Source organism: Pseudomonas sp. IT-P12 (assembly GCF_949767465.1).
Classification (GTDB): Bacteria; Pseudomonadota; Gammaproteobacteria; order Pseudomonadales; family Pseudomonadaceae; genus Aquipseudomonas.
In genome coordinates, this window is sequence record NZ_CATKPY010000028.1 from 1 (window position 1) to 57,671 (window position 57,671).

At 62.5% G+C, this 57,671-nt stretch carries 43 protein-coding genes and 2 pseudogenes (1 of these 45 running past the window's edge); 36 read left to right on the top strand and 9 right to left on the bottom strand.

Annotation, left to right across the window (positions count from 1 at the left end; all coding sequences use genetic code 11):
- The first annotated feature begins 97 nt into the window (after nucleotides 1-97).
- The 6 genes from recC (at nucleotide 98) to ACM6IM_RS28410 (ending at nucleotide 11,805) form a co-directional block, all read left to right on the top strand.
- Nucleotides 98-3,550 (top strand): exodeoxyribonuclease V subunit gamma, encoded by a 3,453-nt coding sequence (gene recC / locus ACM6IM_RS28385; protein ID WP_414866920.1) that lies wholly within the window; start codon nucleotides 98-100, stop codon nucleotides 3,548-3,550.
- Entirely contained in the window at nucleotides 3,547-7,239 is a 3,693-nt protein-coding gene (recB, locus tag ACM6IM_RS28390; RefSeq protein ID WP_414866921.1) for an exodeoxyribonuclease V subunit beta, read from the top strand. Before recC ends, recB begins: the two co-directional genes overlap by 4 nt.
- The gene (gene recD, locus ACM6IM_RS28395; protein WP_414866922.1) at nucleotides 7,236-9,344 is read left to right on the top strand and encodes an exodeoxyribonuclease V subunit alpha; all 2,109 of its coding nucleotides are present in this window, start codon (nucleotides 7,236-7,238) and stop codon (nucleotides 9,342-9,344) included. The genes recB and recD overlap by 4 nt, the downstream gene beginning before the upstream one ends.
- A 120-nt stretch (nucleotides 9,345-9,464) precedes the next feature.
- Nucleotides 9,465-10,040, top strand: coding sequence for a YfiR family protein (locus ACM6IM_RS28400; protein WP_192309393.1), 576 nt, complete (start codon nucleotides 9,465-9,467; stop codon nucleotides 10,038-10,040).
- Nucleotides 10,037-11,305 carry a diguanylate cyclase domain-containing protein gene (locus ACM6IM_RS28405; RefSeq protein ID WP_414866923.1) on the top strand — a complete coding sequence of 423 codons (1,269 nt, stop codon included), beginning with the start codon at nucleotides 10,037-10,039 and terminating at the stop codon, nucleotides 11,303-11,305. Before ACM6IM_RS28400 ends, ACM6IM_RS28405 begins: the two co-directional genes overlap by 4 nt.
- Nucleotides 11,305-11,805 (top strand): OmpA family protein, encoded by a 501-nt coding sequence (locus ACM6IM_RS28410; protein WP_414866924.1) that lies wholly within the window; start codon nucleotides 11,305-11,307, stop codon nucleotides 11,803-11,805. The genes ACM6IM_RS28405 and ACM6IM_RS28410 overlap by 1 nt, the downstream gene beginning before the upstream one ends.
- Here the strand turns inward: ACM6IM_RS28410 and ACM6IM_RS28415 are convergent.
- Nucleotides 11,802-12,749 carry a LysR family transcriptional regulator gene (locus ACM6IM_RS28415; RefSeq protein ID WP_414866925.1) on the bottom strand — a complete coding sequence of 316 codons (948 nt, stop codon included), beginning with the start codon at nucleotides 12,747-12,749 and terminating at the stop codon, nucleotides 11,802-11,804. The genes ACM6IM_RS28410 and ACM6IM_RS28415 overlap by 4 nt on opposite strands.
- A 148-nt stretch (nucleotides 12,750-12,897) precedes the next feature.
- Between ACM6IM_RS28415 and ACM6IM_RS28420 the strand changes: the two genes are divergently transcribed.
- Both ACM6IM_RS28420 and mmsB read left to right on the top strand, forming a co-directional pair.
- Nucleotides 12,898-14,424 carry a CoA-acylating methylmalonate-semialdehyde dehydrogenase gene (locus tag ACM6IM_RS28420; protein ID WP_414866926.1) on the top strand — a complete coding sequence of 509 codons (1,527 nt, stop codon included), beginning with the start codon at nucleotides 12,898-12,900 and terminating at the stop codon, nucleotides 14,422-14,424.
- Nucleotides 14,425-14,434: 10 nt separating this feature from the next.
- Nucleotides 14,435-15,322: a 3-hydroxyisobutyrate dehydrogenase gene (mmsB, locus tag ACM6IM_RS28425; RefSeq protein WP_414866927.1), complete on the top strand. Its 888-nt coding sequence runs from the start codon at nucleotides 14,435-14,437 to the stop codon at nucleotides 15,320-15,322.
- 163 nt (nucleotides 15,323-15,485) lie between these two features.
- Here mmsB and ACM6IM_RS28430 read toward each other — a convergent pair whose 3' ends face one another.
- The 3 genes from ACM6IM_RS28430 to ACM6IM_RS28440 all read right to left on the bottom strand — a co-directional run bounded on the left by ACM6IM_RS28430 (nucleotide 15,486) and on the right by ACM6IM_RS28440 (nucleotide 18,387).
- Nucleotides 15,486-15,836 carry a cupin domain-containing protein gene (locus tag ACM6IM_RS28430; RefSeq protein ID WP_192309405.1) on the bottom strand — a complete coding sequence of 117 codons (351 nt, stop codon included), beginning with the start codon at nucleotides 15,834-15,836 and terminating at the stop codon, nucleotides 15,486-15,488.
- Between the two features lie 170 nt (nucleotides 15,837-16,006).
- Nucleotides 16,007-17,410 (bottom strand): amino acid permease, encoded by a 1,404-nt coding sequence (locus ACM6IM_RS28435; RefSeq protein ID WP_201194456.1) that lies wholly within the window; start codon nucleotides 17,408-17,410, stop codon nucleotides 16,007-16,009.
- 50 nt (nucleotides 17,411-17,460) lie between these two features.
- A complete protein-coding gene (locus ACM6IM_RS28440) occupies nucleotides 17,461-18,387 on the bottom strand; it encodes a LysR substrate-binding domain-containing protein (RefSeq protein ID WP_414866928.1) in 927 nt (308 codons plus the stop codon).
- Between the two features lie 238 nt (nucleotides 18,388-18,625).
- Between ACM6IM_RS28440 and ACM6IM_RS28445 the strand changes: the two genes are divergently transcribed.
- Entirely contained in the window at nucleotides 18,626-19,390 is a 765-nt protein-coding gene (locus tag ACM6IM_RS28445) for a sulfite exporter TauE/SafE family protein (protein WP_414866929.1), read from the top strand.
- On the opposite strand, the gene ACM6IM_RS28450 is transcribed toward ACM6IM_RS28445, so the two are convergent.
- The gene (locus ACM6IM_RS28450; protein WP_192309413.1) at nucleotides 19,380-19,694 is read right to left on the bottom strand and encodes a putative quinol monooxygenase; all 315 of its coding nucleotides are present in this window, start codon (nucleotides 19,692-19,694) and stop codon (nucleotides 19,380-19,382) included. The two genes, ACM6IM_RS28445 and ACM6IM_RS28450, sit on opposite strands and share 11 nt — an antisense overlap.
- A 163-nt stretch (nucleotides 19,695-19,857) precedes the next feature.
- On the opposite strand from ACM6IM_RS28450, the gene ACM6IM_RS28455 reads away from it, so the two are divergent.
- The 8 genes from ACM6IM_RS28455 to ACM6IM_RS28490 all read left to right on the top strand — a co-directional run bounded on the left by ACM6IM_RS28455 (nucleotide 19,858) and on the right by ACM6IM_RS28490 (nucleotide 28,525).
- The gene (locus tag ACM6IM_RS28455; RefSeq protein ID WP_414866930.1) at nucleotides 19,858-20,448 is read left to right on the top strand and encodes an NAD(P)H-dependent oxidoreductase; all 591 of its coding nucleotides are present in this window, start codon (nucleotides 19,858-19,860) and stop codon (nucleotides 20,446-20,448) included.
- A gap of 57 nt (nucleotides 20,449-20,505) precedes the next feature.
- On the top strand, nucleotides 20,506-21,417 hold the full coding sequence (locus ACM6IM_RS28460) for a LysR family transcriptional regulator (RefSeq protein ID WP_414866931.1): 912 nt from the start codon (nucleotides 20,506-20,508) through the stop codon (nucleotides 21,415-21,417).
- 103 nt (nucleotides 21,418-21,520) lie between these two features.
- Nucleotides 21,521-22,414 (top strand): NAD-dependent epimerase/dehydratase family protein, encoded by an 894-nt coding sequence (locus ACM6IM_RS28465; protein WP_414866932.1) that lies wholly within the window; start codon nucleotides 21,521-21,523, stop codon nucleotides 22,412-22,414.
- Between the two features lie 195 nt (nucleotides 22,415-22,609).
- On the top strand, nucleotides 22,610-24,055 hold the full coding sequence (locus tag ACM6IM_RS28470; protein WP_192309421.1) for a SulP family inorganic anion transporter: 1,446 nt from the start codon (nucleotides 22,610-22,612) through the stop codon (nucleotides 24,053-24,055).
- 297 nt (nucleotides 24,056-24,352) lie between these two features.
- Nucleotides 24,353-25,702 (top strand): gluconate:H+ symporter, encoded by a 1,350-nt coding sequence (locus ACM6IM_RS28475; RefSeq protein ID WP_414866933.1) that lies wholly within the window; start codon nucleotides 24,353-24,355, stop codon nucleotides 25,700-25,702.
- 15 nt (nucleotides 25,703-25,717) lie between these two features.
- Complete coding sequence (locus tag ACM6IM_RS28480) at nucleotides 25,718-26,578, top strand: MurR/RpiR family transcriptional regulator (RefSeq protein WP_414866934.1); 861 nt, start codon at nucleotides 25,718-25,720, stop codon at nucleotides 26,576-26,578.
- Nucleotide 26,579: 1 nt separating this feature from the next.
- Nucleotides 26,580-28,037 (top strand): N-acyl-D-amino-acid deacylase family protein, encoded by a 1,458-nt coding sequence (locus tag ACM6IM_RS28485; protein ID WP_414866935.1) that lies wholly within the window; start codon nucleotides 26,580-26,582, stop codon nucleotides 28,035-28,037.
- A gap of 119 nt (nucleotides 28,038-28,156) precedes the next feature.
- The gene (locus ACM6IM_RS28490; RefSeq protein WP_414866936.1) at nucleotides 28,157-28,525 is read left to right on the top strand and encodes a glyoxalase superfamily protein; all 369 of its coding nucleotides are present in this window, start codon (nucleotides 28,157-28,159) and stop codon (nucleotides 28,523-28,525) included.
- A 116-nt stretch (nucleotides 28,526-28,641) separates the two neighbouring features.
- Here ACM6IM_RS28490 and ACM6IM_RS28495 read toward each other — a convergent pair whose 3' ends face one another.
- Both ACM6IM_RS28495 and ACM6IM_RS28500 read right to left on the bottom strand, forming a co-directional pair.
- Nucleotides 28,642-29,505 (bottom strand): methyl-accepting chemotaxis protein, encoded by an 864-nt coding sequence (locus tag ACM6IM_RS28495; protein ID WP_412548030.1) that lies wholly within the window; start codon nucleotides 29,503-29,505, stop codon nucleotides 28,642-28,644.
- Nucleotides 29,500-30,561, bottom strand: a pseudogene (locus tag ACM6IM_RS28500) (methyl-accepting chemotaxis protein); the annotation flags it as partial. The pseudogene ACM6IM_RS28500 and the gene ACM6IM_RS28495, both read right to left, overlap by 6 nt.
- A gap of 266 nt (nucleotides 30,562-30,827) precedes the next feature.
- Between ACM6IM_RS28500 and ACM6IM_RS28505 the strand changes: the two are divergent.
- The 12 genes and pseudogenes from ACM6IM_RS28505 to ACM6IM_RS28560 all read left to right on the top strand — a co-directional run.
- Nucleotides 30,828-31,145: pseudogene (locus ACM6IM_RS28505) on the top strand (PAP2 family protein); the annotation flags it as partial.
- 123 nt (nucleotides 31,146-31,268) lie between these two features.
- Nucleotides 31,269-31,706 (top strand): FitA-like ribbon-helix-helix domain-containing protein, encoded by a 438-nt coding sequence (locus tag ACM6IM_RS28510; RefSeq protein ID WP_414866937.1) that lies wholly within the window; start codon nucleotides 31,269-31,271, stop codon nucleotides 31,704-31,706.
- A 313-nt stretch (nucleotides 31,707-32,019) separates the two neighbouring features.
- Nucleotides 32,020-32,952: an NAD-dependent epimerase/dehydratase family protein gene (locus ACM6IM_RS28515; RefSeq protein ID WP_414866938.1), complete on the top strand. Its 933-nt coding sequence runs from the start codon at nucleotides 32,020-32,022 to the stop codon at nucleotides 32,950-32,952.
- Nucleotides 32,953-33,014: 62 nt separating this feature from the next.
- The gene (locus ACM6IM_RS28520; protein WP_414866939.1) at nucleotides 33,015-35,828 is read left to right on the top strand and encodes a bifunctional glycoside hydrolase 114/ polysaccharide deacetylase family protein; all 2,814 of its coding nucleotides are present in this window, start codon (nucleotides 33,015-33,017) and stop codon (nucleotides 35,826-35,828) included.
- A complete protein-coding gene (locus ACM6IM_RS28525) occupies nucleotides 35,806-39,408 on the top strand; it encodes a tetratricopeptide repeat protein (protein ID WP_414866940.1) in 3,603 nt (1,200 codons plus the stop codon). The genes ACM6IM_RS28520 and ACM6IM_RS28525 overlap by 23 nt, the downstream gene beginning before the upstream one ends.
- A gap of 26 nt (nucleotides 39,409-39,434) precedes the next feature.
- Nucleotides 39,435-39,953, top strand: a complete 519-nt coding sequence (locus ACM6IM_RS28530; RefSeq protein ID WP_414866941.1) for a penicillin-binding protein activator LpoB — start codon at nucleotides 39,435-39,437, stop codon at nucleotides 39,951-39,953.
- 5 nt (nucleotides 39,954-39,958) lie between these two features.
- Nucleotides 39,959-41,326, top strand: a complete 1,368-nt coding sequence (locus ACM6IM_RS28535; protein ID WP_414866942.1) for a PelD GGDEF domain-containing protein — start codon at nucleotides 39,959-39,961, stop codon at nucleotides 41,324-41,326.
- Nucleotides 41,304-42,293, top strand: a complete 990-nt coding sequence (locus ACM6IM_RS28540; RefSeq protein WP_201194487.1) for a HEAT repeat domain-containing protein — start codon at nucleotides 41,304-41,306, stop codon at nucleotides 42,291-42,293. Before ACM6IM_RS28535 ends, ACM6IM_RS28540 begins: the two co-directional genes overlap by 23 nt.
- Nucleotides 42,290-43,804 carry a GT4 family glycosyltransferase PelF gene (gene pelF, locus ACM6IM_RS28545; protein ID WP_414866943.1) on the top strand — a complete coding sequence of 505 codons (1,515 nt, stop codon included), beginning with the start codon at nucleotides 42,290-42,292 and terminating at the stop codon, nucleotides 43,802-43,804. Before ACM6IM_RS28540 ends, pelF begins: the two co-directional genes overlap by 4 nt.
- A complete protein-coding gene (pelG, locus tag ACM6IM_RS28550; protein ID WP_414866944.1) occupies nucleotides 43,805-45,178 on the top strand; it encodes an exopolysaccharide Pel transporter PelG in 1,374 nt (457 codons plus the stop codon).
- A gap of 258 nt (nucleotides 45,179-45,436) precedes the next feature.
- On the top strand, nucleotides 45,437-46,264 hold the full coding sequence (locus tag ACM6IM_RS28555) for an enoyl-CoA hydratase/isomerase family protein (RefSeq protein ID WP_414866945.1): 828 nt from the start codon (nucleotides 45,437-45,439) through the stop codon (nucleotides 46,262-46,264).
- Nucleotides 46,265-46,296: 32 nt separating this feature from the next.
- A complete protein-coding gene (locus tag ACM6IM_RS28560) occupies nucleotides 46,297-46,719 on the top strand; it encodes an organic hydroperoxide resistance protein (protein ID WP_414866946.1) in 423 nt (140 codons plus the stop codon).
- Between the two features lie 221 nt (nucleotides 46,720-46,940).
- Here ACM6IM_RS28560 and ACM6IM_RS28565 read toward each other — a convergent pair whose 3' ends face one another.
- Nucleotides 46,941-47,594, bottom strand: coding sequence for a HEPN domain-containing protein (locus tag ACM6IM_RS28565; protein ID WP_201194496.1), 654 nt, complete (start codon nucleotides 47,592-47,594; stop codon nucleotides 46,941-46,943).
- A 216-nt stretch (nucleotides 47,595-47,810) separates the two neighbouring features.
- On the opposite strand from ACM6IM_RS28565, the gene ACM6IM_RS28570 reads away from it, so the two are divergent.
- From ACM6IM_RS28570 to ACM6IM_RS28580, 3 genes are all read left to right on the top strand, one after another.
- Nucleotides 47,811-49,298, top strand: a complete 1,488-nt coding sequence (locus ACM6IM_RS28570) for a hypothetical protein (RefSeq protein ID WP_414866947.1) — start codon at nucleotides 47,811-47,813, stop codon at nucleotides 49,296-49,298.
- A 64-nt stretch (nucleotides 49,299-49,362) separates the two neighbouring features.
- On the top strand, nucleotides 49,363-52,728 hold the full coding sequence (locus ACM6IM_RS28575; protein ID WP_414866948.1) for a TM0106 family RecB-like putative nuclease: 3,366 nt from the start codon (nucleotides 49,363-49,365) through the stop codon (nucleotides 52,726-52,728).
- Nucleotides 52,718-53,311: an ankyrin repeat domain-containing protein gene (locus ACM6IM_RS28580; RefSeq protein WP_414866949.1), complete on the top strand. Its 594-nt coding sequence runs from the start codon at nucleotides 52,718-52,720 to the stop codon at nucleotides 53,309-53,311. Before ACM6IM_RS28575 ends, ACM6IM_RS28580 begins: the two co-directional genes overlap by 11 nt.
- Here ACM6IM_RS28580 and ACM6IM_RS28585 read toward each other — a convergent pair.
- Nucleotides 53,298-54,173, bottom strand: coding sequence for a WYL domain-containing protein (locus ACM6IM_RS28585; protein WP_192309453.1), 876 nt, complete (start codon nucleotides 54,171-54,173; stop codon nucleotides 53,298-53,300). The genes ACM6IM_RS28580 and ACM6IM_RS28585 overlap by 14 nt on opposite strands.
- A gap of 119 nt (nucleotides 54,174-54,292) precedes the next feature.
- On the opposite strand from ACM6IM_RS28585, the gene ACM6IM_RS28590 reads away from it, so the two are divergent.
- From ACM6IM_RS28590 to ACM6IM_RS28605, 4 genes are all read left to right on the top strand, one after another.
- Nucleotides 54,293-54,550 carry a hypothetical protein gene (locus ACM6IM_RS28590; protein ID WP_192309454.1) on the top strand — a complete coding sequence of 86 codons (258 nt, stop codon included), beginning with the start codon at nucleotides 54,293-54,295 and terminating at the stop codon, nucleotides 54,548-54,550.
- Between the two features lie 361 nt (nucleotides 54,551-54,911).
- Nucleotides 54,912-55,781: a GTPase gene (locus tag ACM6IM_RS28595; RefSeq protein WP_414866950.1), complete on the top strand. Its 870-nt coding sequence runs from the start codon at nucleotides 54,912-54,914 to the stop codon at nucleotides 55,779-55,781.
- Between the two features lie 16 nt (nucleotides 55,782-55,797).
- Nucleotides 55,798-56,352 carry a hypothetical protein gene (locus ACM6IM_RS28600; protein WP_414866951.1) on the top strand — a complete coding sequence of 185 codons (555 nt, stop codon included), beginning with the start codon at nucleotides 55,798-55,800 and terminating at the stop codon, nucleotides 56,350-56,352.
- Nucleotides 56,349-57,671, top strand: the 5' portion of a protein-coding gene (locus ACM6IM_RS28605; RefSeq protein WP_414866952.1) for a dynamin family protein. The gene runs 441 nt beyond the window's last position; the window shows 1,323 of its 1,764 coding nt (coding positions 1-1,323); the start codon lies at nucleotides 56,349-56,351; its stop codon lies off the right edge, out of view. Before ACM6IM_RS28600 ends, ACM6IM_RS28605 begins: the two co-directional genes overlap by 4 nt.

Consider the following 57,671-nt stretch of genomic DNA (forward strand, 5'->3'; position numbering starts at 1 on the left):
GTTCGGCCCTCCACAAACCAGGCGGCTTGCGGCTGTCACGGTCTGCCGACAATGCTAAGGTTCGCCCCTAGCTTTTGTATTTTCCAAGGAAGCCTTTATGCCGGACGCAACGTCCCTCAGTGCTGGTTTTATGGTGGTTCACGGCAACCGCCTGGACGAGTTGCGCAGCCTGGTGGTCAGCTGGATGCGGCGCTATCCATTGGCTCCCTTGGAAAACGAAATCGCCCTGGTGCAGAGCAACGGTATCGCCCAGTGGCTTAAGCTGGCATTGGCTGAAGATCCGGAAGAGGACGATATGGGCGGCTGCGGTATCGCCGCAGCGATCGACGTGCAGTTGCCGGGCAGCTTCATGTGGCAGCTCTATCGCATGGTCCTCGGCCGCGATGAAATTCCCGTCAAATCCTTGCTCGATAAAGCGCCCCTGACCTGGCGCCTGATGCGACTGCTTCCGCAGTTGATCGACCAGGCGCATTTCGAGCCACTGCAACGCTTCCTGACCGATGACGGTGATCTGCGCAAACGCTACCAACTGGCCGAGCGACTGGCTGACCTGTTCGACCAGTATCAGGTCTACCGCGCCGACTGGCTCGAGGACTGGGCAGAAGGTCGTCATCAATTGCGCAACGTTCGAGGTGAACCCAAGCCGTTGACGGCGGCCAACTGCTGGCAAGCCGAGTTGTGGCGGGCATTGCTGCTGGATGTGGGGGAGCAGGGCATGGCGCAAAGCCGGGCCGGTGTTCATCAACGCTTCATCGAGCGCATCAACAGCCTGGACACTGCGCCTGCCGGACTGCCTTCGCGAGTGATCGTCTTCGGGATTTCCTCGCTACCCGCTCAGGCGCTGGAGGCCCTCGCCGGCCTGGCTCGATTCAGCCAGGTGTTGCTGTGTGTCCATAACCCGTGCCGCCACCATTGGGCGGATATCGTTGCCGACAAGGACCTGTTGCGCCACCAATACAAGCGTCAGGCTCGCAAGAGCGGCATGCCGGTGGTGCTCGATTCGCAGACCCTGCATCAGCATGCTCATCCACTATTGGCCGCCTGGGGCAAGCAGGGGCGGGACTACATCAATCTGCTCGACAGCTACGACGACCCCAACAGTTATCGCTCGGCGTTTCGCGATGGGCGCATCGATCTGTTCAGTGACAGCCTGCCCTTGAACATGCTCAATCAACTGCAGGACGACATCCTCGAATTGCGTCCCCTCAATGAAACGCGTGAACGCTGGCCAGCGGTCGATCTGAAGCAGGATCAGTCGATCCGTTTTCACATCGCCCACAGCGCCCAGCGTGAAGTGGAAATCCTCCACGATCAGTTGCTCGCGCGCTTCAGTGCCGACCCTGACCTGAAACCTCGCGACATCATCGTGATGGTCCCTGACATCGACAGCTACGCACCGCATATCCGTGCCGTCTTTGGTCAGCTCGAGCGCAATGAAACGCGCTTCATCCCCTTCACCCTCGCCGACCAGGGCCAGCGCGGTCGCGACCCGTTGCTGATCGCGGTCGAACACCTGCTCAAGCTGCCCGACAGTCGATTCCCTGTCAGTGAAATTCTCGACCTGCTGGATGTTCCGGCGCTGCGTGCCCGCTTCGGTGTCGAGGAGCGTGACCTGCCGACCCTGCACCGCTGGATCGAAGGGGCGGGTATCCGCTGGGGCATGAATGCCGGGCAACGTGCTGGCCTGGGTTTGCCGCAGGCGCTGGAGCAAAACAGTTGGCGCTTCGGCCTGCGACGGATGCTGCTCGGCTATGCCGTGGGCAGCGGCGATGCTTGCGAAGGTATCGAGCCGTATGACGAAATCGGCGGGCTGGATGCCGCGCTGATTGGCCCGCTGGTGGCATTGCTCGATGCGCTGGAGATTGCGCACCGCGAACTCTCTGAACCGGCACCCCCCCAGCAATGGGGCCAGCGCCTGCAAGCGCTGGTGCAATTGTTTTTCCAGGCCAGCAATGAACATGACGACTACCTGCTGGCCCAGCTCGAAGAGCTGCGCGAAACCTGGCTGGAGACCTGCGAATCGGTCGGCCTGCATGATGATCTGCCGTTGACCGTTGTCCGTGAAGCCTGGCTCGCCGGCCTCGATCAGGGGCGTTTGTCCCAGCGCTTTCTCGCCGGTGCGGTGAACTTCTGCACCTTGATGCCGATGCGGGCGATCCCCTTCAAACTGGTGTGTCTGCTGGGCATGAACGATGGCGATTATCCGCGTGCGCAACCGCCGCTGGACTTCGACCTGATGGGCAGTGACTACCGTCCCGGCGACCGCTCGCGTCGCGAAGACGACCGCTACCTGCTGCTCGAAGCCTTGCTGTCGGCACGTGATCAACTCTATGTCAGCTGGGTCGGGCGCAGTATTCGCGACAACAGCGAGCGCCCCGCATCGGTATTGATCGGGCAACTGCGTGACCATCTCGCCAGCGGCTGGCGATTGCAGGCTGCTGACGAAGGCTTGCTCGAGGCCATGACCCAGGAGCATCCATTGCAACCGTTCAGCGCCCGTTACTTTCATGAGGGCGATGAGCTGTTCAGTTACGCCAGTGAATGGCAGGCGCTGCATCAAACCAGTGAGACCGTCAGCGACGGTGGCCTCCTGCCGCCCTACGTGCAGGAGGAACCGTTGAGCCTGGGCCAGTTGCAGGATTTCCTGCGCAACCCCGTGCGGCATTTCTTCAGCCAGCGCCTGAAAGTGTTCTTCGAGGCGGCTGAAGTGCCGTTGGCCGATGAAGAACCCTTTGTGCTCGACGCGCTGCAACGCTACAGCCTCAGCGACAATCTGCTCGGCGCCGCGCTGGCCCGGATCGATCTGGCCGATGAGGCATTGGTGTCGCAGGCCAAGCGCCTGCAAAACAGCGGCCTGCTGCCCATGGCCGGATTTGGCGAATGCCTGCAACGCGAGTTGATCGAGCCGCTGCCCGATCTGTTGCAACGCTATCAGCAACTGCTGGCATTGTGGCCCATGCCGCTCGACAGTGCGTTGCCGATCAGTCTCGAATCCCAGGGTGTGCGCCTGGAAGGCTGGCTCAGCGGCCTGCACCAACGTGCAGACGGCGGGTTGCTGTCGGTGACCACGATTCCCAACAGTATCGGCTCGATCAAGGCGCGCAAGTGGCATCGGCTCACTCGCCCGTGGGTCAATCACCTGGTGGCCTGTGCCAGTGGTCTGGCGATGACCACGGCGTTGGTGGCCAGCGACGACAGTCTGCTGTTGGCTCCGCTGGAAGAGGAGGCCGCCTCGCGAATGCTGGGCGACCTGTTGCAGGCCTGGCAGACGGGCATGCGCCAGCCCCTGCCGGTTGCGGTGAAGACGGCGTTTGCGTGGCTCGGCCAGACCGATCCGGCGAAGGCTGACGCCGCTGCCCGCAAGGCCTATGAAGGCGATGGCCTGACCACTGACGGCGAGCGTCGCGAAAGCCCTGCGCTTGCACGGCAGTTCGCTGGCTACGACGCCTTGATCGGCGACGAGACCTTCCCTGATTGGTGCAACGCTTTGTACAAACCCATCGTGGACGCTTCCTGGCGTTCAGTGACCGGTGAGGAGGCGCGCTCATGACGGCGAAAACACCGCTGGCCCTGGCCTTCCCCTTGCGCGGCAGCCAACTGATCGAAGCCAGCGCCGGCACCGGCAAGACCTTCACCATCTCCGCGCTGTACTTGCGCCTGGTCCTCGGCCACGGCGGCGAGGCGAGTGGCTTCGGGCGTGAATTGTTGCCGCCGCAGATCCTCGTCGTGACCTTCACCGACGCCGCGACCAAGGAGTTGCGCGAACGGATTCGAACGCGCCTGGCGGAAGCCGCGCGGTTTTTCCGTGATGAAACACCGGCGCCCGATGCCCTCATTGCGCAGTTGCGCGATGAGTATCTGCCGGAGCAGTGGCCCGGTTGCGCGAACCGTCTGGACATCGCCGCACAGTGGATGGACGAAGCCGCGGTCTCGACCATCCACAGTTGGTGCCAGCGGATGTTGCGCGAGCACGCCTTCGACAGCGGCAGCCTGTTCACCCAGACCCTGGAAACCGACCACAGCGATTTGCTGGGCGAGGTGCTGCGTGATTACTGGCGCCTGTTCTGCTACCCGATGCAAGGCGATGCACTGGACTGGGTGCGGATCAATTGGGGCGGTCCGGCAGCCTTGTTGCCGCGAATCCGAGGCTTGTTCGCCAGTGCGCGCAGCAGCGATGAAGACAGAGAGCCCGCCGAGCTGATCCGCGAATGCCTGCACGCGCGCCGGACCGCCTTGATCGACTTGAAGAAACCCTGGTGTCAGTGGGCGGACGAATTGCTCGCCATCTGCCATGAGGGGGTGGCGAGCAAGCATGTCGACGGGCGCAAGATGCAGGCGCGCTACTTCGAACCCTGGTTCGAGAAGCTGAAGGCCTGGGCCGAGGACGAGTCGCTCGAGCAGCTGGACATCGGCACCGGTTTCAGCCGGCTGACCCCCGACGGCATGGCCGAGGCGTGGAAGAAGGGCGATGTTCCCAGCCATCCGGGACTGGATGCCATGCCCGGCCTCAAGGCCAGCCTCGATGCATTGCCCACCCCCGATGCGGCGGTCCTGCAACACGCGGCACGTTGGGTGAGCACACAGTTCGAGGCGCAGAAGCGTCGTCGCGCAGAAATGGGCTTCGACGACATGTTGCTGCGCCTCGATGCCGCGCTGCAAGCCGAGGGCGGTGAACGCCTGGCGACCTTGATCCGCGAGCAGTTCCCGGTGGCGTTGATCGATGAGTTTCAGGACACCGACCCGGTGCAGTACCGGATTTTCGAAAGCATCTATCGCATCGAAGCCAATAACCCCGAATGCGGCCTGTTCCTGATCGGCGATCCCAAGCAGGCGATCTACGCTTTCCGGGGTGCCGATATCTACACCTACCTTCGTGCCCGCCAGGCCACGACCGGGCGATTACATACCCTGGGCACCAACTTCCGTTCCAGCCACGGCATGGTCGGTGCGGTCAATCATGTGTTTGCCCGCGCCGAATCGCGGGAGGCCGGGCGGGGCGCCTTCCTGTTCCGTGAAAGCACGGGTGAAAACCCTGTGCCGTTTCTGCCGGTCGAATCCCAGGGCCGCAAGGAAACGCTCAGCGTCGCAGGCCAGGTGGTGCCCGCGTTGAACATCTGGCACCTGTCGGCCGATCAGCCTTTGTCCGGTGCGGTTTACCGCCAGCAACTGGCCGCCGCGTGCGCCAGTCAGATCACCGCGTTGCTCAACGGCGGACAACAAGGCCAAGTCGGTTTCCTTCAGCAGGGCAAGGATTTCAAAGGCCTGTTGCCGGCGGATATCGCGATCCTGGTGCGCGACGGCAAAGAGGCTCAGGCCGTCCGTGCCGAGCTCTCCGCCCGGGGCGTGCGCAGCGTGTATCTTTCCGACAAGGATTCGGTGTTCGCCGCCCAGGAAGCCCACGACCTGCTGACCTGGCTCAAAGCCTGCGCCGAGCCGGATGTCGAACGCCCGTTGCGCGCAGCGCTGGCCAGCATCACGCTGAACCTGTCGCTGGCCGAGCTTGAGCGCTTGAATCAGGATGAGCTGGCCTGGGAAGCGCGGGTCATGCAGTTCCGCGGTTATCGCGAGCTCTGGCGCAAGCAGGGTGTGTTGCCGATGCTGCGACGATTGCTGCACGACTTCCAGCTGCCTCAGGCCTTGATTGCGCGCAATGACGGCGAGCGGGTGCTGACCAACCTGCTGCACCTGTCCGAGTTGCTGCAACAGGCGGCGGCCGAGCTCGATGGCGAGCAAGCGCTGATCCGTCATTTGGCCGAGCACCTGGCGTTGTCCGGTCAGGCGGGGGAGGAACAGATCCTGCGCCTGGAGAGCGACGAGCAACTGGTCAAGGTCGTGACCATTCACAAGTCCAAGGGCCTGGAATATCCGTTGGTGTTCCTGCCTTTCGTGTGTTCGGCAAAACCGGTGGACGGCAGCCGTCTGCCGCTGCATTACCACGATGAAAACGGCAATGCCCAGGTGACCCTGACGCCGACGCCGGAGCTGATCGCCCTGGCGGATGATGAGCGGCTGGCCGAGGACCTGCGTTTGCTCTACGTCGCCCTGACCCGGGCCCGGCATGCTTGCTGGCTCGGGGTCGCGGACCTCAAGCGCGGCAACAACAGCAGCTCGGTGTTGCACCTTTCGGCGCTGGGCTACCTGCTGGGCGGCGGTGCTGCCCTGACGGAGTCGCCAGGACTGACGCGCTGGCTGCAAGACCTGCAGCAGGACTGCCCGGCGCTGCACTGCGGTGAGATGCCGGACAGCACCGACGAGCATTACCAGCCGCCGCAAAACAAGGCGATATTGCTCGCGGCCCTGACGCCCCGGCGCAAGGCCAGCGAGAACTGGTGGATTGCCTCCTACAGCGCCCTGCGCATTGGCGACAGCCTGAGCGTCGGCAGCGCCGAAGCCCCGGAAAACCCGCAGGCGCAAAAGCTGTTCGACGACGAGCGCCTGGATCCCGAAGCACCTCGCGAAGTGGTGGCCGGCGGTGCCGACATCCATCGATTCCCTCGTGGTCCGAATCCCGGCACTTTCCTCCATGGCTTGCTCGAATGGGCCGGTGACGAAGGCTTCGCTGCCACGCCGCAGTCCGTGGAAGACGCGATTGCCCGGCGCTGCAACCGCCGTGGCTGGGAAGGCTGGATCAGCACGCTGAGCGACTGGTTGCAGCACTTGCTCACGTTGCCGATGCCCGCCGGTTCCGACCGGCCGCCGGTGATCCTGGCGCAGTTGCAGCACTACCGGGTCGAAATGGAATTCTGGTTCGCCAGCCACAAGGTCGATGTGCTCAAGCTCGATGAACTGGTGCGTCAATACACCCACAACGGCGTGGCCCGTGTCGCCGCCGAACCGGTGATGCTCAACGGCATGTTCAAGGGCTTCATCGACCTGACGTTCGAACACGACGGCCGCTATTACGTCGCCGATTACAAATCCAACTGGCTCGGTGTCGATGACATGGCTTACACCGAGCAGGCCATGGAACAGTCGATCCTGGACAACCGCTACGACCTGCAATATGTGCTGTACCTGCTGGCCCTGCATCGCCAGCTCAAGGCGCGGCTTGCCGATTACGATTACGACCGGCACGTCGGCGGTGCGTTGTATCTGTTTCTGCGGGGCACCCGGGCGGCTTCCCAGGGCGTGTATTTCTCCCGGCCGCCAAAAGACTTGATCGAGCGTCTGGACCGGTTGTTCCAGGGTAAACCGCAACCCCGGGCCGAACCGGCCTGGGAGCAGGGAGAATTGCTATGAGCCGCACCTTCGCCGACTTGCTGCCCACGCCGTTGGCGGCGCAAAGCCTGGCGAGCCTGGCACCGTTGAGCCGCGCCGATGACCTGCTGTTGTTGCTCACCCGTTGGGTCGAGCGCGGCTGGTTGCGTGCGTTGGACAAGGCTTTCGTCGCCTTCCTGCATGAACTGGCCCCGGACGATGACCCACTGGTGTTGCTGGCGGCGGCGTTGACCAGCCATCAACTGGGGCACGGTCACGTTTGCCTGGACCTGTTCGAAACCCTCAAGGCGCCGGACTTCGCCTTGTCGTTGCCACCCGAGGGCGACCTGCACAGCGGCGCGATGCTGCTGCCTTCGCAGTTGCTGGAGACCGTGGACGGCGCTCATTGGTGCAAGGTGCTGGCCAGCAGCAAGCTGGTGGCGCTGGCGGTCGACGACAGCGCAACGGCGCAGCAGCGGCCGTTGGTGTTATCCGCAAAGCGCCTGTACCTGCGACGCTATTGGGCGTACGAGCGACGCATCGATAACGCGCTGCAAATGCGCCTGGCGGAGCATGAAGCGACGCCGGATGATCTGCCGCAACGGCTGACCGGCCTGTTCGGCCCTGCTCGCCCCGGTGAGCCGATCGACTGGCAGAAACTCGCCTGTGCCCTGGCCACCCGCAGCGCCTTCAGCATCGTCACGGGCGGGCCGGGAACCGGCAAGACCACCACGGTCGTGCGCTTGCTGGCCTTGCTCCAGGCACCGGCGGTGGAGGCCGGCAAGCCCTTGCGCATCCGTCTCGCCGCGCCCACCGGCAAAGCGGCGGCACGGCTGACGGAATCCATCAGCCAGCAGGTCCGCTCGCTCACGGTCGCCGAAGCCGTGCGGGAGAAAATCCCCTCGGACGTCACCACCGTGCACCGCCTGCTCGGCAGCCGTCCCGGCACCCGGCATTTCCGCCACCACGCCGGTAATCGCCTGCCGCTGGATGTGCTGGTGGTGGACGAAGCGTCGATGATCGACCTGGAGATGATGGCCAATCTTCTCGACGCGATGCCGGCCCATGCCCGGCTGGTGCTGCTGGGTGACAAGGATCAACTGGCGTCGGTGGAGGCCGGCGCCGTGCTGGGTGACCTGTGCCGTGACGCCGAGGCCGGCTGGTACAGCCCGCAGACACGGCAATGGCTGCAGGCCGTCAGTGGTGAACAACTGCAAACCAGTGGCTTGCAGGAAGATCGACACGGCACCCACCCGCTGGCGCAGCAGGTGGTGATGCTGCGTCACTCGCGCCGGTTCGGCGAGGGCAGCGGGATTGGCCTGCTGGCGCGTCGGGTCAACCAACAGCAACCCGAAGAGGCCCGCAACCTGTTGACGGCACGTAGTCACGACGATGTGTTTTGCCTGCCGCTCAAAGGTGAGCAGGATCGAGCGCTGGAGCGTTTGTTGCTCGACGGCCATGGCGACGGTCCGCAGGGGTATCGGCATTACCTTCGCTTGCTGCGCGAGCGTCGGCCTGCGCTGGACAGCCGTATCGACGATGGCCGCTGGACCGATTGGGCGCGCGATGTGTTGCAAGCCTTCGATGCGTTCCAGTTGTTGTGTGCCGTGCGCAAGGGACCCTGGGGCGTGGAGGGCCTCAATCAGCGGGTGACCGACGCTCTGCTCAAGGCCCGGCTGATCGACAGCAATCAGCAATGGTACGAAGGCCGGCCGGTGCTGATGACGCGCAACGACTACGGGCTCGGCCTGATGAACGGCGACATCGGCATTGCGCTCAAGGTGCCGGAGCGCGACGGCCCGGACGCGGGGCGTCAGGTGCTGCGCGTGGCTTTCCCGCGCAACGATGGCCAGGGTGGCGTGCGCTTTGTCCTGCCCAGCCGTTTGAATGACGTGGAAACCGTGTACGCCATGACCGTGCACAAATCCCAGGGCTCGGAATTTGCCCACACCGCACTGATTCTGCCGGACGCCCTGAACCCGGTGCTGACCAAGGAGCTGATCTATACCGGCATCACCCGGGCCAAGCACTGGTTCACCTTGATCGAGCCGCGCGCCGGCGTGTTCGAGGAAGCGGTACGGCGCAAGGTCAAGCGTTTGAGCGGCTTGATGCTGGCGCTGGAAGAGGATGCGCTTTCCGGGGGGTGAGGGTCGCCGTTCCGGCGCCAAAAAAATGGCTGTAACCCCCGGCTGGTGCGGCCTCGCGGGTGTTTCGGGGCTGTGCTATCGTTGCGGCATTATCCCGTTACAAGCGAAGAGAATCCCTGCATGAAGGTGGCTGTCAGGACGACAGGGCGCATCGTTGGCTGCAAGAAAATCGTGTTCGCGGGTTTTCTCTATGGGTTCAGTGGCCTGGTTTTCGCGCAAGCGCAAACCCCGCCCGGCATGGCCGATCAACGCGCCCACTCGGTCACGCAAGTGGTCCTCGGCATCCTCAGTTATGCCCGTTGGCCGGTCGAGCCGACCCAACTGCGCTTGTGCATCGTCGGCCCGACCGAGTACACCGACGACCTGGTCAAAGGCACGACCCAGGCCACTGGCCGGCCCGTGACCGTGCGCCGCTTGCTCGCCGACAACCCGTCCATCGTCAGTGAGTGCGATGCGCTGTACATCGGCAAGCTCACCGGTGAGGAACGCAGCCGCCTGTTCGCCTCGGTGACAGGTCGTCCGGTGCTGAGCATCAGCGAAAGCGATGACCCCTGCACCGTTGGCAGTCTGTTTTGCCTGCGGGTTGGCGATGAGCAGGTGTCCTTCGAAGTCAATCTGGATTCCGTCGCCCGCAGCGGCGTGCGCATTCATCCCAGCGTGCTGCAACTCTCGCGTCGCAAGTCGGCGGCGCCATGACTCAGTCCACAGCGGGCCATCGCCCGACCTTGCATTCGGTCATCGGCCGCGGTCATTTGATCGTTGCCTTGGTGGCGGTGGCCATGGCCAGCATTTCGCTGACACTGCTGGGTGTCCTCGCCCTGCGGGTCTATGCCGATCACAACCTGCATTTGATCGCACGCTCGATCAACTACACCGTGGAAGCGGCGGTGGTGTTCAATGACAAGCCAGCGGCCACCGAAGCCCTGGCCTTGATCGCGTCCACCGAGGAAGTGGCCGATGCCCAGGTGCTGGATGCCCAAGGTCGGTTGTTGGCGCGATGGCAGCGCCCGGAGAGCGGTTTTTTTTCCGACCTTGAAATGCAGATCGCCAAGGTGTTCCTGGAAAAACCGATCCGCCTGCCGATCGTCCATCAGGATCACGAAGTCGGCAGCATTCAACTCACTGGCTACGGTGGCAGCCTGATGCGTTTCCTGCTCAGCGGCCTGGCGGGTATCGTGCTGTGCACGGCTGTCAGCGCCTGGGTGGCGCTGTACCTGGCGCGGCGGCAACTTCGCGGGATCACCGGCCCGTTGCGCAGCCTGGCTTCGGTGGCGCACGCCGCACGCAGCGAACGGGCATTCGACCGGCGTGTGCCTCCCGCCGCCATCGCCGAGCTCGACAACCTCGGCAACGACTTCAATGCCTTGCTCGATGAGCTGGAAAACTGGCAGACCCACCTGCAAAACGAAAACGAGACCCTGGCCCACCAGGCCAGCCACGACAGCCTCACCGGGTTGCCGAACCGGGCGTTTTTCGAGGGCCGGCTGATGCGTGCTCTGCGCAACGCCAACAAACTCAACGAGCGCGTGGCGGTGCTGTTTCTCGACAGCGACCGGTTCAAGGAGATCAACGATAACTTCGGCCACGCCGCCGGCGATGCAGTGCTGGTGGCCGTGGCCAATCGGGTGCGCGCGCAACTGCGCGAGGACGACCTGGTGGCGCGCCTGGGCGGCGATGAGTTTGCCGTCCTGCTGACACCGCTGCACAAGACCGAAGACGCCGAGCGCATCGCCGACAAGATCCTCGAGAGCATGGAAATGCCGATTGCATTGCCAGGCACTACGCAGGTATTGACGTCCCTCAGTATCGGCATCGCCGTGTACCCCGATCATGGAGTGACGCCAGGGGCGTTGCTCAACGCGGCCGATGCCGCCATGTACCAGGCCAAACGCCTCGCCCGAGGCGCACAGCACACGTCAGGGTCGGAGCACCCTGTCGCCGACGTTCAAACCAGGAGCTAATGTCCGTGTTCGCATTTCCCCAGCGTTTTTTCACCCTGATTTTGTTCATGGCGGTCATGGCACTGACCGGCTGCCAGACCGCCCCGCAAAAAGGCCTGACTGCCGCCCAGGTGGCGGTGCTCAAGCAACAAGGTTTCGAATTGACCGACGAGGGCTGGGCGTTCGGTTTGTCCGGCAAGGTGTTGTTTGGCAGTGATGTCGAAAGCCTGAATCCGCAGAGCACCGAAATCGTCGAGCGCATCGGCAAGGCGTTGTTGGGTGTCGGCATTGAGCGCGTGCGGATCGACGGTCACACCGACGCGTCGGGCAAGGAAGCCTACAACCAGCAACTGTCCGTGCGCCGGGCGAAAAGCGTGGCCAAGGTGCTGACCACCATCGGCATGCAGGAACAGAACATCCAGCTCCGCGGCCTGGGCGCCAGCCAGCCGGTGGCCACCAACGACACCGCCGCCGGCCGGACCGAGAATCGTCGGGTGTCGATTGTGGTGAGTGCGGATTAGTCGGCGAATGCCATCTCTCGATGTTCGCCCATCAATAACCCCTGGTTGCGCTCCGTCACTTCGCGGATGTAATCCCACAACAAGGTGATCCGCTTGAGCTTGCGCAGGTCCTCGCGGCAGTACATCCAGAATTGCCGGGTGATGTTGATCTCCTGCGGCAACACCGGCAGCAGGCGCGGGTCCTGGGCGGCGAGGAAGCACGGCAGGATCGCCAGCGAGCGTCCCTGCTGCGCGGCCACGAACTGGGCGATGACGCTGGTGCTGCGCAGGTTGGCGCTGGCGTTGGGCAATACATTGGCCAGGTACAGCAGCTCGGAGCTGAACGCCAGGTCGTCGACGTAACTGATGAAGGAATGCTTGCCCAGGTCGGCCGGGCGGTGGATGGGCGGGTGTTTGTCCAGGTAATCCTGGGTGGCGTACAGCTGCAGTTTGTAGTCGCAGAGTTTGCAGCAGACGTACGGCCCGTGCTCAGGGCGTTCCAGGGCAATGACGATGTCCGCCTCGCGCTTGGACAGGCTGATGAAGTGCGGCAGGGGCAGAATGTCCACGGAGATCGCCGGGTAGGCGTCGACGAAGTGGCTCAGTTGCGGGGTGATGAAGAAGCTGCCGAAACCTTCGGTGCAGCCCATGCGCACGTGCCCGGACAATGCCACGCCGGAGCCTGACACCTGTTCGCAGGCCATGTGCAACGTGCTTTCGATGGACTCGGCATAGACGAGCAGGCGCTGGCCTTCGGCGGTCAGGACGAAGCCGCTGGTCCGGGACTTCTCGAACAGCAGAGTGCCCAGCGCCGCTTCCAGCGAACTGATGCGCCGCGACACGGTGGTGTAGTCCACCGCCAGCCGCTTGGCAGCGGTGCTGGCCTTGCGGGTGCGGGCGACTTCGAGAAAAAACTTGAGGTCATCCCAGTTCAGCGACCCCAGTGACGTGATGTTTTTTTGCATGATGGACCGGCTTTTATGTGCGTTCTTATTAGAAGTTTGCACATCTATACTCCAGAAACAGTCCGATCACCACATCGCGACACACGCCTCATCTCAAGGCGACTTTCTCGCCTTGGCTCCCCAATAAGAACAATCTTCGGAGACCAGCATGAACGTATCGCTCACGCCCAATGAAACCACGGTGCACAAGGTCAAGCTGTTGATCGACGGCGAGTGGGTCGAGTCCCAGTCCACCGAATGGCACGACATCGTCAACCCGGCGACCCAGCAGGTGCTGGCCAAGGTGCCGTTTGCCACCGCGCAGGAAGTCGACGCGGCGATCAGTGCCGCCCATCGCGCTTTCCAGACCTGGAAGCTGACGCCCATCGGCGCGCGCATGCGCATCATGCTCAAGCTCCAGGCGCTGATTCGCGAGCATTCCAAGCGCATTGCCGTGGTACTCAGCAACGAACAGGGCAAAACCATCGCCGACGCCGAGGGCGATATTTTCCGTGGCCTGGAAGTGGTCGAGCATGCCTGTTCCATCGGTACCCTGCAGATGGGCGAGTTCGCTGAGAACGTTGCCAGCGGCGTCGATACTTACACTCTGCGCCAGCCCATCGGCGTGTGCGCCGGCATCACCCCGTTCAACTTCCCGGCGATGATTCCGCTGTGGATGTTCCCGATGGCCATTGCCTGCGGCAACACCTTCGTGCTCAAGCCGTCGGAACAGGATCCGCTGTCGACCATGCTGCTGGTGGAACTGGCCATCGAGGCCGGTGTTCCGGCCGGTGTGCTCAACGTGGTTCACGGTGGCAAGGACGTGGTGGATGCGCTCTGCACCCACAAGGACATCAAGGCCGTTTCCTTCGTCGGCTCGACGGCGGTCGGCACGCACGTCTACGACCTGGCCGGCAAGCATGGCAAGCGCGTGCAGTCGATGATGGGCGCAAAGAACCACGCCGTGGTGCTGCCGGACGCCAATCGCGAACAAGCGCTGAATGCGCTGGTGGGCGCCGGTTTCGGTGCCGCCGGGCAACGCTGCATGGCCACCTCGGTGGTGGTGCTGGTCGGTGCGTCGAAGCAATGGCTGCCAGACCTCAAGGCCCTGGCGCAGAAACTCAAGGTCAATGCCGGCAGTGAGCCTGGCACCGACGTCGGGCCGGTGATCTCGAAAAAGGCCAAGGCGCGGATTCTCGACCTGATCGAGAGCGGCATCAAGGAAGGCGCCAAGCTGGAGCTGGACGGCCGCGACATCTCCGTTCCCGGTTACGAGCAGGGCAACTTCGTGGGCCCGACCCTGTTTTCCGGGGTGACAACCGACATGCAGATCTACACCCAGGAAATCTTCGGCCCGGTGCTGGTGGTGCTGGAAGTCGACACCCTTGACCAGGCCATCGCTCTGGTCAACGCCAACCCGTTCGGTAATGGCACTGGCCTGTTCACCCAAAGCGGTGCGGCGGCGCGCAAGTTCCAGGCAGAAATCGACGTCGGCCAGGTCGGCATCAACATCCCGATCCCGGTGCCAGTGCCGTTCTTCAGCTTCACCGGCTCGCGCGGTTCCAAGCTCGGCGACCTCGGCCCTTATGGCAAGCAAGTGGTGCAGTTCTACACTCAGACCAAGACGGTCACCAGTCGCTGGTTCGATGACGACAGCGTCAATGACGGCGTGAACACCACCATCAACCTGCGCTAAGGAGCCGGACATGAAAATCGCTTTTATCGGCCTGGGCAACATGGGCGCGCCGATGGCGCGCAACCTGATCAAGGCCGGCCATTCGCTGCGGCTGGTGGACCTGAACAAGGTCGTACTGGCCGAGCTCGAGCAACTGGGCGGCAGCATCAGCGCCACCGCCCGCGAAGCGGCGCAAGGCGCAGAGCTGGTGATCACCATGCTGCCTGCCGCCGTGCATGTGCGCAGCGTGTGGCTCGGTGAAGACGGTGTGCTGGCCGGGATCGGCCAAGGTGTGCCGGCGGTGGACTGCAGCACCATCGACCCGCAGACGGCACGTGATGTGGCGGCGGCCGCAGCCGGACAGGGCGTGGCCATGGCCGACGCGCCGGTCTCCGGTGGCACGGGCGGTGCAGCGGCGGGGACGCTGACCTTCATGGTCGGCGCGACGCCGGAGCTGTTCGCGACCCTGCAACCGGTGCTGGCGCAGATGGGCCGCAACATCGTGCATTGCGGCGAAGTCGGCACCGGGCAGATCGCCAAGATCTGCAACAACCTGCTGCTGGGGATTTCCATGGTCGGCGTCAGTGAAGCCATGGCGCTGGGGGATGCGTTGGGGATCGACACGGGCGTGCTGGCCGGCATCATCAACAGCTCCACCGGGCGCTGCTGGAGTTCGGAAATGTACAACCCATGGCCGGGCATCGTCGAAACGGCGCCGGCCTCGCGCGGCTATACCGGTGGTTTTGGTGCCGAGCTGATGCTCAAGGACCTGGGACTGGCCACGGAAGCGGCGCGTCAGGCGCACCAGCCGGTGGTGCTCGGTGCGGTGGCCCAGCAGTTGTACCAGGCGATGAGCCAGCGAGGGGACGGCGGCAAGGACTTCTCGGCGATCGTTAACAGCTATCGCAAGCCGCAGTAATCGAGATCGGAAAACTGTGGGAGCGGGCTTGCTCGCGAAGTGGTGTTTCAGTCGATGTTGATAGTGACTGACACTCCCTCTTCGCGAGCAAGCCCGCTCCCACAGGTTCCAGCATCTGCATTTACCGGGAAATCACGTCGGGTGATTCCCCGGTTTTTTTGCCTCAGGCGAACACGAAGTACTTGCGCACGGTTTCGACCACTTCCCAGGTGCCTTTCATCCCCGGCTCGATGACGAAAATATCACCGGCACGCAGATGGATCGGCTCCTTGCCTTCCGGGGTGATGATGCAGTAACCCTCACGGAAGTCGCAGTACTCCCACTTCACATATTCCACGTACCACTTGCCCGGTGTGCAGATCCAGGTGCCCATGATCTTGCTGCCGTCTTCGCTGGTGTAGGCGTTGAGGTTGACGGTGTGCGGATCGCCTTCGAGTTTTTCCCATTTGCAGGCGTCGAGTACGGGCAGCGGGTGGGTGTCGCGAAGAACGGTAATCGGTGAGTTAGCGGTCATGATGACTCCGGACAGGGGAGGGGAAAGCTGAAGACGCATCCTGACCGGCTTGGCCTGCTCCGAGTTGTCTGTGCTCGACATCGAGGTGTCCAGAAACGCGCACTCCCACAGGAATACCGCCACAAAAAAGCCCCGGCATTCAGGGAGTGCCGGGGCTTTGTCTTACGCGGTTACTGGGTGACAGGCAGGTTTCGCTGCCGGGCGATGCGCAACCGGTAGCAAGCGTAGATCAGCAGCACCCACACCGGCATGGCGTACACCGAGGCACGGACTGGCGGAATCATCCAGATGACCCAGATGATCACCGCCATGAACGCCAGGCACAGGTAATTGGTGTAAGGCGACCAGAAGGCCTTGAAGCCCGGCACCACACCACGCTGGGTCATGGCTTTGCGGAATTTCAGGTGCGTCAGGCTGATCAGCGCCCAGTTGATCATCAACGAGGCCACCACCAGGGCGAACAGCAATTCCAGCGCTTCATGCGGTGCGAGGTAATTGACCACCACGGCCAGCAGGGTGATCAGCGCCGACACGCCCAGTGCCAGCAGCGGCACGCCTTGCTTGTTCAGCTTCATCAGCACCTTGGGGGCATCGCCTTGCTCGGCCAGGCCGTAAAGCATGCGGCTGTTGCAGTACACGCCGCTGTTGTAGACCGAGAGCGCGGCAGTGAGCACCACGAAGTTGAGGATCTGCGCGGCGGTGTCGCTGCCGATCAGGGCGAAGATCTGCACGAACGGGCTGCCGCTGTAGGCATCGCCCGAGGCGCCCAGTGTTTCCAGCAGTTGGTCCCACGGGTACAGCGACAGCAACACGGTGAGTGCGCCGACGTAGAAGATCAGTACCCGATAGACCACCTGGTTGATGGCCTTGGGAATGACTTTCCTCGGTTCGCTGGCCTCGGCCGCAGTGATGCCGACCAGTTCCAGGCCACCGAAGGAGAACATGATGAAGGCCATCGCCATCAGCAAACCGTTGGTGCCGTTGGGGAAGAACCCGCCGTGGCTCCACAGGTTGCTCACCGACGCTTGCGGGCCGCCGGTGCCGCTGAACAGCATGTAGCAGCCCAGGGCGATCATGCCGATGATGGCCACGACCTTGATGATCGCGAACCAGAATTCCATCTCGCCGAAGACTTTGACGTTCAGGCAGTTGATCAGATTGACCAGTACGAAGAATGCCGCCGCACTGACCCACGTCGGCACCTCCGGCCACCAGAACTGGATGTATTTGCCGACGGCCGTCAGCTCGGCCATGCCTACCAGCACGTACAGCACCCAGTAGTTCCAGCCCGACAGGAAACCGGCGAAGCCGCCCCAGTAATTGTGCGCGAAATGGCTGAACGAGCCGGCCACCGGTTCCTCGACGATCATCTCGCCCAGTTGGCGCATGATCAGGAACGCGATGAAACCGGCAATCGCGTAGCCGAGGATCATCGACGGGCCGGCAGACTTGAGGACGCCGGCGGAGCCCAGGAACAGCCCCGTGCCAATCGCACCGCCCAATGCGATCAGTTGAATGTGTCGATTCTTCAACCCTCGTTTCAGCGTTGCCTGTTGCAAAATTTCATCCGCCATCGCGTTCCCTTCTGGTTGTTGTGGCCAGGCCTGATTGGAAAGCGCAGATCTTACGCCTCGCCGCCTGTTTGTAATACTGATCGGGGTTCAGGGTTTGCGCTGCGCAAGGCCTTGAGCAACGCTTTGGCGTAACCGGGCAGGCCATCGAACGAACGGGCGCAGAGCAACAGTTTTCGCTGCGCCCAATCTTCCTTCAGGGCAAAACGCTTGAATGGCAGGTCGGCGCCACGGCGCTGGATCGCCACCTGCGGCACGATGGCCAGGCCCGCACCGCGTGCAACCATGCGCATCACCCCGTCGAAGCCCTCCGCACGGATACGGATCGACAAGCGCGTACCGGCGTGCAACGCCTGCTCCTCGAGGTACACCGCCAGTGCGCTGTTGGCGCTCAGGCCGACGAAATCGTGAGGCAGGGTGTCGCTGAACGTCGGGGTTGTCTGATTGGCCAGGGGATGGTCGGGCGGCATGATCAGCACCAGGGGATCATCGCAAAACGGCTGGGTGTCCAGACCGTGGGTGTCCACGGCGTCGGAGACGATGCCCAGGTCCGCCGCACCCTGGCGCAGGGCATGGACGATGCGCAGGCTGGGCATTTCCTGCAGGTCGATGTCGAGGTTGGGGTGGCGACAGAGGAAGTCGGCCAGCACTTCCGGCAGGTGTTCGGTGATCGCCGTGGTGTTGCACAGCAGGCGCACCTGGCCCTTGACGCCCTGGGCATAGTCGGCCAGGTCCTGTTGCATGCGTTCGGCGTGTTGCAGCAATAGCCGGGCGTGATGCGCCAGGGCTTTTCCTGCGGGCGTGGGCGTGACACCACGACGGCCGCGCTCGAGGAAGTCGATGCCCAGCGAGGATTCCATGGCACGGATCCGCGCGCTCGCCGCCGCCAGCGACAAATGGCTGCGCGCCGCGCCGGCGGTGATGTTGCCGGTGTCGAGGATGTTCAGGTAGAGGCGCAGGTCGGTGAGGTCGAAGTGCATTTTTTGCGGCAGCCTTTGGAGATGTGTTGTCTGGGCGGGCCAAATCGCGAGCAGGCTCGCTCCCACGGTGTTTTGCAGTGTTAATCAACTTGCACTCACACCATAAATCCTTGTGGGAGCGAGCCTGCTCGCGATTGGGCCGGCAGCAACACCCAAGTAGCTAGCCTCTGCCCAAGCAAGAGGCACCCTCAGTATATGGCAGATTTTCATCAGGCCGTTCCGGGCTCAGGATAGGCCCATGAACACACTCCTCGCGTACTACCAGAATCTCGGTCTGGCCCTGTCACTGTTGGTCGTCGCCACGTTCCTGCTGGCCGGCATGATCAAGGGCGTGATCGGCCTCGGCCTGCCCACCATTGCCATGGGTTTGCTCGGGCTGGCTATGGCACCGTCGCAGGCAGCGGCGCTGTTGATCATTCCCGCGACGCTGACCAACGTTTGGCAACTGGCCTTCGGCGGGCATTTGCGCGGCCTGCTCAAACGCCTGTGGCCGATGCTGCTGGCGATCTTCATCGGCACGGGCGCCGGCACGCTGTGGATCGGCATGACCGGGGGGCATTGGGTGGTGCGCGGGTTGGGGGCGGCGTTATTGCTCTATGCGTTGAGCGGCCTGTTCCTGCCGACCCTGCGCATGGGCCGTGCCACAGAGCGCTGGCTGGGCCCGCTGTGTGGCGTGCTGACCGGCGTGATCACCTCGGCCACTGGCGTCTTCGTGATTCCGGCGGTGCCGTACCTGCAGGCGCTGGGCTTGAGCCGGGATGAACTGGTGCAGGCGCTGGGCCTGTCGTTCACCGTGTCGACCCTTGCACTGGCTGCCGGCCTGTTGTGGCGCGATGCCTTGGGCGGCGGCGAGTTGGGGGCATCCTTGCTGGCGCTGATTCCGGCGGTGCTGGGCATGTGGCTGGGCCAATGGCTGCGCCAGCGGATCAGCGCGCCCCTGTTCAAGCGGGCATTTTTCATCGGCCTGGGGGTACTCGGCGGCCACTTGCTGATCAGCGGGTAGCGGACGACGGGCTGAGCATGTCGATGGCGCGGATCTCGAAATCCCGTTCCAGGTATTGCTCACGCTGATCGAGGAACTGCTTCATGTGCGGCAGGTTCGAGTGCACGTCGAGGTGCGCCTGGGATTGCCAGATCTCGAAGAAGATAAACAACGTCGGGTCCTGCTTGTCGCGCAGCATGTGGTACTCGATGCAGCCAGGCTCGGCGCGACTGGCCTCCACATAACCGCGGAAGAACGCTTCGAAGGCGTCGGATTTTTCCGGGCGGGTCTTGGCGTGCAGGATAAAACCTTGCATTTCACTCATCAAACGTCTCCTAGAGTTCGGAATTTGCGCCAAGTCTATGGCAACAATCCGCTATCGATTCGTGCGTATTGGTCAAATGAGTTTTGTGAGCCCGGGGCTTATTCCGCGCGAGGCCGGTCGTTAATCTGCCGCCATTGCATTTTTGACCCTTCCGAGAGATTTCATGAAAAAAGTCCTGTTGCTCAATGGCGGTAAAAAGTTCGCTCACTCCGATGGCCGCTACAACGCCACCCTGCATGAAACGGCACTGAGCGTGCTGGATCGCGGTGGCGTCGACGTGAAGACCACCTTCATCGACGAGGGGTACGACATCGCCGAGGAGGTGGCCAAGTTCCTCTGGGCCGACGTGATCATTTATCAGATGCCGGGCTGGTGGATGGGCGCGCCATGGACCGTGAAAAAGTACATCGATGAAGTGTTCACCGAAGGCCATGGCAGCCTCTACGCCAGTGACGGTCGCACCCGTTCCGATGCGTCGCAGAAGTACGGCAGCGGCGGTCTGGTGCAGGGCAAGCAATACATGTTGTCGCTGACCTGGAACGCGCCGCAGCAAGCGTTCGACGACCCGACCGACTTCTTCGAAGGCAAGGGCGTGGACGCCGTGTACTTCCCGTTCCACAAGGCCAACCAGTTCCTCGGCATGAGCGGTTTGCCGACGTTCCTCTGCGTCGACGTGATGAAACGTCCGAATATCGAGGCCGATGTCGCACGTTACGAGCAGCATTTGACCGAGGTGTTCGGTCTCAAGGCTTGAGGTTCCTTTTGCCCCTCATCCAGCTACTATCAGGCCAGTCTTGAATGAGGGGCCTATGTGAAAGCCAGATCCGATGAATTGCAGATTTTCGTCTGCGTGATTGAGTGTGGGTCGATCTCGGCGGCAGCCGAGCAGGTCGGGCAAACGCCGTCGGCGGTCAGTCGTACCCTGTCGCGGCTGGAGGCCAAGCTCGATACCACACTGATCAACCGCACCACGCGGCGCATGGACCTGACCGAGGAGGGCAAATATTTCTTCGAGCACGCCAAGCTGATTCTCGATCAGATGGATGAGCTCGAAGAACGCCTGTCCTCACGCCAGCAGACCCCGTCCGGGCGTTTGCGGATCAACGCCGCCTCGCCTTTCATGCTGCACGCCATCGTGCCGTACATCGACGAGTTCCGCCGGCTCTATCCCGACATCCAGCTGGAACTCAACAGCAACGACCTGATCATTGACCTGCTGGAACAAAGCACTGACATCGCCATTCGCATCGGCGCCCTGGCCGACTCGACCCTGCACGCCCGCTCACTGGGTTGCAGCCCGTTGCACATCGTCGCCAGCCCGGCTTACCTCGAACGACACGGCACGCCGAGAGGGGTGGAGGACCTGGGTGGACATGCGCTGCTCGGTTTCACCCACAACGAAGGCCTCAACCAGTGGCCGTTGCGTCATGTGCATGGCGATCGTTGGCCGATCCAGGCGTCGATCAGCGCCTCCAGCGGCGAGACGATCCGCCACCTCGCCCTCGAAGGTCAGGGCATTGCCAGCCTGTCGCATTTCATGACCATCGACGACATCCGCGCCGGGCGCCTGAAAGTACTGTTGGCGGACTTCAACAGTGGTTATCGCCAGCCGATCAACGCGGTGTACTACCGCAACTCGCAACTGGCGTTGCGCATTCAATGTTTCCTGGACTTCATCCAGGGCAAGCTGGCGCTTTATGCCAGTTCGGATTTCAAGGACTGATTCGTGATCCCTGCGCAAGATTGAATTGGGTCAATGGGGATTTTTCGTCCGTAACGTCGCCGGGATACTGGTGACATCAATGACTGACGCAGGGAGATTCCCCATGAATGTTTTCGTCACCGGCGCGGCCGGTTTCATCGGCGGTTCCATCGCCACCGGCCTGATCCGTGCCGGCCACACCGTCACCGGCCTGGTGCGCAGCAGCGAGCAGGCCCATGAGTTGCGCGCCCTGGGCATCACTGCGGTGATCGGCACCCTCGACGACAGCGCACTCCTGGCGCAACAGGCCCGTGCAGCCGACGCGGTGATCAACGCCGCCAGCAGCGACCATCTCGGCGCGGTGCAAGCCTTGCTCGACGCCTTGCGCGGTTCGCAAAAAGTCTTCCTCCACACCAGCGGTTCGAGCATTGTCGGCGATGCGTCGGGCGGCCAGGCCAGTGACGCGATCTACTACGAGGACACACTGCCGGAACCGACGGTGGACAAGGCGGCGCGGGTGGCCATCGATAACTTGATCCTCGCGGCGGCAAAAGACGGCGTGAACTCGGCGGTGATCTGCAACACGCTGATCTACGGCCACAGCCTGGGGGTCAAACGCGACAGCGTGCAATTGCCGCGCCTGCTGAAACAGGCGCGCAAAAGCGGGGTGGTGCGCCATGTCGGCAGCGGTCGCAATATCTGGTCCAACGTGCACATTGAAGACGTGGTGGCGCTGTACCTGTTGGCGCTGACGAAAAACGTACCGGGCACCTTCTACTTCGTGGAAAGCGGTGAAGCGTCGTTCATCGAGATGACCACGGCGATCGCCCAAGCCTTGAACCTGGGTGAGCCTCAGGACTGGCCGTTGCAGGACGCCGAGGCCGAGTGGGGCTATGAAATGGCCAACTATGGCCTGGGCTCCAACAGCCGGGTGCGTGGCCAGCAGGCGCGCGAGTTGCTGGGCTGGGTGCCCAAGCGCACGTCGGTGGTGGAGTGGATCCGCGACGAGATGGTGTGAGTTCGCAGTAGACCGCATCGCTGCCATCGCCGGCAAGCCGGTCTCGCTCCCACAGGGATCCGGGTAAGCTGGGCCAATGTGGGAGTGAGACCGGCTTGCCGGCGATGCGGTTTCAATGTCCCCGAAGCTGGCCGGGCCGCCGTCAATTCCGTAACATCCGCACATTCCTTTCGCGACACCTGCATGCGGTCCCCCATGAAACTCAAAAATCTTCGCGCCGATGTCCTGGCCGGACTCACCACGTCTTTTGCCCTGCTGCCCGAATGCATCGCCTTTGCGCTGGTCGCGCATCTCAACCCACTGATGGGCCTGTACGGCGCCTTCATCATCTGCACCCTGACGGCGCTATTCGGCGGACGGCCGGGGATGGTGTCCGGCGCGGCGGGTTCGATGGCGGTGGTGATCGTCGCGCTGGTGGTGCAGCACGGTGTGCAATACCTGCTCGCCACAGTACTGCTGGGCGGCCTGGTCATGCTCGCGTTCGGGCTGCTGAAGCTGGGCAAGCTGGTGCGAATGGTGCCTCACCCGGTGATGCTCGGTTTCGTCAATGGCCTGGCGATCATCATCGCCCTGGCCCAGCTCGAACATTTCAAGAACGGTGACGCGTGGCTCACGGGGACGCCGCTGTACCTGATGGCGGGGCTGGTGGCGCTGACGATGGCAATCGTCTACGTGTTGCCGCGCCTGACGCGTGCGGTGCCGCCGGCGCTGGTGGCGATTCTCGGCGTCGGGCTGGCGGTGTACCTGCTGGGGCTGCCGACGCGCACGCTGGGCGACATGGCGCACATCGCTGGCGGCTTGCCGACGCTGGCGTGGCCGGAGATTCCGTGGACGCTCGAGACCCTGCGCATCATCGCACCCTACGCGATCCTGATGGCGCTGGTCGGCCTGCTGGAAACCCTGCTGACCCTGAACCTGACCGACGAAATCACCGAGACCCGCGGCTTCCCGGACCGCGAGTGCGTGGCGCTGGGAGCGGCGAACATGGTCTCTGGCGTGTTTGGCGGCATGGGGGGCTGCGCGATGATCGGCCAAACCGTGATCAACCTCAGTTCCGGCGGTCGCGGTCGATTGTCCGGCGTGGTGGCGGGCGTGCTGATTCTGTTGTTCATCCTGTTCCTGTCGCCACTGATCGAACGCATTCCGTTGGCCGCGCTGGTGGGGGTGATGTTCGTGGTGTCGCAGCAGACCTTCGCCTGGGCCTCGCTGCGGGTGGTGAACAAGGTGCCGTTGAATGATGTGCTGGTGATCGTCGCGGTCACGGTGATTACCGTGTTCACCGATCTGGCCACGGCGGTGCTGTGCGGGATCGTCATCGCCGCGCTGAATTTCGCCTGGCAGCAGGCGCGCGAGCTGTACGCCGACAGCCACCTCGAAGCCGACGGCAGCAAGCTGTACCTGTTGCATGGCACGCTGTTCTTCGCCTCGACCACGCCGTTTCTCAATCAGTTCGACCCCGCCAACGACCCGGCCGTGGTGACGATCGACTGCCGCCACCTGAGTTTCGTCGACTACTCGGCCATCGCCGCACTCAAGACCCTGCGCGAGCGCTACGCCAAGGCCGGCAAGCACCTGCGGGTGCTGCATTTGTCCGAGCGCTGCAAGAAGCTGCTCAAGCGCGCGCGGGTCAATCACGATTGAGGCGATGCCGGCCCGGTGGTTAACCCTGTGGGAGCGAGCCTGCTCGCGATAGCGGTGTGTCATTCACATCATTGTTGGCTGACACACCGCATCGCGAGCAGGCTCGCTCCCACAGGGGACGGTCGTACAGGATGAAAATCCGCCAGCCGGATTTTCATAACCCACCACCGCGCATGTCCCTGAGCGACAACCCATACCCCTGTACGAAAATTACTTTCACCTCGTTTGAAAGTCGCGATTCGAAATGTTTTAAGAGTTTCACAAAACCTTCGACGTGACCCTTTCGAGGAGTACCGCATGACCCTGTCCTTCGGCTATTGGCTGCTGGTGTATGCCGCCATCGCGATCATTGCGCTGATCGTGCTGATCGCCCGTTATCGACTCAATCCTTTCATAGTCATCACCCTGGTTTCGATCGGCCTGGCGCTGGTCGCGGGCATGCCGGCGTCCGGCGTGGTCGGCGCGTACGAGGCGGGTGTCGGCAAGACGCTGGGGCACATCGCCCTGGTGGTGGCGCTGGGAACGATGCTGGGCAAGATGATGGCCGAGTCCGGTGGCGCCGAGCAGGTGGCGCGGACCCTGATCGACCGGTTCGGCGAGCGCAACGCGCACTGGGCGATGGTCTGCATCGCTTTCCTGGTCGGGTTGCCGTTGTTCTTCGAGGTCGGTTTCGTGTTGCTGGTGCCGATCGCCTTCACCGTGGCGCGACGGGTCGGCGTGTCGATCCTGATGGTCGGTTTGCCGATGGTCGCCGGGTTGTCGGTGGTCCATGCGCTGGTGCCGCCGCACCCGGCGGCGATGCTGGCAGTGCAGGCCTATCAGGCGTCGGTAGGGCAGACGTTGCTCTACGCGATTGTCATCGGCATCCCCACGGCGATCATCGCCGGTCCCGTGTACGCGCGGTTCATCGTGCCGCGCATCCAACTGCCGGCGCAGAATCCACTGGAGCGCCAATTTCTTGATCGCGAACCGCGCGCCCGGCTGCCCGGTTTCGGGATCACCATGGCGACGATTCTGTTGCCGGTGGTGCTGATGCTCATCGGTGGCTGGGCCAACCTCATTTCCACCCCGGGCAGCGGTTTCAATCAGTTCCTGCTGTTCATCGGCAACTCGGTGATCGCGTTGCTGCTGGCCACGTTGCTGAGCTTCTGGACCTTGGGCATCGCCCAGGGCTTGAGCCGCGAATCGATCCTCAAGTTCACCAGCGAGTGCCTGGCGCCGACCGCCAGCATCACCCTGCTGGTGGGTGCCGGCGGTGGTCTGAACCGGATTCTGGTGGACGCGGGCGTCACCGATCAGATTGTCAGCCTGGCCCATCAATTCCACCTGTCGCCGTTGATCATGGGCTGGCTGTTCGCGGCGTTGATGCGCATCGCCACGGGCTCGGCGACGGTGGCCATGACCACTGCGTCGGGGGTGGTCGCACCGGTGGCCATCGGCCTGGGTTACCCGCATCCGGAACTGCTGGTGCTGGCGACCGGCGCCGGTTCGGTGATTTTTTCCCACGTCAACGACGGTGGCTTCTGGTTGATCAAGGAATACTTCAACATGAGCGTGGCCCAGACCTTCAAGACCTGGACCGTGCTGGAGACCATCATTTCGCTGGTCGCCTTCGGTCTGACCGTGGGGCTTTCCTACCTGATTTAACCGGAGCCGCTTGTCATGGACATCCTTTATCAGATCCGCGCCCGTCAGGATTCCTTCAGTGCCGGCGAGGGGCGTATCGCCCGCCTGCTGCTCGACGACGTCGGATTTGCCTCGGCCGCCAGCCTCGATGAGCTGGCGCAGAGGGCGGAAGTCAGCACCGCGACCCTGTCGCGTTTTGCCCGCACTGTCGGCTGCCGTGACTTGCGTGACCTGCGCCTGCAACTGGCCCAGGCCAGCGGCGTCGGCAGTCGTTTCCTCGACCCGGCCGGCACGCCGGAACAATCGGCGTTCTACCGGCAGATCGTCGGCGACATCGAGTCGACCCTGCATCAGCATCTGTCGGCCTTCGACGAGTCGCGCTTTGCCGACGCGGTGAAACTGCTGGGCAAGGCGCGGATGATTCATGCCTTCGGCATGGGAGGTTGTTCGACCCTGTGCAGCGATGAATTGCAGGTGCGGCTGGTGCGCTTCGGTTACCCGGTGGCGGTGTGTCACGACCCGGTGATGATGCGCATCACCGCCGCCGGCCTCGATGCCGGGCACGCGGTGATTGCCTGTTCGCTGACCGGCATCACCCCCGAACTGCTCGAAGCGGTGGAGCTGGCGAGCAGCTACGGCGCGCGGGTTCTGGCCATCACCCGCGCCGACTCGCCGCTGGCGCACTTGGCCGATGTGCTGCTGCCGCTGCAAGGGGTCGAAACCTCGTTCATCTACAAACCCACGGCGGCCCGCTACGGCATGCTGCTGGCCATCGATGTGCTCGCCACCGAGCTGGCGCTGATCAATCCTGAAGACAATCAAGAGCGCCTGCGGCGAATCAAACTCGCCCTGGACGATTACCGTGGCGGCGACGATCACCTGCCGCTGGGAGACTGACATGATGTACGACACGCTGATTCGCAACGCCCTGGTCATCGACGGCAACAATGTGCCGGGGTTCACCGCCGACGTGGCCATTCTGGATGGGCGCATCGCGCGTATCGGCGATTTGCAGTCGGCCACTGCCCATGAAGATATCGACGCTGCGGGGCGTGTGCTGGCGCCGGGTTTCATCGATGTGCACACCCACGACGACACGGTGGTCATCCGTCAGCCGCAGATGCTGCCCAAGCTCAGCCAGGGCGTGACCACGGTGATTGTCGGCAACTGCGGGATCAGCGCGTCGCCGGTGATTTTGAAAGGCGACCCGCCAGACCCGATGAACCTGCTGGGCAGTGCCGCCGCGTTCGTTTATCCCACCTTCGGTGATTACCGTGCGGCCGTCGAAGCGGCGAACACCACGTTGAACGTCGCTGCGCTGGTCGGGCACACGGCATTGCGCAGCAATCATCTCGACGACCTGTTTCGCACCGCCACGGCGGATGAAATCAGTGCCATGCGCGAGCAGTTGCGCGACAGCCTTGAAGCCGGTGCCCTCGGTTTATCCACTGGCCTGGCGTATGCCAGCGCCTTTTCGGCTTCCACCGATGAAGTGATGCAACTGACCGAAGAACTGACGGCATATGGCGCGGTGTATACCACCCATCTGCGCAGCGAGTTCGAGCCGGTGCTGGAGGCCATGGACGAAGCGTTCCGGATCGGCCGTCATGCGCAGTCACCGGTGATCATTTCCCACCTCAAGTGTGCCGGTGCCGGAAACTGGGGGCGCAGCCCGCAACTGTTGGCACGTCTTGAAGAGGCGGCGAACACCCACGCCGTGGGTTGCGACTGTTATCCCTACGCGGCCAGCTCTTCGACCCTGGACCTCAAGCAGGTCACCGATGCCCATCGCATCACCATCACCTGGTCCACGCCGCACCCGCAACAGGGCGGTCGCGACTTGATGGACATTGCCGCCGAGTGGAACGTTTCGCTGCTGGAGGCCGCCCGTCGGCTGCAACCGGCCGGTGCGGTGTACTACGGGATGGACGAAGCGGACGTGCGCAGAATCCTTGCGCATCCGCTGTCGATGGTCGGCTCCGATGGCTTGCCGGAAGACCCGTTTCCACACCCGCGCCTGTGGGGCGCTTTCCCACGTGTACTCGGACATTTCAGTCGGGATGTCGGACTGTTCCCCCTGCACACGGCGGTGCACAAGATGACCGGGCTGTCGGCGGCGCGGTTCGGCCTGAAGCAGCGTGGTGTCATCCGTGAAGGTCATTGGGCGGACCTGGTGCTGTTCGACCCGGCGACCATCCGCGATGTCGCGGACTTCAATGACCCGCAACGGGCGGCCGAGGGTATCGACGGGGTGTGGGTCAACGGCGTGTTGAGTTACTGCGACGGCCAGGCCAACGGCAGGCGCGAAGGACGGTTTCTGGGGCGGGAAGGGGATTTGCGTGACGGCTTCCGGTGATGATTCCGAGACCTGGGTCACAGTGATGGCACATTGAGATTAAAGAATGCTGGCGTGAAGCCGAAGTGCTGGGACTGGCCCTAAAACAATCAAGGCCTTACCAGTCAGGGAGCAACGAAATGAGCTTCGGCAAAACCACCCCGATCCTGCGGATTTTCGATGAAAGCAAGGCCGTGGAGTTCTACGTCGATTTCCTGGGTTTCAAGATCGACTGGCAGCATCGTTTCGAGCCAAATTTCCCGCTGTACCTGCAAGTCTCCCGCGGCGAATGCGTGCTGCACCTGTCGGAGCATCACGGCGACAGCACACCGGGTTCGGCATTGCGCATCGAGACCGATGAGCTGGAAGCCTTCCAGCAGCAGTTGCTGGCCAGGAACTATCCGTTCTCGCACCCACAGATCCAGGCCATGCCCTGGGGCAGCCAGGACATGACCATCGTCGATCCGTTCGGCAATCGGCTGGTGTTCACCAACGCCATCAGCGTTTAGGACACTAACGAATGTGGGAGCGAGCCTGCTCGCGATAGCGTCAGTTCAATCAACATCGAGTTGAATGACCGTCCGCCATCGCGAGCAGGCTCGCTCCCACAGGTTCTGCGCGATCCTTACACCCGGAAGTGGCTGACCATTTCCTGCAACTGATTGCCCAGGCGCGCCAGTTCGACACTGGACTTGGCGGTTTCATCGCTGGCGGAGGCGGTCTGTTCGGACACGTCGCGCACGTTGATGATGCTGCGGCTGATCTCTTCGGCCACGGCACTTTGCTGCTCGGCAGCGGCGGCGATCTGCTGGTTCATCGACTGGATGTTCGACACCGTGCGGGTGATGTTGTCCAGGGATTCGCCGGCCTTGCGCGTCAGGGCCACGCTGCTGTCGGTCAGGGTGCGGCTGTTGTTCATCACCGTCGACACTTGCTGCGTGCCGTTTTGCAGGGCGGCCACCAGGCCTTCGATTTCCTCGGTGGACTTCTGCGTGCGCTGGGCCAGACCCCGGACCTCGTCGGCCACCACGGCAAAACCACGGCCGGCTTCACCGGCACGCGCCGCTTCAATCGCCGCGTTGAGGGCCAGCAGGTTGGTCTGCTCGGCCACCGCCTTGATCACGTCCATGACGCTGCCGATCTTGTCGCTTTCCTGTTGCAGCACGCTCATCGCTTCAGTGGAACGCACCACTTCGCTGGCCAGGCGTTCGATCTGGGCAATGGCCTCGTTGACCACCTTGTCACCTTCGCGCGCTTCGCCATCCGCGGCTGCGGCGGCCTGCGAGGCCTCTTCGGCATTGCGCGCGACTTCCTGCACGGTGGCCGTCATCTCGTGCATGGCGGTGGCCACCTGATCGGTCTCGATCTTCTGGCTGTTCACGCCGGCGCTGGTCTGACTGGTCACGGCGGACAGCTCTTCGGCCGCGCTGGCGATCTGGGTGACGCCGTCGCGGATGCCGCTGATCAGGTTGCGCAGGGTCACACCCATGCGGGCGATGCCTTGTTGCAACACGCCAAGCTCGTCGCGGCGAGTCACCTTGACGTCGTGCGACAGGTCGCCACCGGCGATGCGCTCGACCACGGCCAGGGTATCGCGCAGCGGGCCGGTGATCTGGCGGGTGATGATCACAGCGGCAATCACGCCCACCAGCAAGGCCAGCAGGGTGCTGATCAGTTGCAGGGTGCGCGCCTGGGCGCTTTCGGCGTCGCGCCGATCGAGCTGGATCTGATACAGCTGCTCGCTGAGGGTGACGATCATGTTGCCCTGATCGGTCATTTCCTTGCGGGCCTGCACCACATCGTTGTTGGTGCCCTTGTAGGCGAGCACGGCGGTGCGGTAGTCGGTCAGCGCTTTTTCCAGCTTGCGCAGGGCGTCCTGCTGGGTGGCGGCGAAATGCTTGTTGAGCTGTTCCAGGCTGGCCACGGCCGCGTTGAGCTGGTCGGCGGCTTTCTGCTCGGTGTCGGCGTTGACGGCGGCGGTATAACCGCGCACTTCGTAGCGCGCCAGGATGAAGGCTTCCTTGGCGGCGGTGATGGCCTGGAATTGCTCGAAGCGCTCATCGCTCAACGGCATTTGCTGCACTTCGGCGCTGATGGCATTGATCAGCGACTGCGCCGTTTGCGCGTTGGCGGTCATGACTTCGCGGGCACTGTTGCCGGCCCGGTAGGCGCCGCGCATCTTCTCCAGGGAAATCCGATAGGCGGCGATGAGCGAGGCTTGCTCGTTTAGCAGCTTGAGGTTTTCCGGGCTCTTGAATTTATCCAGCACCGCTTTCTGTTGCGCGGCAAACGCGTCGAGGTTGACCTGCACGTTCTGTGCAGTGGTTTCGTCGCCGTTGGCCAGCATGTATTGCAGGCGCGCCACGCGCAGCTTGGTCAGGCCGGCATTGAGCTGGGTGATGTCACTCATCCAGTTGCTGCGGTCGATCAGGCTGCCCATGCTCGTCCAGCCGGTCAGGGCGAGGACGCCGGTCAGTACCAGGACCAGGCCGAAGCCCAGGCCCAGTTTCATGTTCATGCTGATGTTGCCGAACCAGCTATTCATCAAATTCCTCCAGGAACGTTGCACTTGGGTCGTCGGTTGGCTGGAAGATTGTTGTTTTTCGTAGCCAAAAAAGTGTGTAGCAGGCCTGTATCGGCAGGAATTCCGAGAGCTGAAAGGATTTTGTCCGACGGATTCTGTAACAAGATTTTTGCCCGAGCCTTGAGCTTTTTTTCACAGGGGTTTCGCCGGATGCCAACGCCCCCTCTCTAACCTCGCGGCATCGAATGAATGTGCTGCATGCCGGTGAGGCGGCCTGATGGGGAAGCTGGCCGGGCGGCCATGCTTCGGGCGGTTTCACGATGCTCGCCCTGTATTTCGTCGCGCGGCGCTATTGCTGGCGCTATTCGAAAGCGCTGATGTACGGCTCGCTGCTGCTCGGTTTCGTCTACGGCACGACACGGGGCCTGCAAAGCTGGCACTACATGTCCCACACCTTCTGGGCCGGGATCTTCGTTTGGCTGGCGTGTTTGCTGACGGCGCTGGCGTTTTACGGGCGAGCGCGGTTGGCGTGGCCGGTGCGGGATGGGAGATTTTCCCGGGCGAAAAAAAGCCCGCGGGAGAGCGGGCAAACCGTAGTTTCTTGAATGAGCGAGGGCACTGTAGCGGTTGGTGGACGGCGGCAGGGTGAAGAAAAGTTTATCTGTGGAAAGATTTCTTCCCACGATGCTAGCTTGATATCAATGATTTCATTGATATCAGGAGGCGATATGGCCAGCATCACCATCAGAAACCTGGACGATCAGGTCAAGGAACAACTGCGTATCGCGGCGGCCCACAATGGGCATTCGATGGCCTGGGTCGACACGCAACCCGCCATGGATCTGGCAATCAGTGCGTTCACCGTCGCGGAAATTCTCCACGGCATTGCGCGTCTGCCTGTTGGCAAGCGCAGGCAGAAGCTGGAGGCTCACGCGATGGCAATGTTCGAAGAGGACTTTGCCGGGCGGATTCTGCCCCTTGATGCGTATGCAGCCGTGGAATATGCGACGTTGGTTGCCAGCGCAGAGCTGAAAGGACGTGTGTCATCGATGGCGGACGCGCAAATCGCCGCCATTTGCCGAAGCCATAGGGCTTCGATTGCGACCCGTAATGTTCGGGATTTTGAGATGTCCGGGGTTGAAGTGATCAATCCTTGGAATGCCTGAACAGTCACGATGGCTCAGCAGTAATAGATCGTCAATTTAATGGCGATGACTTAGTGGTCACGTCATAAAAAAGCAATAAAGACAAACTATTGACAGTGCGGCGTCGATCTCACATCATCTGCGCCGCTTAAGTGGCATACCGCCATAAAATCGTCACTGGCTCAGGATTATTTTGAACCTTCGAAGCCAGGATGATGTCGCACTGATTGCGCTGTTGGGCCAATTGCCATCAGCCAGGGGCCTGGGTCCCTGCACACACCGTTTTGCGGACGTACATTCGCGGTGTCCGTTTGAATCTTCAGGAAGAAACTTCATGCTTGATGGACGAATACTGGTTACCGGCGGCGCAGGGTTCATTGGCTCGCACTTGGTTGAGGCATTGCTGGGCAAGGGCTACAAGGTTCGCGTGCTGGATAACCTGTCGACCGGGAAGGTCGGTAATCTGCCGGTTGGCAATGCCAACCTGAACCTCGTCGTCGGCGATGTCGCTGACAGTGTCGCAGTCGAGCAGGCCATGCGTGACTGTACGGCGGTTGTGCACCTGGCAGCCGTGGCATCGGTCCAGGCGTCGGTGGACGATCCGGCGGGCACCCATCAAAGCAATTTCGTTGGCACCCTCAACGTTTGCGAACACATGGCCAAGGCCGGAATCAAGCGCGTGGTGTTCGCTTCCAGCGCGGCGATCTACGGCAACAATGGCGAAGGCACGGCCATTGACGAAGACACCCCAAAATCACCCTTGACCCCGTATGCCAGCGACAAGCTGGCCAGCGAGTATTACCTGGATTTCTATCGCCGCGAGCATGGCCTGGAGCCGGTGATCCTGCGCTTCTTCAATATCTTCGGGCCGCGTCAGGATCCGTCTTCGCCGTACTCCGGGGTGATCAGCATCTTTACCGAGCGGGCCATGGCCGGTAAACCCGTGGCCATTTTCGGCGACGGCGAACAAACCCGTGACTTCGTTTACGTTCAGGACCTCGTAAGTATTCTCGTACAGGCCGTGGAAGCCAGCGAACCGCGCCCCGGGGCGGTGAATGTCGGGCTCAGTCGCTCCACCAGCCTCAACGACCTGATCGCCGAACTGGGGAACGCCACCGGCACGGCGTTGACGGTGAGCTACCAGGCTGCGCGGCAAGGCGACATACGCCACTCGCGCGCTGACAACACTCGTCTGCTCGAGCGTTTCACGCTCCCGGCACCGACTTCCATAGGCGATGGTTTAGCGCTACTACTGCGCAGTTTGTAAACCTGTCCGCCCAGATGTCAGACGTCAGAGCAGTATCAGTTCAGTCATTTCAAGAGTGAATTATGGAAATCGTTTCTCGCAGGACGCGCGTCCGCGCGGTTGCCAAGCGGCTGTTCGCGGCCCTGGCCCTTTTCGCCAGCGGACCCTCCGTCCAGGCTTCAGCCTTGCCGCAACCGGCCAGCGTGGCGTTCTGGTACGCCGATCAACCGCCGTTGTCCGAGCTGGCGCAGTTCGAATGGTCGGTGGTGGAGCCGGGGCACATGACGCCCGGCGACGTCAAAACCCTGCGCGAGCTGGGCAGTCATCCATTCGCCTACGTGTCCGTCGGCGAGTTCGACGGCAACAAGGCTGAAATCGACAAGGCGGGCCTGCGCCAGGCGATCAGCCCGGTGCGTAATGATTCCTGGAACAGCCAGGTCATGGACCTGACGGCGCCGGCCTGGCGCGAACACTTGCTCGGTCGCGCCAAGGCGTTGCAGGCGCAAGGTTATGACGGGCTGTTTCTCGACACCCTCGACAGTTTCCAGCTGTTGCCGGAAGGCGCCCGGGAAGCGCAGCGCGTGGCCCTGGCCAGCCTGCTGCGCGAAATGCACAAGCGCCAGCCGACGCTGAAGCTGTTCTTCAATCGCGGTTTTGAAGTGTTGCCTGAGCTCGACGGTGTCGCCGCAGCGGTGGCGTTCGAGTCCCTGTATGCCGGTTGGGATGCTGCAGCCAAGCGCTATCGCCCGGTGCCGGAAGCCGATCGGCAGTGGTTGCTCGGCGAGCTGCAGCCCCTGCGTGCCAAAGGCATCCCGCTGGTGGCCATCGACTACCTGCCACCGGAGCGTCGCGACGAGGCGCGCAAGCTGGCCAAGCGATTGCGTGACGAGGGTTTCATTCCCTTCATCAGTACCCCGGAGCTGGATTCGATCGGCCTCAGCAACATCGAGGTGCAGCCGCGCCGCATCGCCTTCGTTTACGACGAGCGCGAAGGGGCGCTGGAGGACAACGGCGGTCATACGGTGCTCGGCGGTCTGCTCGAATACCTGGGCTATCGCGTCGACTACATTCCCGCGAGCAGCGCCATGCCGGGTTACCGGTTCAGTGGCTTGTACGCCGGCGTCGTCACCTGGATGACCAGTGGTCCGCCGCAGGACGCGCCGGCATTCAACCGCTGGATCACCGCGCGTCTGGACGAGCAGGTGCCCGTGGTGTTCTTCAGCGGCCTGCCGGTCGAAGACAAGTTGCTGCTCAAACGCATGGGGCTCAAGCGCGAAGCGCCCCCGGGCGTGCAGCCACTGACCATCACCCACCAGGACAAGGCCCTGATTGGCGCCTTCGAAGCGCCGGTGCAGCCACGTTCCCGTGACCTGACGGCGGTATCGGTACTGCCCAACGGCCCCAAGCCGGTGTTGTCGCTGACCAACGCCAGTGGCGAGGTGTTCACGCCGGTCGTGACCGCCAAGTGGGGCGGCCTGGCGCTGGCACCCTACCTGCTGGAGGCGAACAACGAGCGCAGCCGCTGGATCATCGATCCGTTCGCGTTCCTGCAAACCAGCCTGCAACTGCCCGAGCAACCGCGCCCGGACAGCACCACCGAAAACGGTCGGCGGGTCGCTACGGTGCACATCGATGGCGACGGTTTCCCTTCCCGCGCCGAAGTGCGTGGCACGCCTTACGCCGGTCGCCATACGCTGGACGACTACATCAAGCCAAACCCGTTCCTGACGTCGGTGTCGATCGTCGAGGGTGAAATTTCACCGCGCGGCATGTTCCCGCACTTGGCCCGTGAGCTGGAGCCGATTGCCCGCGAAATTTTCGCCAACCCGAAAGTCGAAGTGGCCACGCACACCTTCAGCCACCCGTTTTTCATGCAGCCGGACAAAGCGCTCAAACGGGAGAATTTTCATCCGGAATACGGCATGAACATGGCCATTCCAGGCTACGGCAAGATCGATTTCCGCCGGGAGATTTTCGGCTCGCGCGACTACATCAACCAGAACCTCACCACCCCGGAAAAACCGGTGAAGATGGTGTTCTGGCCGGGGGATGCATTGCCCTCCGCCTCGACCTTGAAGTTGGCGTATGACGCCGGGCTCAAGAACGTCAACGGCGCAGAAACCATGATGACCAAGGCCAACCCGTCTGTGACGGGCCTGAACCCCTTGCTGCGCCCGACCGAAGGCGGCCTGCAGTACTACGCGCCGGTCATCAACGAGAACCTGTTCACCAACTTGTGGAAAGGCCCGTACTACGGCTTCCGCGAAGTGATCGATACCTTCGAATTGACCGACAGCCCGCGCCGCCTGCGCGGTCTGCACCTGTATTACCACTTTTACTCCAGCACCAAGCAAGCCTCGATCAAGGCGATGCATGAGATCTACGGTTTCATGCGCGAACAGCATCCGCTGTCGCTGTGGATGAGTGATTACATCGACCGTCTGCATGGCCTGTACCAGGCCAGCCTGGCGCGGACTTCCGACGGTGCCTGGCAGATTCGCGGGATGGACGCCTTGCGCACCGTGCGCCTGGATCCAGGTATGGGGTGGCCTGACCTGCTGCGCTCGCAAGGTATTGCAGGCGTGCGCGACCTGCCGCAGGGGCGCTACGTGCACCTGAGCAGTGATCGGGCGCTGCTGGTGCTGCGTCCCGACCGGGATGATCGCCCGGCGCTGGAGGAAGCCAATCTGCCGTTGGTGGAGTGGCGGTACCTGGATGACCGGCGCGTGAGCTTCGGGTTCTCCGGCCAGTTCGATCTGACTTTCTCCGTGCGTTCCGCCAATCCGTGCCGGGTCGAAGTGGATGGGCAGCGTTTTGCTGGCAAGGCGGCGGCCGGCCTGTGGACTTTCCAATTACCCATGAAGCAGGTGAGTCATGCTCAACTCGTCTGCAACTAATGCCCCTTCCGGCAAAAAGCCGGATGACAACAAGCGCCTGCTCAACCCTTGGGCGCTGGCCGTGGTGGCGGTGGCCGTGGGAGGCCTGTTGTGGGCGACCTTCCAGCGCGAGGAAACTTTCCAGCCCGATGGTCGTGAGCCGGATGCCGTCTCGGCCAACTACGCCGAGCTGTTGCTGGCGGCGCACCCGAACGATGACCACCTGCGCCTGCAACTGATCGATCTTCTGATTCGTCTCGGTGAGCTGGACAAGGCGCGTCAACATCTGGAAGCGTGGCCGACGCCGCAGCCCGAGACCCAGGCCTATTATCGGGTGGAACTCGACGCACGGGCTGCCGCTGTCAGCAACGACCTGATTGCACAGCGCGCCCTGGTGGAGCGGCTGGGCAGTTTCGATCACCGCAAGCTGCCCGTGCCCTTGCTGCAGAACCTGGCCAAGCTGGCGCTGGAGTTGCAGGCACCGGTGTTCGCCGCGACGGTCTTCGAGGAGATCGCCGAACGTGATCCAAAGCTGCGCGAGCAATCGCTGAAGTCTGCCGCGCAGTGGCACATGGCGGGCGAAGAGCCGAGCCGTGCAGCCGATATCTACCTGGAACTGTTGCGCAACAGTCAGCCCGCTGAGCGCCGTGAATACGCGCAACTGGCGTTCGACAGTCTGCTGTCTGCCGGTCGCGACGATCAGGCCGCACAGGTGCTGTCCGACGCGTTGCCGCTGCTCGACAACCCGAAAACCGATGCGCCCTGGCTGCAAAAGGGTGTGGACGTGGCAGTGGCCACCAAGCGTTTCGAACTGGCGCAACGCTTGCTCGACCAGTGGCGGGTTTTGCAGCCGGACAACCCGCTGATCGCGCCGAAGGAATTCCACGTGCGCCTGGCCATCGGTGACCTGGCGGGAGCCTGGGAAACCGGTCAGCTGCTGGCTGACGAGTCCATGAACGACCCGGCCTTGCTCGAGCAGATGGCGCACCTGGGTGAATGGCGTGGCGAGCCTGCGGCGGCCCTCGACTACTGGATTCGTCTGTTGGAGATCCAGGAAAAGCCCGAGACCCGCGAGCACGCCTGGCGTCTGGCGAGCCAGCAGTTCGACTTCGATCGCTCGATTCCGTTGCTCGCCGAGATCATGCAACAGCGTGCGCTCACCGACGTTGAACTCGATGCGCTGATCTACGGCCACGAATCGCGCGGCACGCCCGAACAAGCCGAGAGCTGGTTGCACGCGTACCTGCGTAAATATCCGTCCCACCGCCTGGCGTGGACGCGCTTGCTGCAGAACCTGGAAAACACCGGGCAGTTCGCGGTCAAGGCTGACGTGTTCGAGGCCTACTCCAAACGCTTCAAGCTGACCTCGGCCGAGCAGGTGGACTGGGCGAACACCTACCTCAAGATGTTCGATAACCAGGCCGCGTGGAGTGTGGTGCAGGCCGCTGACGATTCCATCAAGGATCCCGAGTACTGGCACACCCGCGCTTCCCTGGCCTGGGAGCTGGAGCGCGATGACGACTTGCGTGTATCGCTGGAGAAACTGCTTACCCTCAACGGCAAGCTGACCAGCGGCGACGAGAGTCAGTTGATTACCCTGTACCGCGTCGAAAACCCGCAGCGCGCCCTGGCGCTGATGATTGCCAGCTGGGAGCGTGGCCGCGACCCGCAGCGTCTGGTCGAAGCCTTGCAGCAGGCCCAGGAGCTTGGCGAATGGCCGAAAGTCATTGCGCTGCTGGACGATGCGAAGCAATTCCCCGACGCCTATGAGCAATCCCAGGTATTGGCCGTGCGCGCCGCCTTGGCTGCCCAGCAGGGTCAGCCGGACGAGGCCGAGCGCCTGTACCTGTTGGGCCTGTCGAAATTCCCGGACGACAACGTGTTCCGCGAGCGCCTGATGTGGTTGTACGTCGACCAGCTCGACTCGGCCAAGCTCAAGCCGTTGCTCAGCCAGTGGCGAGCGCGTGCCCGCGAGGATCGTCTGCTGTGGCTGCCGTTTGCCAGTGCCAGTCAATTGCTGGGTCGCGACAGCGAAGCCTTGGCCTGGTACCGGATGTACCTCAAGGGCAGCCCGAATGACTGGCTGGTGCGTTCGGCCTACGCCGACGCATTGGACAGCGCCGGTTACCAGGATGCCGCTCAACGCTTGCGCTTGCAGCTGTTGCGCAGCCCGGAGGTGGACAACATTCAGCCATCTTCCCAGCGTTACGCGGTCTGGTTGCGCCTGATGGCCAGCAGCTTTTCGCCGCGCAAGGCGCAGCAGGAAGTGTTGCGCTGGAAGGACGGTTCGCCCGCCATGCTGCAATTGTGGTTCGAACGTTTGCTGGCGCGCCTCGACGCCACGAACCAGGAAGCGCAGAAGGACCAGTGGCTGGAATGGGCACGCAGCCAGGGTCTGAAAGTCGATCGCTACGAGCAGATTCAGCAGGCGTTGCGCAGCCGCAACACGGCCCAGGTCGAAGCCCTGCTGGCCCGCAGCGACCTGAACCCGGCGCAACGTGCCCAGGCCCTCACGCGCCTCGGGCGTCTGGGTGAAGCCCTCGACACCAGCCTGTCGAACCTGGGGGACGATCAGCCGATGGCCGTGCGCGAACAACTGCGCCGTCAGGCGGTGGAAATCCACGAAACGACGCCTCAGGGTGCACTGCTCTCCTGGCAGAAACAGGACTTCGGCGGCCTGGATTTCAACGCGCCGACCCTGCAGATCGCCCATAACCTGGGCGACAACTGGTACGCCAACCTGGAACTGGAGCAGGGCAAGTATCGGGGGGACGAGATCGAATCCTCGCGGATCGGGCAAGAGCGCAACGCCGCCCTGACGCTGCAACGTGCGGTCGAGAACGGCAGCTACAAACTGTTCGCCGACACCAGCCAGCGCAGCGACGACGACCGCAATGGCCTGGGGCTCTCCCGGACCTGGCGCCTGAGTACCAGCGATGAACTCGAACTGGGTGTCGACTGGCATCGCAAGAGCGAGGACAGCGGCCTGATGCGCGCGTTCGGTCTGCACGACAGCGTCTGGGTGGGTGGCCGTCATGGCCTCACCGCTCGCGACCAACTGAGCTGGGAAGTGGCGCAGAAGTCATTCGCCACCCGCTCGGGCGACGATCTGGGCAGTGGCCAGGCGTTGCGAATGGAGTTCCTGCACACGCTGGAGTTCGCCGGGCCGAACTGGACCGTGCGCAGCGGGATCGACTATCAGCACAATCGGGTCAAGGATCGGACGCTGGACGATCTGTCCATCGACAACGGTGGCGCGGTGAAAAATGTCGATGACCCGGATGAACCGACCATTGTGGAAGCCGGCGACCTGCTGCAAAGCCGTTACGGCCAGCTCTACGTTGGCAGCTCCTGGCGTCGCGGCCTACCGGGCGCTCTGGTGCGCACCAAGCCGCAATACACCTGGCTGGTGGACGTCACGGCTGGCTGGCAATGGCTGGATCAAACGTTCAACTACGGCCTCAACACCGGCATCGGTTTTGAAGTGCTGGGTGATGACGAACTGGCCCTGACCTTCGGTTACCAGTCCGCGCCACAAGGCGGGGATGGCAAATCGGGCGGAACACTGGGTGTGAGCTACGGCGTGCGGTTTGGACGCTGATCATGGAATGTCTACGGAGAAACACTATGCAAGCAATTCGTAATCTGGGCCTGGCCCTTGCGTCCCTGGTCATCGCCGGTTGCGCCAGCTTCACCGATGAAACCAGCCCGAACCTGCCGCGCGACGCGCAGTGGGGCATCGTGCCGATGGTCAACTATTCGCAGACGCCGCAGGCCGGTGAGCGCAGTGAGCAGATCCTGCTCAGCGTACTCAGCAGCCGTGGCCTGCAACCTCGGGTCTACCCGGTGAGCACCCAGGGCGAACAGGCGCTGATGGACGACAACGAGCGCCTGGCCGGCGCGCTGGATTGGGCACGCGAGCAGAAGCTCGACTACGTGATCGCCGGCAGCGTCGAAGAGTGGCAGTACAAGAACGGCCTGGACGGCGAGCCGGCGGTCGGCATCAGCCTGCGCGTGCTCGAGGCCAGCAGCGGCCGCGTGCTCTGGAGCAAGAGCGGCGCCCGTGCCGGCTGGTCCCGTGAAAGCCTCGCGGGCACCGCTCAGACGGTGCTCGACAAACTTGTTGGCGCCCTTCGGTTCGAGTGATCGCAATGAATTCTCCCCACATGGATTACAGCCTGGCGCCGCAAGCCAGTGGCCCGGTGTCATGGCTGGAAACGCTGCTGGTGACCGGCCTGGCCATCGGCCTGGGCTTGTGGCTGACCCCGGCAGACCCGCTGCAGATACATGGCGGCTTCCCCTGGCCGATTATCGCGCCGCTATTGCTGGGTGTGCGCTACGGCTTCGTGCGCGGGCTGTTCAGTGCCGTCCTGCTGGTGCTGGCGATGTTCGTCCTGCGCCACCTCGGGCTTGAAGGCTACGAACAGATCGACTCGTCGTTCATTGTCGGTGTGCTGGTCAGCGGGATGCTGGTGGGGGAGGTTCGCGACCTGTGGATGCGCCGCCTGGAGCGGCTGCAGATGGCCAACGAATACCGTCAGTACCGCCTCGACGATTTCACCCGGGCGCACCAGATCCTGCGCGTCTCCCACGACCTGCTGGAGCAACGCGTCGCGGGCAGCGACCAGAGCCTGCGCAGCTCCTTGCTGGGCCTGCGGGAAAAACTGCGGGTGATGCCGGACGTCGGCGATGCGCTGACCGCCCTGGCCGAACCGGTGGTGTCGATGCTGGCGCAATACGGCGCCCTGCGCGTGGCGGGTCTGTACCGCGTCGACGAACGCGGGGAAAAGGTCTTGCCACAGGCGCTGGCCACCATCGGTGTGATGGGGCCGTTGAGCACCGAGGACGGCCTGGTCAAGCTGTGCCTGGAACGCGGCGAGCTGGTGAGCGTGCGTCAGGAACTGATGGATACCGGTGCGTCCACCGAGTTCTCGTCCTTGCAGGCGTGCATTCCGCTGATCGATGCCGAAGGCCATCTGCTGGCGATCCTGGCGGTGCGGCAGATGCCGTTCTTTGCGTTCAAGGATCGCACCCTGAGCCTGCTGGCGCTGCTCGCCGGGCACATCGCCGACCTGTTGCGCCGCGACCCGCAGGTGCTGCAACTGGCCGACGCCCGTGCCCAGCAGTTCACCTCGCAGCTCAAGCGTTCGCTGGCCGATGCCGACCTGCACCAACTGCCGGCCGGTCTGTTTGCCTTCGAAATGACCCGTCCCAACGAGGAGCTGACGCGCCTGATGGAGCGCAGCCAGCGCGGCCTCGACCTGCACTTGCCGGTGATCAACAACCGCGATCACAAGTTGTTGCTGGTGCTGCTGCCGTTGACCAGCCCGCAAGGCACCGAAGGGTATCTGTCGCGTATCAGCCTGTTGCTGCATGAGCACTTCGGTATCGAGAGTGACATGGACAGCCTGGGCGTACGGGTGATGCCCTTCAATCTGGAGCCTGGCGTCGACCGCCAGGAGCTGCGTAATTTCCTGTTCAACGAGTGTGGCCTGAATGATCAGCAAGTGGCTGTTTAGCGGAGCCCTGTTGTTAGAGGGAGGCAGTTGGGCCAGCTTGTGGATACCGGCGCCCGAATTGCAGCAATTGCTGGTGTTCAGCGTCAGCCATGCCCTGGCGTGCGCGCTGCTGTGCGGGGCGGTCTGGCTGTTGTTGCCGGCGCGCTACCGTGCGCCGTTGCCGTGGAGCCCGCTGTTCATTTTCAGCCTGGCGTTCTTCGTGCCGGTGATCGGCATGCTCGGGGTGGTGCTGTCGATCTTCCCGGCCCTGTACCTGCCGCGCAAACGTGACAAGCAGGCCTGGCAGGCAGTGGGCATCCCGGACCTGCCGTATCGCGCGCAACAACAGGTGCATTCGCCGATCTTCGCCGACGGTGGTTTGCAGGATGTGTTGCGCCATGCCCCCGATCCGGATCAGCGCCTGGCCGCCCTGGTGGCCACGCGACGCATGCCGGGCAAGGAAGCGGTGCCGATCCTCAAATTGGCGCTGGGCGACCCGAGCGATGACGTGCGCCTGCTGGCGTATTCGATGCTCGACAAGCAGGAAAGCGACATCAACCTGCACATCCAGATCGCCCTCGGGCAACTGGTCGGTGCCAGCCCCGCCGCTGCCGGTGCGCTGCATGCCACCCTGGCGCGCTGGTATTGGGAGTTGGCCTATCTCGGCCTGGCCCAGGGCAGTGTGCTCGACCACGTGCTCGAGCAGGCCGCCGACCATGCCGATCAGGGCCTGCAAGCGGGCGAGGGCGGCGAACTGTTCCTGCTCGCCGGGCGCATTGCCCTGGTGCGCGGCGACATCGAGCGCGCCGAAGTGCTCCTGCACCAGGCCCAGGACGACGGCATGGACCCGGCCCAGGTGCTGCCGTTTCACGCCGAACTGGCGTTCGAGGCCGGGCGCTACTCGGAAATCCCCGGACTGCTCGCGCAACTTCCCGAGAAAACCCGTCAGCGGCCACCGTTCGCTGATCTGGTCAGGAGCTGGACATGAATCATCAGCAAGAGCCGCCGTTGGCCGATATCTGCCTGCTGCTCGAAGGCACCTGGCCATACGTGCGCGGTGGTGTGTCGAGCTGGATCCACCAGATGATCCTCGGCCTGCCGGAGCTGACCTTCTCGGTGATGTTCATTGGCGGTCAACGTTCGGCCTACCCGGCGCGGCGCTACGAAGTGCCGTCCAACGTGCTGCACATCGAAGAAGTGTTTCTCGAGGATGCGACCCATCCGGTCAACACCCGTGGCACGCCGCGCGAAGCCGATCAACAGCAATTGATGGACCTCTATCGCTTCCTGCATCACCCGGATGCGCCGGAGCCCGAACTGGGCGAACGCCTGCTCGATTGCATCGCCCAAGGGCAGATGACCCTCGACGACGTGTTGCGCAGCCGCGCCAGTTGGGAGGCATTGAGCGAGGGCTATCGCCTGCATTGCGCCGACCCGTCCTTCGTCAATTATTTCTGGACCCTGCGCTCGATGCAGTCGCCGTTGCTGATGCTCGCCGAAGCATCGCGCAAGATGCCGCGCGCGCGGATGCTGCATTCGGTGTCCACCGGTTATGCCGGGTTGCTGGGGTGCATCCTCAAGCAACGCTGGAAGTGCCATTACCTGCTCAGCGAGCACGGCATCTACACCAAGGAACGCAAGATCGACCTGGCCCAGGCCAGCTGGATCGCCGAGAGTTCCGGCCAGGCGCTCAACCGCAGCCTCGACGCCGGCTCGGGTTACATCCGGACCCTGTGGGTGCGTTTCTTCGAGCGCATCGGCCAGCTGACCTATAACAGCGCCGACAACATCATCGCGCTGTATGACGGCAACCGTCAGCGTCAGATCAAGGACGGTGCCGACCCGGCGCGCACGCAGGTGATTCCCAACGGCATCGACCTGCCGCAGTGGACGGCGGCCCTGGAGTCCCGTGCACCGGGCATTGCCCCGGTGGTGGGGTTGATCGGGCGGGTGGTGCCGATCAAGGACGTGAAGACGTTCCTGCGGGCCATGCGCGGCGTGATCAGCGCCATGCCCGAGGCCGAAGGCTGGATCGTCGGCCCCGAGGAGGAAGACCCGGAGTACGTCAGCGAATGCCGCAGCCTGATGGCCAGCCTGGGGCTGGAGGGCAAGGTGCATTTCCTCGGCTTCCAGCGCATCCAGGAGATCCTGCCGCAACTCGGGTTGATGGTGCTGACCTCGATCAGCGAGGCGCAACCGCTGGTGATCCTCGAAGCCTGGGCCGCCGGCACGCCGGTGGTCAGCAGCGACGTGGGCTCGTGCCGCGAACTGATCGAAGGCGGCAGTGCCGAAGACCGCGACCTCGGGATGGCCGGCAAGGTGGTGGCGATTGCCGATCCACAGGCCACCTGCACCGCGATCCTCGAACTGCTGCGCAACCCGCAACGCTGGCACGACGCCCAGGCCAGTGGCCTGCTGCGGGTCAATCGTTACTACACCGAAGCCTTGATGCTGCAGCGCTACCGCGACCTGTATCAAGCAGCCATGGAGAACAGTTAAATGGCCGGCATTGGCTTCGAACTGCGCAAGATCCTTTCGCGCGACTCCTACACCGCGACCCTGCACGCCTATGTGTATGCCGGCCTGATCAGTTCCGGGCCCTGGGTGCTGTCGATCATCAGCGTGATGCTGGTGGGCATCATCAGCCTGGGCCTGGTGATCCCCAATACGCTGGTGGGGCAGTTCCTGGTCACGGTGACGTACCTGATGGCCACCTCGCTGATTCTGACCGGTGGCCTGCAGTTGTACTTCACACGCTTCGTGTCCGACCGGTTGTTCGAGCACAAGTACGAGCAGATCCTGCCCAACCTGCTGGGCATCCTGTTGCTGGTCACGCTCGCGGCCGGGGTCCTGGGGATCATCGTGCTGAGCCTGTTGTTCGACCAGCCGCTGCTCTACCGCTTGCTGGTGCTGGCGAACTTCGTAGTGCTGTGCAACCTGTGGCTGGTGATCATCTTCCTGTCGGGGATGAAGGCCTATAACCGCATTCTGCTGGTGATGCTGGTGGGTTACTCGTTGATGGTGGCGAGCGCCTACGTGCTGGCGTTTCTCAAGATCCCGGGCCTGCTGCTGGCGCTGCTGATCGGGCACAGCTCGTTGCTGTTCCTGTACCTCTACGACATCCTGCGCGAGTACCGGGCGGAGAAGCTGATCGCCTTCGATTTCCTCGACCGCCGCCAGGCCTTCCTCAGCCTGCTGGCCACCGGGTTCTTCTACAACTTCGGCATCTGGGTCGACAAGTTCCTGTTCTGGTTCAACCCCGGCACCTCGAACGAGGTCATCGGCCCGTTGCGCGCCTCCATCCTGTACGACCTGCCGATCTTCCTTGCCTACCTGGCGATCATCCCCGGGATGGCGGTGTTCCTGGTGCGCATCGAAACCGATTTCGCCGAATGGTACGACCGTTTGTTCCGGGCCATCCGCGAAGGCGAAACCCTGCAGCACATCGGCTCGCTGAAAACCGAAATGACCCTGTCGATCCGCCAGGGCCTGCTGGAAATCTGCAAGGTCCAGGGCCTGACGGTGGTGCTGTTGTTCCTGTTCGCACCGCGCCTGCTCGACTGGCTGGGCATGTCCAGCTACTACCTGCCGCTGTTCTACATCGACCTGATCGGCGTGAGCATCCAGGTGGTGTTCATGGCGTTGCTCAACGTGTTCTTCTACCTGGACAAACGCACCGTGGTTCTGGAGTTGTGCGTGTTGTTCGCGGTGTTGAACGGCGCGTTGACGCTGCTCAGCATGCACCTGGGCCCGAGCTTCTTCGGCTACGGCTTCACCCTGTCGTTGCTGGTGTGTGTATTGCTCGGTTTACACCGACTGTCCACGGCACTGGAAGACCTGGAGTACGACACCTTCATGCTCTCGACGCGGTAAAGTGTTGCCCCTGTGGGGGCGAGCAGGTTCGCTCCCACAATGCTTTTCGCCAGACAGCCGGCGGTCGGGCCCACTTGAAACACCAAGGTCCGCTGCTAGCCTTGATCTCTCGGAGCTGCCGGCTTATCGCGATGTGTTCCGGGCCATCCCTTGACTCGAGCACGGCTCGACCCCTCAAGCCGCCCCTCGCCCACCCCCTCATCGACTCCAGGCAAACTCTCCGACCCATGTCCTCCACTCACGTTTTGGAGATGTCGCATGAACGCACAGGAGATCCTGCTCACCCGCGTCACGCCCGCCTACTGGCGCGTCACCTTCCATAACCCGCCGTACAACATCTACGGCCCGCAAACCATGCCGCAGCTGAACGAAGTGATCACCGCGCTCGAGACCGATCCGCAGGTCAAGGTCGTGGTGTTCGACAGCGACGTCGAAGGCTTCTTCCTCACCCACTACGACTTCGTCCCGCCCCTGACCGACACCACGAGCATGCCCAACGGCCCCACCGGCCTGCCGCCGCTGCCCGACATGCTGGTGCGCCTGAGCAAGGCGCCGGTGGTGTCCATCGCCTCGATCCGCGGCCGCGCCACCGGCGTCGGCAGCGAACTGGCCCTGGCCAGCGACATGCGTTTCGCCAGCCGCGAAAAAGCCATCCTGTCGCAATGGGAAATCGGCGCCGCGCTGGTCCCCGGTGGCGGCCCCATGGCCCGTCTGCCACGGCTGATGGGACGTGGCCGGGCACTGGAAGTGCTGCTCACCGGCAATGACATCGACGGAGAACTCGCCGAACGCTACGGCTACGTCAACCGCGCGTTCCCCGACGCCGAACTCGACGCTTTCGTCGACACCATCGCCCGGCGCATCGCGCACTTCGACAAGCAGTCGATCGGCGAAATCAAACGCCTGGTCGATGCCTCGAGCCTGCCACCCACCGAAGCCATCGCCGCCGAATGGGACGGGTTCATCGGTTCGGTGAAACGCCCGGCGGCGCAGCAACGAATCAAGCAGTTGATGGAGCTTGGCCTGCAGGAAAAAGCCGACGTGGAAATACGCCTGGCGCATCACACCGGCACCCTCGGCGAATAAACCGCAACACTCATCAATCAGGAGTCATCGTCATGAGCACTGGATTGGAAACCGTTCTGTACACCGCAAAAACCCAGGTCGTCGGCGGACGCACCGGCATCGGCAAATCGAGCGACGGCCAGCTCGAAGTCACCCTCAGCTCACCGGGCGCCGGCAAGCCCGGCACCAACCCCGAACAGCTGTTCGCCGTCGGCTACTCCGCCTGCTTCCTGGGCGCGTTGCAAGTGGCGGCCGGGCAACAGAAAGTCAAACTGCCGCAGGACACCGAGGTGAATGCCGAGGTGGATTTGGGCAAGACCAAAAATGGCGAGTTTCAGTTGGCGGTTCGGCTGGATGTGAAGATTTCCGGGTTGGAGGACAAGGTGAAGAAGGAACTGGTCGATGCGGCTCACGAGATCTGCCCGTATTCGCGGATGACCCGGGGGCATGTTTCGGTGGAGTTGAAGGCGTCTTGAGGGTTGGCGCTGCATGACGCTTTTCTGCGCGCTTGACTGAAAAAGGGCAGCCTGAAAGCTGCCCTTTTTCTGTAGGAGCGAGCTCGCTCGCGAACGGCGTCACCGATAACTTTGGCTACCTGAATACCTGCGGTGCCTGAATCGCCATCGTTGGAGCGCCGCTCGGAACATGCTCGCGCCTACAGTCCCATCGCGCAGCCCGAAACACACCCCTTGCGCTCTCAGTCCTGAACCACCACCGGATAACAAGCATCACCCCACAGCGTTTCCGGGTTGTCCAGCATCAGCAGAATGATCACAGGCACCAGCTTGCCGAGGAGGTTGGAGCAGTCGCGCAACTGACCCCGGTTGACGCTGCTGTTCCAGGTTGCGCCCCCATGCATGACCTGGTTGCGCAGTGTGTAGATCCGGTTGAACAGAACGCCGAGCACGGCTGGGGTATTGCGGTTGGCCAATGCCTGCTGTGCGGTACGCCGACCGCTGGCAAAACGTTCGGTCCACTGTTGCTCGCTGATCTTGCCGTTCTGGTGTTCCCAGAAGCTCTGGAACACGAAGGGGTTGTCGAGCAGTGCGCGAATGCTGCCGGAAAACTCGGACCAGACCAGATTCTCGATCAGGTTGGCCGTATCGAGAGTGCACAGCTTGTCCAGGAAGGCCTTGAACGTCGATTGCTCGGAAAGACGGTATTGCTCATCGATGTCGGTGGCGTACGCGGAGTTGAAGGCAATCCACAAGAAAATGAAACGCCCATCGACATCCTCGGCCTGCTCGGCACGGCTGAGCCAACTCAGCGCCCGATGAACGCGCAACGTGAGATTGGGATGGTGATGTTCACGCTCCAGGCGATGGCGAGTCTTGAGGGTCTGATGGTCCATGGTTCCGGTCCTTGATGTCATGGCGCACGCGAACGGCCAGCGGCGTGTCTGAAAAGTTTACATATTCGGCGTTGAACACCGCCGTGGATGGAGAAGCGTCTATCCAGCAGGTGACAACCTGCACCCATTGTTTACCTGTACGGACAGACAACGTGGACGAAACTCGTGCTTTTGCTTAGGGTATGGCCATTCGATATTACCTGCAAGGCAGTCTTAATGAAGCGCGAACAGTTCCTGGCACAACCTGAAGTCGAGGCTTTTGTAGCATGGCTGGTGGCGAATTTGCCCACGCTCACCTTCAAACTTCGTTTCAAATCGAGCAAGTTCGTGCCGGGCGGGTTGCAGGCGGATGTCCGGGGTTTCGAGCAAGTGCTGGAGCATTACCGTTGGAAGGCCAGCTGGCAGGACTCCAACCAAAGCGCCGTGGACTCGCAAACCTGGGCCGAAACTCAACGCTCGCTCGGGCAACTGCGCGAATGGCTGACCAGTGCGGTCAATCGTCGGGATGAACAGCAAACGCTGCAGGCGTGCCTGCAGATTCTTCGTTGGGGGGGTGTGCGCGGAGCGATACCGTTTTTGCATCGGCTGGCTGCCGAGGGGGAGCTGTCGAGCTACCTGAAAAAGATGGCGGTGCTGATGTCGCTCGATGGCGACAATGACCTGGATGATCTCGACGCCCTCAGTGTCGAGCGTTTCGATTCGGGCCTGACCAAGATTCATGCCTTGCTCGATGCCTCGGGTTCGCCCATCTACGACAGCCGCGTCGGTGCTGCCATCGGCATGCTGTACTCGCTGTTTCGCCAGCAATGGGCGGGAAGCCGCAAACCCTTGCTGGCGTTCCCGTCCGGCGGCGCTCGCGGCAGCCAGATCCGCAACTCCCGGGCGTTCCTGAACGGGTTGGTGGCGCCGCAATTTTCGCAGGTCAGTTACGAAAAATGGGCGCGCTGGCAAGTGCGGCTGGGCTGGATCATCCGAGCGGTGCTGGAGCGCACCGACTGGTTCGCCGAACAAGGGGCGCTGCCTGCGCGCTGCCATGCGTTCGAGGCCAGCCTGTTCATGCTCGGGTATGACTTGCGCTGCTTCGATCTGCCGCTGACGCCCGATCCCAAAAAGGCCGCAGCGGCGGTGGAGGATGAGTCGGAAGAAGAGTCTGAACGCGACACTGGCTGGGTACCGACCGGCCATCCTTTCAGTCAGGTCATCAAGGGCTACCTGGCCTTCCGCAAAACCGGTGTGCCGGATGAGAAGAAGTTTTTCGTTGAATGGTTGATGACCCATCCGCGGGACGGAAAAACAGTCACCCGTGAGACCGCTCAGAGCTACTGTTTCGCCTTTTCCATCCATGAGTTCGATTTGTTCAAGCGACCGCTCAAAGAACTCGAACGTATCGCCGCCGGCGGCGAGGTCGGGCTGTGCGCGGCACTGGCGACCGATACCCTGCAACCCTTCACCCTCGGCGATGAGCGTGCCGATGTCTGCCTGGTGGATGTGTTGATCACCGGCCGTGCCTATCAGCAAGGGCTGACGGAAAAAGCACGCATTGACTTGGTCATGAGTGCGGGTCATGCCGGTACTGAAAACGCTGCCAAAACACTGATGGCGCTGGGTCGCAACGTGGGCATGCACTTCGGTCTGCTCGATGCGCAGTATTTGCCGACGCCTCTTTTCGAGCAGTTTTTCAGCGGCTGCTCGCTCGACGCCTGACCCACAGACGACACTGATATCAGCGTGACGCGTCCCCGGACGCTTCACCGGACTGGATGCGCCCATGCAAACCCGAAACGGGATTCAGTTGTACTCCGCCTCAGATATCTGCGGCTTTCTTGAGTGCCAGCACCTGACGAGGCTGGACCTTCAGCACCTGGTCATGCCCATGGAAAAAGCACCGGCCAGCGATCAGAACCGCTTGATTCAGGACAAGGGCCTGGCCCACGAGGCGGCCTTTCTGGAGCGGCTCAAAAGCGAAAATGCCAAGGTCATCGACATCGCGCAGGGTAATCCGAGTTTTGCGCGGCGGGTGGAATTGACCATCGAGGCCATGAAGGCGGGCGTCGACATCATCTTTCAGGCGTCGCTTCAGCAAGGCCCCTATATCGGTCATGCCGATTTCCTGCGCAAAGTACCGCGGGCATCGGCCCTGGGCGATCACAGCTACGAGGTGATCGACACCAAACTGGCGAAAGTGGCCAAGGCCAAGTTCCTGATCCAGGTCGCCCTCTATTCCCGCATGCTGATCTCGATCCAGGGCGTACAGCCGCAGTGGATGTACATCGTGCTCGGTGACGCGGAGCAAACCGAGCAGGCCTTTCGGGTGGCCGACTACGCCGATTACCTCCAGCAGGTTCTGCAGCGTTTCGAAGCGTTCGTGAACAATGCCGACCGCCCCTTCACCTATCCGGACCCCTGTGGTTTTTGTGGGTTCTGCGCCTGGCGCGACCGCTGTGACGAGCAGCGCCAGCAGGACGATCACCTGTCGGCCGTCGCCGGCATCAGCCGTTCGCAGATCCAGAAATTGCAGAGTGCCGGCGTGACCACCTTGCGCGAGCTGGCTGAGAGCGGCGAGAACCTGCGCGTGGCGAAACTGCAAAGCGAGTCGTTGAACAAGCTGCGCCATCAGGCGCGTTTGCAGTTTCAGGGGCGCTCCAGCGGCGTCCCGCTGTTCGAACTGCTCGCCGTGTCGGGTGAGCGACGTGGCTTTCATCGCCTGCCCCACGCGGTCGAGGGCGACCTGTTCTTTGACATGGAGGGCAACCCCCTGGAAGAAGGTGGCCTGGAATACCTGTTCGGTCTGTACATCGACGAAGGCGGGCAGCAAGTGTTCAAACCCTTCTGGGCACATGACCGAGAGCAGGAAAAGCTCGCCTTCGAACAGTTCATCGATTGGGTCATCGCCCATCTGCAGCGTTACCCCGACGCGCATGTTTACCACTACGCCAGCTATGAAGAGACGGCGATCAAACGCCTGATGAGCCAGCACGGGACGCGTGAGGCACAGGTGGACTGGTTGCTGCGTAACGGCAAGCTCATCGACTTGTACAAGGTCGTGCGCGAAGCGATCCGGGTGTCCGAGCCCAGCTACTCGATCAAGAACATCGAGCACTTTTACATGGATCAGCGCGACGGCGACGTGACCAATGCCGGCGCGAGCATCGTGTTTTATGAGCGCTGGAAAGAAACGCGCGATGCGGCGCTGCTGGACAAGATCGAGCGTTACAACGAAGACGACGTGCGTTCGACCTATCTTCTGCGTAACTGGCTGATGACAATCAAGCCGTCGGTTGCAGGCGGTGTTCCCGTGCCTGAAACCGAATCCGCAAAATCCGTTGCGGAGCAAACCGAGATCGAGATCCGGTTGGAGGGCTATCGCCATCGGCTGCTGGCCGATGACGAGGATCAGGTCCGGCTGCTCACCTTTCAGTTGCTCGACTTCCACCGTCGTGCCGACAAGCCGACGTGGTGGCAGTTGTTCAGTCGACGGGACATGACGACCGAAGAGTTGCTGGAGGATATCGAAAGCCTGGCCGGTTTGCGGCGTACGGATACACCGGCGACACCGGACAAAAGATCGTTTTTGTATGAGTACCGTTTCGACCCTCAGGAAACCAAGATGCGGGGAGGTTCGGCAGGTGTCATCAGTGAATCCCTGAACCCGGTGCAACTGGTGCACCTGGACTATGATCGGTGCCTGGCGACCTTCAAGGCCACCGCCGCCAAGGCACCGCCCGATCAATTCGACATGATTCCTGGCACACCGATCCCGACGGGTTCGCTGCGCGAAGCGCTGTATCGATACGCCGACAATGTCCTGGCTGGCGGTCAGCGCTTCCAGGCCGTCACCGATTTCCTGCATCGCCGCGCGCCCCGAGTGAACGGCGTCGAGCCTGGCGCGCCGCTGCTCGATCCTGGTTTGCCGACGCTGGAAGCCATCAAGCAGGTGGTGCGCCACCTCGATCACAGCGTGCTGTTCATCCAGGGGCCGCCCGGTGCAGGCAAGACCTACACCGGCTCCCATGTCATCGTCGACTTGCTCAAGGCAGGCAAGCGCATCGGTGTCACGTCCAATTCGCACCACGCCATCAATAACCTGCTGGCGGCGGTTGAATCGCGTGCGCTGGAGGCGGGCGTGACATTCAGCGGATTGAAAAAATCCGGAGAGAGCGAAGACACGGTGTTTACCGGTCGCTGCATTCGCTCCATCGAGAACAAGACGAAGTACCTTGAAGCCTGGGGGCCGAACACCCATTTGACGGCCGGCACCGCCTGGCTGTTTGCCGACCCGGTGTTCACCGAGCAACTGGACTACCTGTTCATCGACGAGGCGGGGCAGGTGAGCGTGGCGAATCTGGTCGCCATGGGCCTGACCGCGCGCAACATCGTGCTGATGGGCGACCAGATGCAGTTGTCGCAGCCCGTGCAAGGTGTCCATCCGGGCCGCTCCGGCGACTCCATTCTCGACTACCTGCTGGATGGCACGCCCACCATCGCGCCTGATCGAGGGGTGTTCCTGGCACACACCTGGCGAATGCACCCCGACGTCTGCTCGTTCATTTCGCAGGCCGTGTACGAAGGCCAGTTGTCGCCGGCGCCCGGTAACGAGAAGCGGGTGTTGTCACTGGATGGTCAGCGTCCGGAAGTACCCAACAGCGGGCTGATGTTTTGCCCCGTGGATCACGATGGCAACAGCCAGAGTTCGGACGAGGAGGCGGCGTACGTCAAAGCACTCTACGCCTACTTCCTGCGCCAGCGCTTCGTGGATAACGAGGGTGTGGCGCACGAGATCGGCGTCGACAACATCCTGGTGGTCGCCCCCTACAACCTGCAGGTGCAGTTGCTGAAACAGGCGCTGCCCATGGGCGCGCGCGTCGGCACGGTGGACAAGTTTCAGGGACAGGAAGCGGAGATCGTCATCGTCTCGATGGCGACCTCCAACGAAAACTACCTGCCCCGGGACATCAGTTTCCTGTACTCGAAAAACCGCCTGAACGTCGCCGTCAGCCGGGCAAAGTCCCTGGCGTGCATCGTCGCCAGTCCGGATCTGACCGCCGTGCGCTGCGTGACGCCTCAGGAGATGAGTCTGGTCAACGGCCTGTGCATGGCCATCAGACACGGCGCGGGTGAACGCTGTGCAGGTTGATCGCGCCGAGGCGAAGGCGCTCGGCCTCGGGGACTGGCACCTGTGCGTGCTGCTCGACACGTCGCAGCATCTCTCGTCCCTCGACCCGCAGGTGCTGAATGAGCGCAATGTGGCCGGCGACACGCCGCTCGACCTGGCCTATCGCCTGGGTCGCCGCGAATTGATGGGCAAGCTGCAAGCCCTCGGTGCACAGGGCGAGCCGCAGTTTCGCGACTGGCCTGGCCTCGGGACGTTCATGCCGCACGACCAGTACATTCACCAGCCGGCACGGCAGGGCAATGTCAAAACCCTGGAGGCACGCTACCGACTCGGCGGGAGCCTTAACGATCGCGATGCGCTGGGCAATACACCGCTGCATTGGTTGGTGATCAATGGGCATTTGAAGGCCGTCAAATACTTCGCCGAGCGCTACCGGTCGTTTGGCCTGGACCTGAACGCGAAGAACCGCCAAGGCGAGACCGCGCGCAACATTGCGTTGGGTAACGGCTTCCACGAGACCGCACAGCAGTTGTTGACGGCGGAGATCGACAACTGCATCGGTGCGCTACGCATCTGGCGCGAGATGGGGCTCAATCATGCATGAGCCAAGGCCGCAACTCCTTGAGGTTGGTCACCACAATTTGCTGCGCTTCGGGGTTGGTGGCCTGGTTTCGTGGGTCGACCTGGTAGCGGCGCAGTACGTACTTCACCAGGGCCTTGCGACTGGCGACGACCAGCGTCCCTTCGGTCATGCCGAAATCGGTTTCGATGATGGCCTGCTGTGCTGCATTCAAGCGGCCGTCGGGGGCAAAGATGATAGGGACCTCGGTATTCCAGTCCTCGTCCATCTCACGCGTGTTTGGCGACTCGTCGAGCAAATCCGGCTCGCCGCGCAAGCGGCTCAATACAAAGTCGCGGTACTGGCGGTTTTTTTCGCAGTACGCGCGCACATGCCAGCGCATCCCGGTGTACACCAGGGTGTGGGGGGCAATCAGGCGGATTTCCACGTTCGGCGTGTTGAGCGAAACGTACTCGGTTTCCAGGCGCAAACCGTCGCGACACGCCGCGAGCAAGGGCCGCAGGACTTCCGGGCGAATGGGCCGGTCGGGTACTTCCAGAACCTTGGTGTGGGCGTAGGCCAGGGCCAGCCCTTCGATGTGTGGCGCCCGCTCGTTGTTCTGGAAAAGCAGGTGCAGGTAGGCGCTGGCGCTGTCATCGATGAACAGGGGTTTGAAGTGCTTGCTCGGTACGTAGCCCTTGCGTTGCTTGTCATATGTCAAGTTTCGGGGCGCATGTTCATTGATGTAGGTGTTGATGTCCTTGGACGCTTGTTGGCGACTGATCCCGAAGCTCTGCATCAGGTGCCCCGTGGTCAGGCGGCCTTCCCACCAGGCAACGGTCTCGATCAAACGATAGCGAAGTGCCAGGTCCCAGCGGACCTGCTCGATGGATTGCTTGCGTTTCATACCCGCTCCATGTGTTTGAATACTTTACCTGTATAAGTCTACATTCTAGACCTGTCGTAAATCACTACATATCGTGTCTCTGTCTTCGGAATACATCGAAGACAGGAAAGGAAGACAGCATGAGTATGCCGGAAGTGATTTCGACGGGTGCATTGGTGGGGATGGCGATCATCCTGCTGGTGCTGCTGCAACAGTATTTGAAGCTGAGCGACCTGTGGAAAATGGTCGAGCACTACCAGAAGGATCTGCGCTGGGCGCAGATCTGGGAATCCGAAAACCGCGAGCTGCGCTCGGCGTTGCGCGCAGAGCGAGAGCACGTCGCGCAGTTGCAGCGACAGCTTGAGCTGTTGCGCGCGCTGATCCCGATTGCCGAGTGATCCGCTGTATTGATCTTCAGGAGATGGCATTCATGCCGATAAAACCCAGGCCCTTCACGTTTGTGTGTGAAGACTGCAATTGGAAGAAAACCGTGGCACCGCGCAGTGATGCGTTGGCGGCTGGGGAGTGGTTCAGCGCTTGCCCCAAGTGCGGTGGTACGGCGTTGAAGATGCGGGCGGCGGGGTGGTTGGAGGCGGCTGCGGCAGAATTGATGGCGCGCCATAGACGTTGAGTCCCCTGGCCGCATGAAAACGGCGGCTGCGTTCCGTCATGGCTATATGGCACTATCTGCCGATATCCTCACAGGTCGCAGCCGCAAACGCCGTCATTGACGATGGCGCCCCAAGGAGTTTCAGGTTTATGGATCAGGCAGAGCTGTACATCGATGCACTCGAGGCCGAGTGCAAACGTCTCCAGCAGCAACAAGCGCAGACGGTGCCACCCAAGCCGAGCATCGCGGCCTGGGGTTTGGTCAAGGCCGGCAAAAGCTCGCTGCTCAACATGTTGAGCGGCCATGCCCAGGAAGAGTATTTCGCCACCGGCGCAGTGCGGACCACCCGCACCAACCAGCAGCTTGAGCTGGAGCACTATGTGCTGATCGACACACCAGGCCTTGGCATCGAGCAAAGCGACAGCCAACAGGCCATGGAAGGGCTCGACGTCGCCGATGTCGTGATGTTTGTCCATGCGCCGCCGGGTGAACTGGACGAAGAGGAAATCGACCTGCTGCTCAAGTTGCATGACGTCCATGGCGATGCCCTTGAGCAGCGGCTGGTGATGGTGCTCAGCCTGCTGGACAAAGACCAGGACGGCGCGATGGCGCAAGTGCGCGAGCGCATTGAAAGCCAGGTGCTGCGCTGCCTGGGGTTCCAGCCGACGTGCGTTGAAGTCTCCAGTCGCCGCTACCAGCGCGGTGTTGAATTGGGACGCCAGGGAATGCAGGAAAAGAGTGGCGTGCCGGCCTTGGTGTTGCAGCTCGAGCAGATGACGAGTGCATTGGGCCCGCAACTGGCAGCCAGCCGGCACAAGCGTCTGGTGCAACGCCGGGAGGAACTGAGCGCCGCGCTCGATCGGGCCCTGGAGCAGGAACAGGCCAAGGTCCAGGCGCTCTGCGCACCCTACGCCAAAACCGCCAATGCCTTCATCACCCTGATGTCCAGCATCCAAAGCCAATTCTCGATCAAGACCGCCGAGCTCCGCACGGCCCGCGAGAAGTTGAGCAGCCTTTAAGTCAAGGAGACTTGCAATGCCTTTACCCTGGTTGATTGGTGTCGCTGCAGTGGCTGCCGTCACCGCGATCGTCAAGAGCGTGTCGGATGACAGCCCCTCTTCAAGTTCATCCAGCTCCTCAGGTTCTGGAGAGGCCGAGCGCCGCAGGCTGGATCTTGCCGCCAAGCGCGAGCGCGAGGAGACCAACCTGAAGAAACGGATCTCCGATTTGGAAAAAGATCGCCGCGATCAATTGAAGGTTCAGCTCAACAGCGTCGCCCCGACCCTGGAACAGCCGGTCAAGGCGATGGCGCCTGGCAGGACGGCCACCCAGTTGGAGCAGATCATCGCCGGCACTCAGTCTTCGACCTCTGCTTATGGCGAATCGATGAAAATCATTCTGGGTGCGGATTCGTCGTTCTCGGCGGTGAGATCCAAGCGTTTTCTGACGCTGCTCAATGTCCTTGAAGGCCTGACCGCGCCGCTGGCCGTCCAGGCGCAGGAGCAACAGGCGCAAACTCAGCTCAAGCAATCGGCCGCCCGAATCAAGCGTTTGCAGCAATTGAAAACCAGCGTGGAGCGGTTGACATGAATGCTGTGACTCGTGACGACTTGATGGTGGCATTCGAACGACTGCAGGCCCAGTTCGAGCAGCAAAAGAGCGACATCCATGCCAAGGATCGTGCGTTCAACCTGCTGCGCGAAACGTTCATCGCCAGCAACCTTGAGCACACCCGGGCGCTGCTCGAGTCCGTGGGCAGCGACAACCCCTTGCACGCGTTGGCGCAAGGTCTGTCGGAGCGTCTCGCGGACCAGTTCACGGTGTGGCAGAAACAGGTCAAGGCTCGGGCCAAAGGCGCTCAGTTTCGCGAAAACGTCAATGACTCCCTGTTGGTGTTCGTCTACGGCAAGGTCAAGTCCGGCAAGAGTTCGCTGGGCAACTATGTCGCCTGGGGCCATAGCGAGCCGACAGCGTCGATGAAGGCGCAGGCGAAGGTTCAGCCGGTGTACTTCTCTGCCGAGCAGACGGCGGTGGAGGGGGGGGACAAGCACAAGGAAGCCGAGCAGAACCTGCAGTTTCGCGTGGGCGCCACCGAAGCGACCAGTTCGATTCAGGGGTTTCGCCTGCCTGGCCTGACCTGGGTCGACTCGCCGGGCCTGCACTCGGTCAACCGGGCCAATGGCGATCTGGCGCGGGAGTATGTCGAGCACGCCGATCTGATTCTCTACACCATGAGTTCCCAGGCCCCGGGCCGGGCGTCCGACATGGGCGAAATCGGCGAGTTGTTGGCCGACAAGAAGTCATTGATGGTGCTGCTGACCAACAGCGACACCACTGAGGAAGACGAGGACGACGACGGCAACCTGATTCACGAAGTCGTGATGAAACCGCTGCGTGACCAGCAGACCCAGCGCGAATACGTGAGCGGGGAGCTGCTGAGGCTGGACGACGATGCGCTGAAGTACACGCGTGTTTTGCCACTGTCGACGCGGTTCGCCGAAACCCACCCGAGTGAGCTGGCGGCCAGCGGTGTGGGCGACCTGTTCCAGACGCTCAAGGTCATCTGCGACAGTGATGCGCTGCAGCTCAAGTTGGCAACGCCGATGAAAAACCTGCGCAACGCCATCAAGGATACGGCAGCGGACCTGGCGCTGTTGTCCGACCTGGCCAAGGGCTTCGATCAGCAGATTCGCGAGCAGGGCAAGGCCATTGAACAGGAGGTGCGCAACCTCGGCCTGGCAGGCGCCGCGCAGATGAGTCGCTACGTCAACCAACTGTTCGATGCCGGCTACAACGACAAGCTGGAGGGCAAGCTGCGTAACCAGTTGTCACGAGTTCTCGGTGATCTGGCCGACGACGCCCTGAGGGCCATTGGCAAGACACAGCAGGCCGGCTTGCGTCGCGCCTTT

Bases quoted from the DNA above. Each gene is read 5' to 3' on its own strand.
- ACM6IM_RS28570 (WP_414866947.1), top strand. From the start codon at position 47,811: ATGAAGCGCGAACAGTTCCTGGCACAACCTGAAGTCGAGGCTTTTGTA.
- recC (WP_414866920.1), top strand. From the start codon at position 98: ATGCCGGACGCAACGTCCCTCAGTGCTGGTTTTATGGTGGTTCACGGC.
- ACM6IM_RS28575 (WP_414866948.1), top strand. From the start codon at position 49,363: ATGCAAACCCGAAACGGGATTCAGTTGTACTCCGCCTCAGATATCTGC.
- ACM6IM_RS28540 (WP_201194487.1), top strand. From the start codon at position 41,304: ATGATCAGCAAGTGGCTGTTTAGCGGAGCCCTGTTGTTAGAGGGAGGC.
- ACM6IM_RS28405 (WP_414866923.1), top strand. From the start codon at position 10,037: ATGACTCAGTCCACAGCGGGCCATCGCCCGACCTTGCATTCGGTCATC.
- ACM6IM_RS28525 (WP_414866940.1), top strand. From the start codon at position 35,806: ATGCTCAACTCGTCTGCAACTAATGCCCCTTCCGGCAAAAAGCCGGAT.
- ACM6IM_RS28565 (WP_201194496.1), bottom strand. From the start codon at position 47,594: ATGGACCATCAGACCCTCAAGACTCGCCATCGCCTGGAGCGTGAACAT.
- ACM6IM_RS28455 (WP_414866930.1), top strand. From the start codon at position 19,858: ATGAAAAAAGTCCTGTTGCTCAATGGCGGTAAAAAGTTCGCTCACTCC.
- recB (WP_414866921.1), top strand. From the start codon at position 3,547: ATGACGGCGAAAACACCGCTGGCCCTGGCCTTCCCCTTGCGCGGCAGC.
- recD (WP_414866922.1), top strand. From the start codon at position 7,236: ATGAGCCGCACCTTCGCCGACTTGCTGCCCACGCCGTTGGCGGCGCAA.
- pelG (WP_414866944.1), top strand. From the start codon at position 43,805: ATGGCCGGCATTGGCTTCGAACTGCGCAAGATCCTTTCGCGCGACTCC.
- ACM6IM_RS28410 (WP_414866924.1), top strand. From the start codon at position 11,305: ATGTCCGTGTTCGCATTTCCCCAGCGTTTTTTCACCCTGATTTTGTTC.
- ACM6IM_RS28485 (WP_414866935.1), top strand. From the start codon at position 26,580: ATGATGTACGACACGCTGATTCGCAACGCCCTGGTCATCGACGGCAAC.
- ACM6IM_RS28520 (WP_414866939.1), top strand. From the start codon at position 33,015: ATGGAAATCGTTTCTCGCAGGACGCGCGTCCGCGCGGTTGCCAAGCGG.
- ACM6IM_RS28555 (WP_414866945.1), top strand. From the start codon at position 45,437: ATGAACGCACAGGAGATCCTGCTCACCCGCGTCACGCCCGCCTACTGG.
- ACM6IM_RS28510 (WP_414866937.1), top strand. From the start codon at position 31,269: ATGGCCAGCATCACCATCAGAAACCTGGACGATCAGGTCAAGGAACAA.
- ACM6IM_RS28515 (WP_414866938.1), top strand. From the start codon at position 32,020: ATGCTTGATGGACGAATACTGGTTACCGGCGGCGCAGGGTTCATTGGC.
- ACM6IM_RS28435 (WP_201194456.1), bottom strand. From the start codon at position 17,410: ATGGCGGATGAAATTTTGCAACAGGCAACGCTGAAACGAGGGTTGAAG.
- ACM6IM_RS28400 (WP_192309393.1), top strand. From the start codon at position 9,465: ATGAAGGTGGCTGTCAGGACGACAGGGCGCATCGTTGGCTGCAAGAAA.
- ACM6IM_RS28440 (WP_414866928.1), bottom strand. From the start codon at position 18,387: ATGCACTTCGACCTCACCGACCTGCGCCTCTACCTGAACATCCTCGAC.
- ACM6IM_RS28430 (WP_192309405.1), bottom strand. From the start codon at position 15,836: ATGACCGCTAACTCACCGATTACCGTTCTTCGCGACACCCACCCGCTG.
- ACM6IM_RS28490 (WP_414866936.1), top strand. From the start codon at position 28,157: ATGAGCTTCGGCAAAACCACCCCGATCCTGCGGATTTTCGATGAAAGC.
- ACM6IM_RS28465 (WP_414866932.1), top strand. From the start codon at position 21,521: ATGAATGTTTTCGTCACCGGCGCGGCCGGTTTCATCGGCGGTTCCATC.
- ACM6IM_RS28450 (WP_192309413.1), bottom strand. From the start codon at position 19,694: ATGAGTGAAATGCAAGGTTTTATCCTGCACGCCAAGACCCGCCCGGAA.
- ACM6IM_RS28585 (WP_192309453.1), bottom strand. From the start codon at position 54,173: ATGAAACGCAAGCAATCCATCGAGCAGGTCCGCTGGGACCTGGCACTT.
- ACM6IM_RS28530 (WP_414866941.1), top strand. From the start codon at position 39,435: ATGCAAGCAATTCGTAATCTGGGCCTGGCCCTTGCGTCCCTGGTCATC.
- ACM6IM_RS28495 (WP_412548030.1), bottom strand. From the start codon at position 29,505: ATGGGTGTGACCCTGCGCAACCTGATCAGCGGCATCCGCGACGGCGTC.
- ACM6IM_RS28475 (WP_414866933.1), top strand. From the start codon at position 24,353: ATGACCCTGTCCTTCGGCTATTGGCTGCTGGTGTATGCCGCCATCGCG.
- ACM6IM_RS28590 (WP_192309454.1), top strand. From the start codon at position 54,293: ATGAGTATGCCGGAAGTGATTTCGACGGGTGCATTGGTGGGGATGGCG.
- ACM6IM_RS28535 (WP_414866942.1), top strand. From the start codon at position 39,959: ATGAATTCTCCCCACATGGATTACAGCCTGGCGCCGCAAGCCAGTGGC.
- ACM6IM_RS28420 (WP_414866926.1), top strand. From the start codon at position 12,898: ATGAACGTATCGCTCACGCCCAATGAAACCACGGTGCACAAGGTCAAG.
- ACM6IM_RS28560 (WP_414866946.1), top strand. From the start codon at position 46,297: ATGAGCACTGGATTGGAAACCGTTCTGTACACCGCAAAAACCCAGGTC.
- ACM6IM_RS28415 (WP_414866925.1), bottom strand. From the start codon at position 12,749: ATGCAAAAAAACATCACGTCACTGGGGTCGCTGAACTGGGATGACCTC.
- ACM6IM_RS28600 (WP_414866951.1), top strand. From the start codon at position 55,798: ATGCCTTTACCCTGGTTGATTGGTGTCGCTGCAGTGGCTGCCGTCACC.
- ACM6IM_RS28445 (WP_414866929.1), top strand. From the start codon at position 18,626: ATGAACACACTCCTCGCGTACTACCAGAATCTCGGTCTGGCCCTGTCA.
- ACM6IM_RS28480 (WP_414866934.1), top strand. From the start codon at position 25,718: ATGGACATCCTTTATCAGATCCGCGCCCGTCAGGATTCCTTCAGTGCC.
- mmsB (WP_414866927.1), top strand. From the start codon at position 14,435: ATGAAAATCGCTTTTATCGGCCTGGGCAACATGGGCGCGCCGATGGCG.
- ACM6IM_RS28595 (WP_414866950.1), top strand. From the start codon at position 54,912: ATGGATCAGGCAGAGCTGTACATCGATGCACTCGAGGCCGAGTGCAAA.
- ACM6IM_RS28470 (WP_192309421.1), top strand. From the start codon at position 22,610: ATGAAACTCAAAAATCTTCGCGCCGATGTCCTGGCCGGACTCACCACG.
- pelF (WP_414866943.1), top strand. From the start codon at position 42,290: ATGAATCATCAGCAAGAGCCGCCGTTGGCCGATATCTGCCTGCTGCTC.